The 57671-nt window shown below is 39.6% G+C and carries 60 protein-coding genes, 1 tRNA gene, 1 other RNA gene and 2 pseudogenes (2 of these 64 only partly in view); 52 read left to right on the forward strand and 12 right to left on the reverse strand.

Going from position 1 to position 57671, the window contains the following annotated elements:
* The 3 genes in view from thiE to CVT08_RS02790 are tightly spaced (each overlapping or abutting the next) and all read right to left on the reverse strand, a layout consistent with a single transcriptional unit that may run on beyond the window.
* Positions 1–544: the 5' portion of a thiamine phosphate synthase gene (gene thiE, locus CVT08_RS02780; RefSeq protein WP_107856954.1), read on the reverse strand. Its footprint begins 71 nt before the window's first position; 544 of the gene's 615 nt are visible here — the first part of the coding sequence; its start codon is at positions 542–544; the stop codon falls past the left edge of the window.
* Positions 537–1295 carry a bifunctional hydroxymethylpyrimidine kinase/phosphomethylpyrimidine kinase gene (gene thiD / locus CVT08_RS02785; protein ID WP_107856959.1) on the reverse strand — a complete coding sequence of 253 codons (759 nt, stop codon included), beginning with the start codon at positions 1293–1295 and terminating at the stop codon, positions 537–539. The genes thiE and thiD overlap by 8 nt, the downstream gene beginning before the upstream one ends.
* Positions 1282–2610 (reverse strand): aminotransferase class V-fold PLP-dependent enzyme, encoded by a 1329-nt coding sequence (locus CVT08_RS02790; protein WP_107856960.1) that lies wholly within the window; start codon positions 2608–2610, stop codon positions 1282–1284. Before CVT08_RS02790 ends, thiD begins: the two co-directional genes overlap by 14 nt.
* 110 nt (positions 2611–2720) lie before the next feature.
* Here CVT08_RS02790 and CVT08_RS02795 point away from each other — a divergent pair, with 110 nt between their 5' ends.
* The 15 genes from CVT08_RS02795 (at position 2721) to CVT08_RS02865 (ending at position 18571) form a co-directional block, all read left to right on the forward strand.
* Positions 2721–3554 carry a DUF234 domain-containing protein gene (locus tag CVT08_RS02795; protein WP_012140141.1) on the forward strand — a complete coding sequence of 278 codons (834 nt, stop codon included), beginning with the start codon at positions 2721–2723 and terminating at the stop codon, positions 3552–3554.
* Positions 3551–4537: a sensor histidine kinase gene (locus CVT08_RS02800; RefSeq protein WP_107856955.1), complete on the forward strand. Its 987-nt coding sequence runs from the start codon at positions 3551–3553 to the stop codon at positions 4535–4537. Before CVT08_RS02795 ends, CVT08_RS02800 begins: the two co-directional genes overlap by 4 nt.
* Positions 4537–5193: a cysteine hydrolase family protein gene (locus CVT08_RS02805; protein ID WP_107856956.1), complete on the forward strand. Its 657-nt coding sequence runs from the start codon at positions 4537–4539 to the stop codon at positions 5191–5193. Before CVT08_RS02800 ends, CVT08_RS02805 begins: the two co-directional genes overlap by 1 nt.
* A 219-nt stretch (positions 5194–5412) precedes the next feature.
* A complete protein-coding gene (exbB, locus tag CVT08_RS02810; protein ID WP_107856957.1) occupies positions 5413–5841 on the forward strand; it encodes a TonB-system energizer ExbB in 429 nt (142 codons plus the stop codon).
* Positions 5828–6211: a TonB system transport protein ExbD gene (gene exbD / locus CVT08_RS02815; RefSeq protein WP_012140137.1), complete on the forward strand. Its 384-nt coding sequence runs from the start codon at positions 5828–5830 to the stop codon at positions 6209–6211. The genes exbB and exbD overlap by 14 nt, the downstream gene beginning before the upstream one ends.
* Before the next feature lie 37 nt (positions 6212–6248).
* A complete protein-coding gene (locus CVT08_RS02820; RefSeq protein WP_107856958.1) occupies positions 6249–7037 on the forward strand; it encodes an energy transducer TonB in 789 nt (262 codons plus the stop codon).
* A gap of 602 nt (positions 7038–7639) precedes the next feature.
* Positions 7640–9040 (forward strand): aspartate ammonia-lyase, encoded by a 1401-nt coding sequence (locus CVT08_RS02825; RefSeq protein WP_021090103.1) that lies wholly within the window; start codon positions 7640–7642, stop codon positions 9038–9040.
* A gap of 91 nt (positions 9041–9131) precedes the next feature.
* A complete protein-coding gene (locus tag CVT08_RS02830; protein ID WP_004317491.1) occupies positions 9132–10475 on the forward strand; it encodes an anaerobic C4-dicarboxylate transporter in 1344 nt (447 codons plus the stop codon).
* Between the two features lie 346 nt (positions 10476–10821).
* A complete protein-coding gene (gene phsA / locus CVT08_RS02835; RefSeq protein ID WP_107860964.1) occupies positions 10822–13059 on the forward strand; it encodes a thiosulfate reductase PhsA in 2238 nt (745 codons plus the stop codon).
* 9 nt (positions 13060–13068) lie between these two features.
* Positions 13069–13632: a 4Fe-4S dicluster domain-containing protein gene (locus CVT08_RS02840; RefSeq protein ID WP_107856791.1), complete on the forward strand. Its 564-nt coding sequence runs from the start codon at positions 13069–13071 to the stop codon at positions 13630–13632.
* The gene (gene nrfD / locus CVT08_RS02845; protein WP_107856790.1) at positions 13625–14560 is read left to right on the forward strand and encodes an NrfD/PsrC family molybdoenzyme membrane anchor subunit; all 936 of its coding nucleotides are present in this window, start codon (positions 13625–13627) and stop codon (positions 14558–14560) included. Before CVT08_RS02840 ends, nrfD begins: the two co-directional genes overlap by 8 nt.
* Positions 14561–14649: 89 nt before the next feature.
* A complete protein-coding gene (locus CVT08_RS02850) occupies positions 14650–15318 on the forward strand; it encodes a response regulator transcription factor (RefSeq protein WP_107856789.1) in 669 nt (222 codons plus the stop codon).
* A complete protein-coding gene (locus tag CVT08_RS02855; RefSeq protein WP_107856788.1) occupies positions 15302–16408 on the forward strand; it encodes a sensor histidine kinase in 1107 nt (368 codons plus the stop codon). Before CVT08_RS02850 ends, CVT08_RS02855 begins: the two co-directional genes overlap by 17 nt.
* A 49-nt stretch (positions 16409–16457) precedes the next feature.
* Complete coding sequence (gene ruvB / locus CVT08_RS02860; protein WP_103621175.1) at positions 16458–17468, forward strand: Holliday junction branch migration DNA helicase RuvB; 1011 nt, start codon at positions 16458–16460, stop codon at positions 17466–17468.
* Positions 17469–17491: 23 nt separating this feature from the next.
* A complete protein-coding gene (locus tag CVT08_RS02865) occupies positions 17492–18571 on the forward strand; it encodes a cytochrome C (protein ID WP_107856787.1) in 1080 nt (359 codons plus the stop codon).
* Positions 18572–18614: 43 nt separating this feature from the next.
* On the opposite strand, the gene CVT08_RS02870 is transcribed toward CVT08_RS02865, so the two are convergent.
* Genes CVT08_RS02870 through CVT08_RS02880 form a run of 3 tightly spaced genes read right to left on the reverse strand, consistent with a single transcriptional unit; the run spans position 18615 to position 19914 of the window.
* Positions 18615–19193, reverse strand: coding sequence for a hypothetical protein (locus tag CVT08_RS02870; RefSeq protein WP_107856786.1), 579 nt, complete (start codon positions 19191–19193; stop codon positions 18615–18617).
* A gap of 11 nt (positions 19194–19204) precedes the next feature.
* Entirely contained in the window at positions 19205–19621 is a 417-nt protein-coding gene (locus CVT08_RS02875) for a hypothetical protein (protein ID WP_107856785.1), read from the reverse strand.
* A complete protein-coding gene (locus CVT08_RS02880) occupies positions 19618–19914 on the reverse strand; it encodes a hypothetical protein (protein ID WP_107856784.1) in 297 nt (98 codons plus the stop codon). Before CVT08_RS02880 ends, CVT08_RS02875 begins: the two co-directional genes overlap by 4 nt.
* 206 nt (positions 19915–20120) lie before the next feature.
* Here CVT08_RS02880 and CVT08_RS02885 point away from each other — a divergent pair, with 206 nt between their 5' ends.
* From CVT08_RS02885 to CVT08_RS02895, 3 genes are read left to right on the forward strand one after another with little or no spacing between them, the layout of a single operon-like run.
* Entirely contained in the window at positions 20121–21161 is a 1041-nt protein-coding gene (locus CVT08_RS02885) for an AI-2E family transporter (protein WP_107856783.1), read from the forward strand.
* Positions 21162–21175: 14 nt separating this feature from the next.
* Positions 21176–21547 carry an HIT family protein gene (locus tag CVT08_RS02890; protein WP_107856782.1) on the forward strand — a complete coding sequence of 124 codons (372 nt, stop codon included), beginning with the start codon at positions 21176–21178 and terminating at the stop codon, positions 21545–21547.
* Positions 21540–22427, forward strand: a complete 888-nt coding sequence (locus tag CVT08_RS02895) for a cache domain-containing protein (protein WP_103647129.1) — start codon at positions 21540–21542, stop codon at positions 22425–22427. Before CVT08_RS02890 ends, CVT08_RS02895 begins: the two co-directional genes overlap by 8 nt.
* Before the next feature lie 88 nt (positions 22428–22515).
* Here CVT08_RS02895 and panB read toward each other — a convergent pair whose 3' ends face one another.
* Positions 22516–23331, reverse strand: a complete 816-nt coding sequence (panB, locus tag CVT08_RS02900; RefSeq protein ID WP_107856781.1) for a 3-methyl-2-oxobutanoate hydroxymethyltransferase — start codon at positions 23329–23331, stop codon at positions 22516–22518.
* An 85-nt stretch (positions 23332–23416) separates the two neighbouring features.
* Between panB and CVT08_RS02905 the strand changes: the two genes are divergently transcribed.
* From CVT08_RS02905 to CVT08_RS02920, 4 genes are all read left to right on the forward strand, one after another.
* Positions 23417–23821, forward strand: a complete 405-nt coding sequence (locus tag CVT08_RS02905; protein ID WP_004317574.1) for a hypothetical protein — start codon at positions 23417–23419, stop codon at positions 23819–23821.
* Between the two features lie 30 nt (positions 23822–23851).
* Positions 23852–24210: a transfer-messenger RNA gene (gene ssrA, locus CVT08_RS02910) on the forward strand.
* Between the two features lie 88 nt (positions 24211–24298).
* Complete coding sequence (locus tag CVT08_RS02915) at positions 24299–24832, forward strand: WG repeat-containing protein (protein WP_048809852.1); 534 nt, start codon at positions 24299–24301, stop codon at positions 24830–24832.
* Positions 24813–25040 carry a ribonuclease gene (locus tag CVT08_RS02920; protein WP_107856780.1) on the forward strand — a complete coding sequence of 76 codons (228 nt, stop codon included), beginning with the start codon at positions 24813–24815 and terminating at the stop codon, positions 25038–25040. The genes CVT08_RS02915 and CVT08_RS02920 overlap by 20 nt, the downstream gene beginning before the upstream one ends.
* 63 nt (positions 25041–25103) lie before the next feature.
* Here CVT08_RS02920 and sppA read toward each other — a convergent pair whose 3' ends face one another.
* Positions 25104–25967, reverse strand: a complete 864-nt coding sequence (gene sppA / locus CVT08_RS02925; RefSeq protein ID WP_107856779.1) for a signal peptide peptidase SppA — start codon at positions 25965–25967, stop codon at positions 25104–25106.
* On the reverse strand, positions 25955–27172 hold the full coding sequence (gene mqnF, locus CVT08_RS02930) for an aminofutalosine deaminase family hydrolase (protein ID WP_107856778.1): 1218 nt from the start codon (positions 27170–27172) through the stop codon (positions 25955–25957). Before mqnF ends, sppA begins: the two co-directional genes overlap by 13 nt.
* Positions 27173–27256: 84 nt before the next feature.
* Here mqnF and aroQ point away from each other — a divergent pair, with 84 nt between their 5' ends.
* The 11 genes from aroQ to mnmA are packed head-to-tail and all read left to right on the forward strand — an operon-like array spanning position 27257 to position 36098.
* Positions 27257–27736, forward strand: coding sequence for a type II 3-dehydroquinate dehydratase (gene aroQ, locus CVT08_RS02935; protein WP_107856777.1), 480 nt, complete (start codon positions 27257–27259; stop codon positions 27734–27736).
* Positions 27733–28758: an aminopeptidase P family protein gene (locus tag CVT08_RS02940; RefSeq protein ID WP_107856776.1), complete on the forward strand. Its 1026-nt coding sequence runs from the start codon at positions 27733–27735 to the stop codon at positions 28756–28758. The genes aroQ and CVT08_RS02940 overlap by 4 nt, the downstream gene beginning before the upstream one ends.
* The gene (folK, locus tag CVT08_RS02945) at positions 28755–29231 is read left to right on the forward strand and encodes a 2-amino-4-hydroxy-6-hydroxymethyldihydropteridine diphosphokinase (protein WP_107856775.1); all 477 of its coding nucleotides are present in this window, start codon (positions 28755–28757) and stop codon (positions 29229–29231) included. Before CVT08_RS02940 ends, folK begins: the two co-directional genes overlap by 4 nt.
* A gap of 9 nt (positions 29232–29240) precedes the next feature.
* Positions 29241–30599, forward strand: coding sequence for a flagellar biosynthesis protein FlhF (flhF, locus tag CVT08_RS02950; RefSeq protein ID WP_107856774.1), 1359 nt, complete (start codon positions 29241–29243; stop codon positions 30597–30599).
* Complete coding sequence (locus tag CVT08_RS02955) at positions 30592–31458, forward strand: P-loop NTPase (protein WP_107856773.1); 867 nt, start codon at positions 30592–30594, stop codon at positions 31456–31458. Before flhF ends, CVT08_RS02955 begins: the two co-directional genes overlap by 8 nt.
* Positions 31459–31471: 13 nt before the next feature.
* Entirely contained in the window at positions 31472–31816 is a 345-nt protein-coding gene (locus CVT08_RS02960) for a hypothetical protein (RefSeq protein ID WP_012140116.1), read from the forward strand.
* On the forward strand, positions 31788–32492 hold the full coding sequence (locus CVT08_RS02965; protein ID WP_107856772.1) for an RNA polymerase sigma factor FliA: 705 nt from the start codon (positions 31788–31790) through the stop codon (positions 32490–32492). Before CVT08_RS02960 ends, CVT08_RS02965 begins: the two co-directional genes overlap by 29 nt.
* A complete protein-coding gene (gene fliM, locus CVT08_RS02970; protein WP_012140115.1) occupies positions 32492–33595 on the forward strand; it encodes a flagellar motor switch protein FliM in 1104 nt (367 codons plus the stop codon). Before CVT08_RS02965 ends, fliM begins: the two co-directional genes overlap by 1 nt.
* The gene (gene fliY / locus CVT08_RS02975) at positions 33585–34439 is read left to right on the forward strand and encodes a flagellar motor switch protein FliY (RefSeq protein WP_103566319.1); all 855 of its coding nucleotides are present in this window, start codon (positions 33585–33587) and stop codon (positions 34437–34439) included. Before fliM ends, fliY begins: the two co-directional genes overlap by 11 nt.
* Complete coding sequence (locus CVT08_RS02980) at positions 34439–35029, forward strand: TIGR00730 family Rossman fold protein (RefSeq protein ID WP_087583760.1); 591 nt, start codon at positions 34439–34441, stop codon at positions 35027–35029. Before fliY ends, CVT08_RS02980 begins: the two co-directional genes overlap by 1 nt.
* A gap of 16 nt (positions 35030–35045) precedes the next feature.
* Positions 35046–36098 carry a tRNA 2-thiouridine(34) synthase MnmA gene (gene mnmA, locus CVT08_RS02985; RefSeq protein ID WP_265094286.1) on the forward strand — a complete coding sequence of 351 codons (1053 nt, stop codon included), beginning with the start codon at positions 35046–35048 and terminating at the stop codon, positions 36096–36098.
* Here the strand turns inward: mnmA and CVT08_RS02990 are convergent.
* Positions 36085–36447, reverse strand: a complete 363-nt coding sequence (locus CVT08_RS02990) for a DUF488 domain-containing protein (protein ID WP_107856770.1) — start codon at positions 36445–36447, stop codon at positions 36085–36087. The two genes, mnmA and CVT08_RS02990, sit on opposite strands and share 14 nt — an antisense overlap.
* A 173-nt stretch (positions 36448–36620) precedes the next feature.
* On the opposite strand from CVT08_RS02990, the gene CVT08_RS02995 reads away from it, so the two are divergent.
* The 8 genes and pseudogenes from CVT08_RS02995 to CVT08_RS10400 all read left to right on the forward strand — a co-directional run bounded on the left by CVT08_RS02995 (position 36621) and on the right by CVT08_RS10400 (position 43394).
* Positions 36621–37550, forward strand: a complete 930-nt coding sequence (locus CVT08_RS02995) for a ribose-phosphate pyrophosphokinase (protein WP_021084389.1) — start codon at positions 36621–36623, stop codon at positions 37548–37550.
* A gap of 210 nt (positions 37551–37760) precedes the next feature.
* Positions 37761–37841: pseudogene (locus CVT08_RS10125) on the forward strand (hypothetical protein); the annotation flags it as partial.
* Positions 37842–37933: 92 nt separating this feature from the next.
* On the forward strand, positions 37934–38440 hold the full coding sequence (locus CVT08_RS03000; RefSeq protein WP_012140110.1) for a YqhA family protein: 507 nt from the start codon (positions 37934–37936) through the stop codon (positions 38438–38440).
* A 92-nt stretch (positions 38441–38532) separates the two neighbouring features.
* The gene (gene hemE, locus CVT08_RS03005; protein ID WP_107856769.1) at positions 38533–39555 is read left to right on the forward strand and encodes a uroporphyrinogen decarboxylase; all 1023 of its coding nucleotides are present in this window, start codon (positions 38533–38535) and stop codon (positions 39553–39555) included.
* Positions 39545–40459, forward strand: a complete 915-nt coding sequence (locus tag CVT08_RS03010; RefSeq protein ID WP_107856768.1) for a radical SAM protein — start codon at positions 39545–39547, stop codon at positions 40457–40459. The genes hemE and CVT08_RS03010 overlap by 11 nt, the downstream gene beginning before the upstream one ends.
* 3 nt (positions 40460–40462) lie before the next feature.
* Complete coding sequence (locus CVT08_RS03015) at positions 40463–41281, forward strand: pyridoxamine kinase (protein WP_107856767.1); 819 nt, start codon at positions 40463–40465, stop codon at positions 41279–41281.
* A gap of 148 nt (positions 41282–41429) precedes the next feature.
* A pseudogene (locus tag CVT08_RS10395) lies at positions 41430–42224 on the forward strand (cache domain-containing protein); the annotation flags it as partial.
* Positions 42225–42803: 579 nt separating this feature from the next.
* Positions 42804–43394 (forward strand): methyl-accepting chemotaxis protein, encoded by a 591-nt coding sequence (locus CVT08_RS10400; protein WP_223228654.1) that lies wholly within the window; start codon positions 42804–42806, stop codon positions 43392–43394.
* Between the two features lie 380 nt (positions 43395–43774).
* Here the strand turns inward: CVT08_RS10400 and lon are convergent, their stop codons facing one another.
* Together lon and CVT08_RS03030 are read right to left on the reverse strand one after the other, a co-directional pair.
* The gene (gene lon, locus CVT08_RS03025) at positions 43775–46192 is read right to left on the reverse strand and encodes an endopeptidase La (protein ID WP_107856420.1); all 2418 of its coding nucleotides are present in this window, start codon (positions 46190–46192) and stop codon (positions 43775–43777) included.
* Positions 46193–46200: 8 nt separating this feature from the next.
* Positions 46201–46848, reverse strand: a complete 648-nt coding sequence (locus tag CVT08_RS03030) for an outer membrane protein assembly factor BamD (protein WP_107856421.1) — start codon at positions 46846–46848, stop codon at positions 46201–46203.
* A 112-nt stretch (positions 46849–46960) separates the two neighbouring features.
* Here CVT08_RS03030 and fliW point away from each other — a divergent pair, with 112 nt between their 5' ends.
* From fliW to CVT08_RS03085, 11 genes are all read left to right on the forward strand, one after another.
* Entirely contained in the window at positions 46961–47344 is a 384-nt protein-coding gene (gene fliW / locus CVT08_RS03035; protein WP_012140104.1) for a flagellar assembly protein FliW, read from the forward strand.
* Positions 47345–47397: 53 nt separating this feature from the next.
* Positions 47398–51609 (forward strand): hypothetical protein, encoded by a 4212-nt coding sequence (locus tag CVT08_RS03040; protein ID WP_107860959.1) that lies wholly within the window; start codon positions 47398–47400, stop codon positions 51607–51609.
* Positions 51603–52256 carry a type II secretion system protein gene (locus CVT08_RS03045; protein ID WP_107856422.1) on the forward strand — a complete coding sequence of 218 codons (654 nt, stop codon included), beginning with the start codon at positions 51603–51605 and terminating at the stop codon, positions 52254–52256. Before CVT08_RS03040 ends, CVT08_RS03045 begins: the two co-directional genes overlap by 7 nt.
* Positions 52253–53233, forward strand: coding sequence for a prepilin-type N-terminal cleavage/methylation domain-containing protein (locus CVT08_RS03050; RefSeq protein WP_107856423.1), 981 nt, complete (start codon positions 52253–52255; stop codon positions 53231–53233). The genes CVT08_RS03045 and CVT08_RS03050 overlap by 4 nt, the downstream gene beginning before the upstream one ends.
* Positions 53233–53676: a hypothetical protein gene (locus CVT08_RS03055; RefSeq protein WP_107856460.1), complete on the forward strand. Its 444-nt coding sequence runs from the start codon at positions 53233–53235 to the stop codon at positions 53674–53676. Before CVT08_RS03050 ends, CVT08_RS03055 begins: the two co-directional genes overlap by 1 nt.
* Before the next feature lie 80 nt (positions 53677–53756).
* Positions 53757–54284 carry a ribosome hibernation-promoting factor, HPF/YfiA family gene (gene hpf / locus CVT08_RS03060; RefSeq protein ID WP_004317788.1) on the forward strand — a complete coding sequence of 176 codons (528 nt, stop codon included), beginning with the start codon at positions 53757–53759 and terminating at the stop codon, positions 54282–54284.
* Between the two features lie 110 nt (positions 54285–54394).
* Positions 54395–54469, forward strand: a tRNA-Asn gene (locus CVT08_RS03065).
* 271 nt (positions 54470–54740) lie between these two features.
* The gene (locus CVT08_RS03070) at positions 54741–55226 is read left to right on the forward strand and encodes a PepSY domain-containing protein (RefSeq protein ID WP_107856424.1); all 486 of its coding nucleotides are present in this window, start codon (positions 54741–54743) and stop codon (positions 55224–55226) included.
* 45 nt (positions 55227–55271) lie between these two features.
* A complete protein-coding gene (locus CVT08_RS03075) occupies positions 55272–55919 on the forward strand; it encodes a hypothetical protein (protein WP_107856425.1) in 648 nt (215 codons plus the stop codon).
* A gap of 38 nt (positions 55920–55957) precedes the next feature.
* Entirely contained in the window at positions 55958–56617 is a 660-nt protein-coding gene (locus tag CVT08_RS03080) for a response regulator transcription factor (protein WP_107856426.1), read from the forward strand.
* A protein-coding gene (locus tag CVT08_RS03085) for a sensor histidine kinase (protein ID WP_107856427.1) crosses the window boundary here: on the forward strand, positions 56601–57671 show its 5' portion. 279 nt of this gene lie beyond the right edge of the window; the window shows 1071 of its 1350 coding nt (coding positions 1–1071); the start codon lies at positions 56601–56603; the stop codon falls past the right edge of the window. The genes CVT08_RS03080 and CVT08_RS03085 overlap by 17 nt, the downstream gene beginning before the upstream one ends.

Raw genomic sequence — 57671 nt, forward strand, 5'->3', positions numbered from 1 at the left:
CTGAGATGATAGCGATGAGATCAGGTTTGACGTGTGAGAGCGAGCCGATATTTCTCTCATTTATACCGCCTATGACGCAAACTGGTAGGTTTAAAATTTGCTTTGCCTCTTTAACCACTTCGAGATCACATTTTGTAGCATTTGGCTTTGTGGGACTTACAAAAACAGAGCCAAAAGCAACGTAGCTAGCCCCGTTTTTAGCGGCATTTATGGCTAAGCTTATATCGTTATAGCAGCTAACGCCCACATATGCGTCCTTACCTAAAATCTCAAACGCCTCTTTTATGCCCTCGTCCTCTTTACCTAGATGAACGGCCTTAGCGCCTATCTTTTTAGCAAATTTGACATCGTCATTTACGATAAATTTCGTGCCAAATTTCTCACATAAATTTAAAATTTCACTTGCAAGTCTTTCGTTTTTGACCGCTTTTTTTGACCTAAACTGAAAAAATTTAACCCCACACTCTAAAATTTCTCTAGTGTACTCCAAAGCCAAATTTTCAGGCATTAGCAAGTCATCACTTATAGCGTAAATTTCAGCCATTAAACCCTGCTTTATGGTCTATAAGCCGTGCGCCAAATTTACTTTTATGAGCATTTTTTATCCCATTTGCCACAAATTTTTTAGCCATTTTTATGGCGCTTACTAGATCGTTTTGTTGCGCTAAAATGGCCGCTAGCGAGCTTGAGAAGCTACAACCAGCGCCGTGCATCACTCTAGGCTCAAAAAGCTCCTCGCTAAATTTCACCACTTCGCCGCCTTTTAGATAGAGCGTATCCTCGCAAATTTCATCGACTTTTGTTCGCTTTAGCACCATATCGCAAGGCAAATTTGCAAAGTCAATACTCAAAATCCTAGCCTCATCCACATTTGGCGTGGCGACACTTGCGAGCTTTAGTAGCTCTTTTAGCGCTTCGATCGCTGCGTCTTCAAGCAGTTTTGCCCCTGATTTTGCCACGCAAACTGGGTCTATGACAACTGGCACATTTTTAGCTCTTAACTCCTTTAAAAACGCGCTTACAACGGCTATTATCTCCTCGTTAAAGAGCATACCAACCTTCACAGCGTCTATGTCAAGCTCAGCTAGCACCATCTCAAACTGAGCTTTTACCATCTTTGCTGGCATCGCAAGCACGCTGCTAACGCCATTTGTATTTTGCGCGGTCACGGCTGTGATGACGCTTGCACTAAAGCAACCAAACGCCTCGCAGCTTTTTATATCCGCCTGCACTCCTGCACCGCCGACGCTGTCGCTTCCAGCAACTATCAAAACATTTTTCTTACTCACCGACACACCCACTTATCTCTTTTACGTCAAAAGGGTCTTTGACCTGCCACGAAAGTGCGTATTTCTCGATACTTTTCTTGATCGCACTCACCAAATAATCAATATCCTCAAAGGTATGCGTATAGTGCAGGCTGACCCTCACCCAGCCTGGCTTGTGGGTGAAGCTTGGATCCTCTTTTAGCCCCAAAAGATCATGCCCGTATGAGCCTGCGCACGAACAGCCAGCACGTGTTTGTATGCCATACTCTTTGCTTAAAATTTTTGAAAGCTCGTATGGGGCTACGTTTTTTACATTAAATGAAAAAATGGCAAGGCGCTTTAAATTTGGCGGGCAGTAGCTTATAAGCTCTGGGATTTCTCTTAGCCTTTGGCAAAGATAGTCGCTAAGCTCGCTCTCGTTTTCATAAATGGTAGCAAGCCCTATCTCTTCTCTTAGTCTGTAGGCTAAATTTGCACGTATAAGCCCCAAAATAGGCGGTGTGCCAGCCTCCTCAAGTGCCTCTTGATCCTTTAAAAATATATGGTAGTTTTTGCTCACATAGCTTACCGTGCCACCGCCTGCAAAGCTTGGCACATCGTCATTTGCTAGCACTTTTTTGATGGCCAGTAGCCCACAACTGCCAACTCCGCCAAGAAGCTTATGCGGCGAGATAAAAAGAGCGTCAAAGTAGTCGCAGTCTAAATTTGCATATGCACTAAGGCTCGCCACATCAAATGCCACGATACCGCCAAATTTCTTCACCATCGTATAAATTTGCTTGTAGTCGCTTATGACGCCTGTAACGTTTGAGGCTGCGCTAAAGCTAGCGATGATCTCACGTCCTTGGTTTATCTTTAAAATTTGCTCCAAATGCCCGAAATTTATACCGCCATCTTTTGCGAGCCTTATGCGCTCGACCTCGCAAAGCGCCTCTTTAAAGCTAATCTCATTTGAGTGGTGCTCATAAGGGCCAAGTATGACTAACGGCGAGTCGTTGTTTGGCTTTAGATCAAACCTTCTTTTAGCAGCTGGAGGCACGTAAAGCCCCAAAAGCTCCTGAAATTTCTTGATCGCACCAGTGGCACCGTATCCAGTGGCTATGAGATAAAACCTATCATCAAGCCCAAGCGCGCGCTTTAGCTCGCTTCTAGCGTTATCATATAAAAGCTGCGTTTTATAGGCGTTTGAGGATGTTAGCGAGTGGGTGTTGGCGTAGGTTTTTAAGATATCAGCGACCTCGTCTTCGATAGGCTTATACGCAAGTCCTGAGGCGGTGTAGTCGAAATAATGTATCCCTTTTTTTAAAATAATATCTCTTCTAATGTGCTCTAAATTTACCAACTTTAGCCTTTTAGTTTTTGCGTGATTATAATTAAAATTTTCTAAAAATATGCTACAATCCGCCACACAAAGGATACGAAATTTTAGCCATAAAATCGACATTTGAGCGGATGAAACACCTTGGTATTGCTGAAGTTATAAAATTTCATCTGGTTTTTGATGACTTTTTATTAAAGGGCTCATACTACGATGTTTTTGAGGCGATTAGGGCTGAAATTTTAGATGATTATAAAAATTTGATGGCTAGGTTTTACTTTGACGAGGACAGCGACGAGGCCATCAAAATGGCTCTTATTAAGCTTGCTAGAAGCGACAGGAAGAAATTTAGCGTAAATAAAATTTTGCCCCAAAGCATGACAAATAGGGTCTATGCAAAGCTTTTTAGCAAGGATTTTTTAGTGCTTGAAAAGAGCCAAGAAAAGCCACGAGTAAAAAACAAACGCCAAATTTTAAAAAAGAGCGAGCGAGCTTATAAGATAGAGGATAAAATTCATTTTAATAGCCATTTTTCAAGGTTTTGGTTTAGATTTATCGAGCCAAATTTAAGCCTTTTAAAAGAGGGTAGGAGTGAAGAAATTTTAGAGCTTATAAGAAGAGAATTTGACGAGTACGCAAGCCTTGGATTTGAGCTTTTAAGCGGCGAGCTAATGGCTAAAAAGCTTGGATTTAACGGCATTTTGCTAAGCTCATTTTGGAGCAAAAACATTGAGCTTGACATGCTTTTTAGCATAAATGGCAAGATAATAGTCGGCGAAGCAAAGTACAAAGAGCGAAAAATTTGCAAAAATGTCTTAAATTTAGTCCTTCACAAGTGCGAAAGGCTAGGCATAAAGCCTGATATCGTGGCGCTTTTTTCAAAAAGTGGCTTTAGCAACGAGCTTTTGGGCTTAAAAGATGAGCGGCTTAGGCTTTATGAGATAAAAGATTATGAGGAGTTGCTGTGAGTGATATCGATATACAAAATGGCCTAAAAAGCCTGATAGAGCAGACCTATCTGATAGAGCGTGAGTATAAAAATTTGACCGCTTCTTATATGAGCTTGCAAGGTTTTATAAAAGATATCGTGGAAATTTTGCCAAATGCCATTTGGGTGCTTGATGAAAGTGATGAAATTTTCTTGCAAAACTCAGAGGCGCAAAAGCTTGGCAAAGCGTTAAATTTCATCCCAAAAGATGAGGGCGAGCTAAATTTTGGCTCACAAATTTATCTTGTAAAAAAGGTGGTCAAAGATGATAAAAAGATCATCTCGGCTACCGACATAACGCAGGAAAAACGCACCGAGCGCTTAGCCTCGATGGGTCAAGTAGCAGCGCACCTAGCTCACGAGATAAGAAACCCCATAGGCTCTATCTCGCTTCTAAATTCCACCCTTTTAAAAAGGGCTGAGCCAAAAATTTTACCTATCGTCGAGCAGATACAAAAGGGAATTTGGCGGGTTGAGCGCATCATCAAAGCCACACTTCTTTTTACAAAAGGGCTTAGCATCACGCCAAAGGAATTTAACTTTTTAGATATCAAAAGCGAGTGCGAGGAGGCGCTTAAATTTTATGAGTATTCAAAAGATATAACTTTTGAGCTAAATTTCCCTGACGCCCTTTATAGTGGCGACTTTGACCTCATCGCGATGGTCTTTCAAAACATTTTATTTAACGCCATAGACGCCATCGAAGAGGACGAAAACGACGAAGGTGTGGTGAGACTAAGCTACGAAAAGACACCAAATGAACATAAATTTATAGTCTATGACAGTGGTGTCTCTATAAAAAATGAAAACATAGTCTTTGAGCCATTTAAGACGAGCAAACTAAAGGGCAATGGCCTGGGGCTGCATCTTTGCCTGCAGATAATAGAAGCGCACAAGGGCAGCATAGAGATAACCCTTGAGCCAAAGACATTTTGTATAAATTTACCTATAAAGGAGAAGTGATGAGTGAAATTTTAGATGAGCTAAATGCGTGGCAAAATGGCCTAGAGGCGCTTAAATTTAGTGAAATTTTTAAAAATGGCAGCGAAAAAGTGGCATTTATAAGCGTTGATATGATAAATGGCTTTTGTTGTGAAGGCGCACTAGCTAGCAAGCGTGTGGGTGAGCTCTCAAAGGGCATAGCAGATACTTTTAAACTAGCAAGGGATAAATTTGACCTTAAAAATTTCATCCTCATCCAGGATGCTCATGAGCCAAATTCAGCTGAGTTTGCGAGCTTTCCAGCTCATGCTTTAAAAGGGCAAAATGAAGCACAGGCAGTTGATGAGCTACGAAATTTAGACTTTTTTAGTGAGATGAAGACTTTTTATAAAAACTCACTTAGCATAGCTTATTCGCAGGAGTTTAATAAATTTATAAGTAAATTTGATAGCTTTGTCATTATGGGCGACTGCACCGATATGTGCGTCTATCAGCTTGTCTCTCACCTAAGGCTTAGCGCAAATGAGCACAATTTAAAAAGAGAGATCATAGTGCCAGCAAATTTGGTGCAAACCTACGACGCACCAGGGCATAGTGGCGACTTTTATCAAAATGTATTTTTACACCACATGCAAATGGCACTAAACGCACGTGTAGTAAAAGAGCTAGAAATTTAGCCATATATTTATATTAAAAACAATTATCAAGTTATAAAATTTAGCGCTTATCTATCGTATTTATATAATTAATAACGCAGATTTGCGCTAATTTTCAGATCTATTCTCTTTAAATTTCTCTTATTATAAAATATTTTTAGATTACATTTTTACAATATATTTGACATTAACTATCAATATAGTTATAATCACGCTCAAATTTTAAAAATAAGAGGTATTATGGAACTTTTAAAACACAACATTGACTATATAATCATCGGTATTTTGGGCGTTATGAGCTTTTTTGTGCTTTGGTATACGATAGAGCGTATCATTTTTTACTCACGCGTTAATATAAATGGTTACGCAAACATAGAAACTCTTGAAGAGGCGCTGACAAAAAATTTAACCACACTTTACATCATCTACTCAAATGCCCCATATATCGGACTTCTTGGCACGGTTGCTGGCATAATGATCACATTTTACGACATGGGTATGGCTGGCGGCATCGATACAAAAAGTATCATGATAGGTCTATCTTTGGCACTAAAAGCGACCGCATTTGGCCTACTTGTGGCGATCCCGACGCTTATGATCTACAACGGCTTTGTTAGAAAAGTCGATGTCATGATAAACAGATACAAGGCCAAAAATGCGTCTAAATAAAAAAGATGGGTTAAATATCGTCCCATTTATCGATATCATGCTCGTTTTGCTAGCCATCGTGCTAAGCATCTCGACCTTCATTGCTCAGGGTAAGATAGCAGTTGATCTACCAAGTGCAAACAGCACCGAGCAGATAAAAGAGGACGAGAAAAAAGTGAGTGTCGTTATCGATAAAGATAATAAATTTTTTATAGATGACGCGGAAATTTCGGAAGATGAGCTGAAAGATAAGCTAAATGCCATTGATACTAAGACTTTAGTGCAGCTAAAAAGCGACAAAAACGCTAAATTTGAGAGCTTTGTGAAGGTCATAGATATATTAAAAGAAAAGGGACACGAAAACTTTGCAATCCAAACAGTCTCTGAGTAAAATTTCAAACTATAGTGGCTTAGCAGTATCGGCGATAGTGCATGTAGCGGCGGCTTATTTTTTGCTTTCACATAACTTTAGCGAGGTAAAGATAGGCGAGCAAAAACCTATAAAAATAGCTCTAAATTCATTCACTCCAGTACCGCAAACTTCAGCTCCGCAGATAAGCGAACAAGTGATGATACCAGAGCCAACACCTCCAGCTCCACCAAAACCAGAACCTAAGCCTGAACCAAAGGTCGAGCCAAAGCCACTACCAAAACCAGAGCCAAAAAAGATAGAAAAGCCAAAGCCTGAGCCAAAAAAAGTGGAAAAAAAGCCGCTGCCAAAGCCTGAGCCAAAAAAAGTAGAGCCTAAAGAGCTTAAAGAGGTCACTAAACTGCAAAAAGAGCTACTAAACAACAAAAGCGTCGCGGATCTAGAAGCGACCGCTAGTGGTAGTACCGCCACTCCAGCACCTGCTGTAAATTCAAATTTACCAGCAAATAACAAGTCTATCGCCTCAGCTCCAGCTCAAAAAGTAGCGCAAGAGTTAAATTTATCAAATGCACAAAGTGATGAGGACTTTAGCAAGGTTATAGCAGCTGTGAAAAAGCATAAAAACTACCCAAATAACGCTAGAAGGATGAAGCATCAAGGCGTTGTTGAAGTTAGATTTTTGCTTAAAACAGACGGCAGCATAGATGAGCTAAAGGTTACTAAAAGTTCAGGCTTTGAGTCGCTTGACAATGGTGCTTTAGAAAATGTCAAAAAAGCAAGCTCTGAGTTTCCAAAGCCAAAAGAAGCTCGATATCTTCGCTTTCCTATAGCATTTACATTAAGATAGTTTTGGTTTTTTGACTTATTTTTTGCAAAATGTATTAATGTATAAGATAAGGATTTTGCGCTTAATAAAAACTTAGCTTAAGTTATATTTAAAACAAACAAGTATAAGAGATAAAATTTAATCAATTGTTATTCTTATAGTTGCCTTTTTAGGAGCTGTTTTTTTTAAAAAAAGATAATAGTAAATTTAATAAAATTTAATTTTCAACCTTGCTTGTACAAAAATAAAAATATTATTATAAAAATTTTTAACTATGAAATTTTTAGTTTGGCTGTTATAAATTTTTGTAAATTTATATTTATTTTATATTAAATTTTTTTCTCAAAAAAATGGCTTTTTAAACTTAAAGTGTAGGATAAATCTGAGCTGATTTGACCCTTTTTTTATAATAAAAAAAGTGATATTATTAGTAATATAACAATTTAGACAAGTAAATTCCTAAAAAAATTAGCTTAAATATGAAATATAATTTTCTTTCAAAGAGCGTCATATCAAGTCAAAAAGCTTAAAACTTAAAAAAATAAGTAGTCATTAATATTTAAAAATCTCAAATACCTATATAATTTCACTCGGTAACAAATTTTTACTAAGGAGAAGCTGTTATGGCAACCAGAAAAGAACATGATTTTATTGGCGAGTTGGAAATTTCTGACGAATTTTACTATGGTATCCAAACATTTAGGGCTACTGAGAATTTTCACATGAGTGGTAGAACACTAAAAGAGTATCCATACTTCGTAAAGGCATTTGCACAGATTAAAAAAGCTGCTGCGCTTGCAAATAAAGAGGTTGGCGTTTTAGATCCAAAGATAGCTGATGCTTTGGCAAAAGCTGCTGATAGAGTAATAGCTGGCGAGTTTTTAGATCAATTTGTCGTTGATATGGTTCAAGGTGGTGCAGGAACAAGTACAAATATGAACTCAAACGAGGTCATCACAAACATCGCACTTGAGAGCCTTGGTCACAAAAAAGGCGAGTATCAATATATCCATCCAAATGATCACACAAACCTTGGACAAAGTACAAATGATACTTATCCAAGCTCTATTAAAGTAGCAACTTATGCAAAACTTACTGACTTGCTTGCTGCTATGAATTTACTAAAAGATGAGCTTGAGAAAAAAGCAAAAGAATTTAAAGATATCATTAAAATGGGTAGAACAGAGCTTGAAGATGCTGTCCCTACAACACTTGGCAACACTTTTAACGCATTTGCAAGCTATATCAAAAGTGACATTGAAAAGATCACAGCTGCTCGTGAGTCAATGACGCATCTAAACATGGGCGCAACTGCGATAGGTACAGGCATCAACTGCCACCCAGAGTATAAAAATGTAGTTGTTAAAAAACTAAAAGAGATTACTGGGGTTGATTTTAAAAAGGCTGATGACTTCATCGCTGCTACACAAGACACTGCAGACTTCGTTCACGTAAGTGGTGCGCTTAAAACCGCCGCTGTTAGACTTTCTAAAATTGCAAACGACTTAAGACTAATGAACTCAGGTCCAAGATGCGGTCTTGGCGAGATAAATTTACCTCAAATGCAACCAGGCAGCTCAATCATGCCAGGTAAGGTAAATCCAGTTATCGCTGAGGTTGTAGGTGAAGCGTGCTATGAAGTAATCGGCAACGACGTAACTATCATGCTTTGCTCTGAAAGAGGCGAATTTGAGCTAAATGCGTTTGAGCCAGGCATCGCTTATGCACTATTTAACTCTATATTTATCCTTGAAAATGCTATGAAAACACTAGCCCAAAAAGCTATCAAAAAACTTACAGCAAACCCTGAGGCTTGCCTAAAATCAGTTCTTGGCTCAGTTGGTATCGTAACAGCATTTAACCCATATATCGGTTACGAAAAATCAGCAAGTATCGCTAAAGAAGCGCTTCAAACAGGCAAAGCAGTTGGCGATATCTGCCTAGAGAGAGGCTATCTAAGCAAAGAAGAGATCGATAAGATTTTAGAGCCTAAAAATATGCTAAATCCGAGCATGGTTAAGTAAAATTTTAAGCAAAGTATTATTAAAAGCGTGCCAAAATTCTGACACGCTTAAGTGGTGATTTTAGTAATAAAATTTAATAAAGGAGTTTTCGATGGATATAATGCTGATCTTACAGATTATAGTCCTATTTGGCGGCATCTATCTTGGTGTCAAACTAGGTGGTATGGGCGTTGGCTACGCAGGTGGTCTGGGCGTTGTGATACTTGCTTTACTTGGTATGAAAGTCGATATGAAAGACATCCCTATGGATGTTATCTTGATCATCGCTTCAGTTATCTCAGCGATCACAGCTTTGCAAGTTGCTGGCGGACTTGACTATTTAGTTCAAGTAGCAACAAAAATTTTACGCAAGAATCCAAAACAAATCAACTTTCTTGCTCCGATAGTTACTTACTTTTTAACTATCCTTGCAGGAACTGGACACACTGCGTTTTCTATGATCCCTGTTATCGTTGAGGTTGCAAAAACACAAAACATCAAACCTTCAGCTCCACTTGCGCTTTCAGTTGTCTCTTCTCAAGTAGCGATCACTGCAAGCCCTATCTCAGCTGCTTTTGTTGCTATGAGTGGTCTATGTGAGAAGCTAGGTGTTAGCTATCCAGTGTTGCTATTTATTTGTATATCAACTACATTTGTGGCTATGATTATCACTGCGTTTATTATCAATAAATTTTACGATCTTGACCTTTCAAAAGATCCTATCTATCAAGATAGACTTGCAAAAGGTTTGGTTGCAGAGGTTAAGGATGTCGAGTATCACGAGCCAAAACCATACGCAAAAAGATCAGTTGCTATCTTTGCAGTTGGTGTTTTGATCGTTGTTTGCTATGCGCTATATATCTCAAAGAGCTTAGGTCTTGTAGAAAAACCTATCCTTTCAAGAGATGCAGCTATCATTAGCTTCATGCTAACTATCGGCTTTACGATAGCAGTAGCATGCAAAGTTGAGACAGGCAAACTTCTATCAACTAGCACTTTTCAAAGTGGTATGAATGCGTGCATCTGCGTTGTTGGTATCGCATGGCTTGGTACTACATTTGTTAATGGACACCTTGACGCTATCAAAGAGGCTGCAAAAGACTTCGTTACTCAGTATCCATTTATCCTAGCTGTTGCGCTTTATTTCTTAAGCTGCTTGCTATATTCACAAGCTGCTACAACAAAGGTTATGATGCCTGCTGTTGCTGCTGCTCTTGGTATGACTAGCCCTGAAAATTCAGGTCAAATTTGGATCCTTGTAGCTTCATTTGCTGCAGTTTCTGGTCTATTTGTATTGCCAACATATCCTACAACACTAGGTGCGATAGCGATGGACGATACAGGAACTACAAGAGTTGGTAAATTTGTATTTAACCACTCATTCTTCATCCCAGGAACTATAATGGTTGCATTATCAGTTATCCTTGGATTTATAGTAGCTCCAGTTCTTATATAAAACTTAGGCCGAGAGAGATCTCGGCCTTTTTAACACACTTTAAATTTTTCAATTTTTTTATATCAAATCTTAAATAATATCTCTTTTTAAATTTCTAAATTTTTTTATTTTTTTATAAATCACGCAAAAAAATCGCACTAAAATTTTAATCCTTCTTAATTTATCATTTTTTTAAAAATTTGCTCTATTTTGATATTTTATCTCACATACCATAAAAAAATAGAAATTAAAAAATTATTAAATAAAAATCCGGTTACTTCCTTGTTCTCTCCCCTGCCTATCTACTGCTGCTTCCACTTTGTATAATAGACAGGATTACTTTCTTTTTTTTTTTAATACTGAGAATGTGTATAAGAGACAGGCTGCATCATCTCTATCAGGTGGTGCTTTGCAAGGTGCTGCAAATGGAGGCGAAAAACACGTTCATAGCTTTTGTGAGATGTGCTCTTCAAGGTGTCCTATCGAAGCAAAAGTCATTGATGGCAAAGTTCGCTTTTTAAGTGGCAATCCAAAAGCTGGTGGCACGGCAACCTCTCTTTGTGCAAGAGGTGGCTCAGGCTTAAGTCAGCTCTATGATGAAAATAGGATCAAAAAGCCATTAATCAGAGCTGGTGAGAGAGGCGAAAATAAATGGCGTGAGGTTAGCTGGGACGAGGCGCTTGACTATGTCGCCTCAAAGATGCTTGAGATCAAGCAAAAGTATGGCCCTGAAAGCTTTGTCTTTACCTGTAAAAGCTCGCAAACGCACAAGCTAATGGTAAATTTTGCCTCAGCTTATGGCTCGCCAAACTGCTTTTCACACTTTTCATGCTGTCCGATCACCTATCAAATGGTCTGCGAGCAGATGTATGGCATAGCTAAGCTAAAAAGAGACTTTGCAAATGCAAAATACGTTGTAAATTTTGGCCACAACCTCTTTGAGGGTATCGTCATAGCTGATGCTAAAAAGCTTGCTAAATTTGCAGCTAGCAAGGATACAAAGCTACTTGTGCTTGAGCCAAGATTTAGCGTTGTGGCTTCAAAGGCCGATGAGTGGTTACCAGTTAAACCTGGCACCGACCTTGCCTTTGTGCTAGCGCTTATCAACACTTGGATACAAAATGGTACTTACGATAAAGAATTTATAGAAAAATTTACAACTGGCTTTGATGAGATTGTTAAAAGCGTAGAGGGCAAAACGCCTGAATGGCAAGAGACAATCACTGGCATAAAAGCAAGTGATGTTAGACGCATCGCTGATGAAATTTATAAAGCTGCTCCAAGAGTTATTTTTGATTTTGGGCATAAGACAACTACCACAAGAGCTGAATACATGAGGACAAAAGCCATCATGGTGGCAAATGCGATGATGGGCAACTGGGAGGTTAAAGGTGGTCTTTTTGGTGGCAAAAATGCAAAGACCTTTAACAAACTAGTTGGCGAGGATAAATTCCCAGTTCTTAAAAACCCAGATGAGAAATTTAAAGTGCCAAAAGTTACCAGACTAGACTTCGCTGGCGAGGCTGGAGTGCATAAATTTGTAAACAGAAAACATGGCGTTTTGATGGATATAGATAACGCTATCTTAAACGAGAAGCCTTACGCCATAAAAGGTTGGTTTAACATCCGCTTTAACCACCTCATAAACGTGGCTGAGACGATGAAGAGCATAGAGGCGATGAAGAAGCTTGAGCTCATCGTAGTGAGCGATGTTTATCTAAACGATATGGCGACCTTTGCTGATGTCATATTGCCTGAGAGCAGCTACCTAGAACGCGACGAGGGCATAGAGGACAAGTCAGGTCTAAAACCAGCTTATATGATAAGAAATAAAGTCGTCGATCCAGTTAGCGATACGAAAGATGGGGCGTTTATCTTTAGAGAGCTAGCACGCCGCATGAAGATAGATGAGCTTTACACTTGGAACGATATACGTGAGTTTAGGATGCAACAAGCCGGCGGAGATGTAAATTTACTTGCCGCACTAGAAAAAGATGGCTTTATCACGTGGGACGAGCCGGGAATTTTGTTTAGAGAAAAAGGTATGATCGATAAATTTGTCGCTAAATATCCAGTAGCTGCTAAATTTGTAGGAGAAAATGGCCTAATGGACGATATGGCCAAACTTAAAACAAAAAGCGGCAAGATAGAGCTATTTTTACCTGACGTTGAGGCGCAGTTTGCAGGATATGGCGCGCTAAATGACAAAGATATGGATACATTTGACGGACACGAGCTTTGCTTAACTTGTGGCAAAACACCTGTCCATACCAACGGCCACACTCAGGCAGTGCCATTTTTAAATGACCTTATGAGTGATAGCCCTATCTGGATCAATCCAAACACCGCTAAAAAGCAAAATTTACGTGACGGCGACACGGTCTTAGTCAAAAATAAATTTGGCGAGCAAAAGGGCAAGCTTATGGTGACTGATGGCATTAGAGAAGATACGCTCTTTATCTATCACGGTTTTGGACACATCACACCAGGCCTAAAAACTATCAACCACGTTGGCTTAAATACAAGCGTGCTTCTTGACCCAGCAGAGGGCCCAGTAGCTGCAACTATGGTTACAAATGTTGGCGTTAGCATAAGTAAAGCGTAAGGATAGAAAATGAAAAAATATATGATGATACATGATGAAAATTTATGCATCGGCTGTCAAGGCTGCTCGGTAGCTTGCAGAAGTGCAAATAACGTGCCAAGGGGACTTTACCGCTTGCAAGTGCATGCAAAGATGAGTGGGACATTTCCAAATTTAAAGACCGACTTTTTACGTCAAAGCTGCGTTATGTGCGAAGATGCACCTTGTGTTGAGGTTTGCCCAACTGGAGCTAGCTTTAAGACAAAAGACGGCGTGACTTTAGTTGATCACAAGATTTGCGTTAGCTGCAAATACTGCATCCTAGCCTGTCCATACGATGCACGTTTTGTGTTGCCTGATGGTGAGATAGGTAAATGTACATTCTGCTATGAGAGCAGGCTAGAAGAGGGCAAAGACCCAGCTTGTGTTAGCGTCTGCCCTACAAATGCCCTAACTTTTGGCGATATCAATGATGAGAATTCTAAAGTATCAAAACTACTAAAAGAGTCAAAATACTACTTGCCAAAAGAGGAGTTAAAGACAAAACCTCTACTTGCAATGATCGCAAACACAAAAGGAGCACACAATGAATAGCATGTCAGGAAGTCTAGCTCAATATACAGAAATTTACTGGGGCTGGCCAATAGCATTTTATCTATTTTTAGCAGGACTTAGTGCAGGTGCTAGCATCGTTGCTGTGCTTATCTCAAATAAATTTGGCAAGGATAACTGCTACTTTAAAGCAGCCGCTCTTATCGCTCCAGTGGCGATCATCTTTGGTCTTGCGCTTTTGGTAGTTGACCTTGGTAAGCCGCTAAGCTTTTACTGGATCTTGTTGCTTTACAACTTTGACTCAGTTATGTCAATAGGTGTTGCGCTACTTCTAGTTTATACGCCTCTTAGCGTTATCTACGCAGTTGGCGCGTTTAAAAATGAGATCGCGTCGCTTAAAATTTCTATCTGCGACGTGGTTGCAAATATAGCTGAAAAACTTTCAGGTTTAATAGGAATTTTACTTTTCATCCTTGGCATTGGCGTTGGCGCATATACGGGCTTTTTGCTAAGTGCAGCTCACAAGGTCGCACTTTGGAACACACCAGTTCTACCAGTATTATTCTTAGTCTCTGGTTTAAGCTGTGCTGGTGCATTTACGCTACTAATCGGCGTGCTAAAAGACAAAGAGAAAAAGCACAACGATGCTGCACACTATTTATTAAAATTTGACTTTTTTGCGATAATAGTTGAGTTTTTACTTATAGTTGCTCTTTTTGTGCTTGTTTCAAATGCAAGTGCAAGCGGCGCAAACACAGTTGCAAACGCATTGAGCGCAAATTCTCTTGGCTTGATGTTTTATGTAGGTGTTATTGGTTTTGGTATGGCGTTGCCTATCATTTTAGACTTAAGCGTTTTAAAAGCGCATGATTTCAAACGTGAGATCGCAGTTCTAAACGCTATTTTTGTTATCTGCGGCGTCTTTTTATTAAGATGTTACATAGTTTACGCAGGTAAAATTTTTATTTAATACTTAAAAAAGAATTTTAATTTGGAATTTACCTATTAAGTATTACAATAGATAAAAATCTTATTAAAGTTTGTTTTTAGGAGAGCATTTTGAAGATTTTGCTTTTAGAAGATGATTTGGGGTTTCAAGAGAGCGTCTGTGAGTTTTTGCAGACGCTTGGTTATGAAGTTACAGCGGTGAGCGACGGTCAAGAGGCTTGTGATCTGATAGAGAAAAATTTCTATCACCTTTTTATACTTGACATAAAAGTGCCTGGAGTAAATGGTCACGAAGTTATCAAGTATATAAGAAGTCTAAATCCAAACGCTCCTATCATGATAACGACATCTTTAGTTGATATTGATGATATGGCGATTGGCTACGAACTTGGCTGTAATGAGTATCTAAAAAAGCCATTTGAGCTAGCTGAGCTTAAATTTAGAGTTGCTGAGCTTATGCGAAAGTACTATGGCACCGATGATAAGAACATAGTTAAGATAAACAAAGAGTTTAGCTTTAACCTAAACAAGCGTGTGTTACTTAAAAACGGCAAGATGGTTGATCTTAGCGCAAAAGAGGTCGCTTTGGTCGAGTGTTTGGTCTCACATCTAAATTCTTACGTCAGCATGGAGGAGCTTAGAGATCTTGTCTGGAACGACAAAGAGATCGAGGGCGCTGATATAAGGATGCACGTTTTAAAGATAAGAAACAAGACAAACAATAACTTTATCATCTCAAAGAGGCGCATAGGCTACAAGATAGATGCACAAGAGCTTTAAGATCCAGATCATAGCGACATTTGTCATAATGTCGCTTTTTTGCTTTCAAAGCTTTGTGATCTTAAATTTAAGCCAAAAAGACAGCAGCTCAAAAGCCCTTTTTGGTGCTATGAAGCATGAAACTATCATCAAAAATTCATTTCTCAAAAACGAAAACATAGCTAGCTCATTAAAATATAAATTTGCTATCTACGATGTAAATTTTAAACCCATCATCTCAACCCTCGTAAAAGAACCAAGTAACTTTAAATTTGTAACTCTTGAAGAGAACGGCTGTCTCTTTTACAAGAGCTTTTTTATAAAAGATAAGACCCCTTATTACATAGTCGTTGAAAAGGAGCTTGATAATAAAAAGAGCCTCTTTTTAACAGCTATCATGCTGCTTGTCATCCTTGTGGCAGTGCTTTTTATCGTCTATTTTTTATATCTAAGCAGCGTTAAGCCTTACAAAGAGTTTCAAAAGTATATGAACAACTTTTTTAACGACGCCATGCACGAGCTAAAGACGCCCCTTGGCGTAGCTGGCATGAACCTTGAGATGCTTGGACTTGAAAACAAGTATATAACCCGCATCAAAAACGCCCTAAAACAGATGCAAATAACCTATGAAGATGTCGAGTACTTCATAAAACGAGGCTACATCAAATTTCCAAATGAACGGCTAAATTTAGGCGAATACGTTAAAGAGCGAGTGAAATTTCTCTCAAGCGTGGCTGATGTCAAGCACATCGTGGTAAAGACAAATTTAGCAAGCGAGGCATTTACTATGCTAAGCAAGGTCGAGGCTCAGCGCATCATCGATAACACTATCACAAACGCCATAAAATACAGCCCAAAAGAGAGCGAGATAATAGTAAATTTAGAGCTTGAAGATGAGCGCATAAATCTTAGCGTGCAGGACTTTGGCAAGGGGATAAAGGACGTCAAAAGGGTCTGGAAGCGCTACGTCAGAGAGGATGAAATTCAAGGCGGTTTTGGTCTTGGGCTAAATATCGTCAGCGAAATTTGCCAAAAACATGACATCATATACGGCGTCGATAGCGTTTATAATGAAGGCAGCACCTTTTACTATAAATTTAAACGAGCTTAGATTAAGCATAAAAGCGTAAAATGAAGCCTTAAATTTAGAAGGAAAAACTTTGGATAGAATCGTTGAAATCGAAAAAGTAAGCTTTGAAAATGACTTTGAAGTCTCGCTAAGACCTAGCAAATTTGAAGACTACATCGGACAAGAAAAGATAAAACAAAATTTAGACGTCTTTATAAAAGCAGCCAAAAAGCGAAATGAGTGCCTAGATCACGTGCTATTTTACGGCCCTCCAGGACTTGGTAAAACCACCCTTGCTCACATCATCGCAAACGAAATGGGCGTAAGTATCAAAATGACCGCAGCGCCGATGATAGAAAAGAGTGGCGATCTCGCGGCGATCCTTACAAATTTACAAGAGGGCGACGTGCTTTTTATCGACGAGATCCACCGCCTAAGCCCAGCTATCGAAGAGGTGCTTTATCCTGCGATGGAGGACTTTAGGCTAGACATCATCATAGGCTCAGGGCCTGCAGCTCAGACTATCAAGATAGACTTGCCAAAATTTACGCTTATCGGCGCGACTACTCGTGCTGGTATGATCTCAGCGCCTCTTAGAGACCGCTTTGGGATGGACTTTAGGCTGCAGTTTTACACAAGCAGCGAGCTAAGCCGTATCGTGCAGATCGCCTCTGCTAAGCTTGGCAAAGAGTGCGACAAAAACGCCTCTTTGGAGATCGCCAAACGCTCACGTGCCACGCCTAGGATCGCCCTTAGACTGCTAAAGCGTATCCGCGACTTTGCCGAGGTAAATGACGAGCTAGTCATCAGCCACGAGCGCGCAAAAGAGGGACTTAATGCGCTTGGTGTAAATTCGCTTGGATTTGATGAGATGGATATTAGGTATTTAGAAATTTTAATGCAAGCAAGGCGCCGTCCTATGGGGCTTAGCACGATCGCTGCGGCACTTAGCGAGGACGAAGGCACGGTTGAGGACGTGATCGAGCCATATCTGCTTGCAAATGGCTTTATCGAGCGCACCGCAAAGGGCAGGATCGCTAGTGCGAAGTGTTTTGAGACCTTTAACGTCAAGATCGACATCGAAAAAGGGCTTTTTGAGTAGCGAAATTTAAATTTGGAGCAAAAATGAGCGAGCCACATCTTTGTCCTAAGTGCAAGCAAAGGACGATTTACTTTGACGGGATTTGTTATGAGTGCAGGCAAAAAGAGAAGCTGGAGTTTTACGAGGGCTTAAGCGAAGATGAGATCAAAAAGAGGCAGAAAGATATCCTCGCTCGCATTGACGAGCTATATAAATATGATGAAATTTACAGCGACCTCACATATATTTTTTATCTGCATGGCATTTGCGACGAGCAGATCATCGAAGAAGTGACAAAAAACAGCGGGTACTACCCACCTGAAATTTACAAAAAGGCTTCAATAAAGATCAGAGATGAGCTTATAAAGAGGCTTTCAAGCGAAGAAAATATAGTCAAGCTAAATCACATCCTATCAGCACTTGCATGGCAGGGCGATGAGGTAGTAAGGGAGCTATTTTTTAAGCTCTATAATGCGCCAAAGCCTTGGAAGGCAAAGCTTCACGTTGATATGGATGGATACGCGCAGGTTGCTGGCTGGAGCTTTGATAGCAGTGGTAAGAGAAGAAGCCTAGTTTTTGATAAGTGCTTTACCTGCCAGCCAAGCCAAAGCGCAGAAGCAAGCATTAAATTTAAAGCTGCAAATGATGAAAAATGTAAATTTTGTAACGGCGAGATGCTAGAACTCACTATCAAAAAAGAGAGCCTAAAGCGACTTGGGCTAGAGCTTAAAAATGACGCTGTGCTTAAATTTTGCCCGACATGCGTGGGCTTGGTGCAGTACTTTTGCCAAAATGACGGCAAAAGCGTTCAAACAGAAGTGGTAGGCGAGGGCGAGAGCGAAGACTATGTAAGAGAGGCTGTGGCGGTGCTTGATGGGCAAAAATTTGAGCTAGCCAGTGAGGTTTGCGCTCACTACTCATATATGATAGATAGTGAAATTTTGCTTGGCGGATATCCGCAGTGGCAGCAAGATAGCGAGTATCTAGCCTGCCCAAAATGTGGTAAAACGATGAGATATCTAGCGCAAATTCCTTTTGGTGCTTTGATAGACGGTGAGGGCACTATTTATATGCAAATTTGTGATGAATGCGAGGTTGTCGGAGCAAATTTTCAGTGCACGTAAAAGGCTAAATTGGGTAGCCAAATTTTGGCTACCCAAAAATGGCTTAGTCTTCATCTTTAGGCACAATATCTATCGCCCAAGGAGCATCAAAAGGTAGATTATCTACGTCTATGTCAAAGTCTCCATAGTTTGTTGAGATCGTTGTTTTTACAGCACCATTGCTAGGAAAATCGTAAGAATGTATTTTAAATATCTTTTCTTCTCCTTTTGATAGTTTTACGCTAACAGCATCTTTGCCATATTTTTTGGCAAATGACTTTAAATCTTTGTATTTTTCTAAATTAAATTCTCCTTTATTTTTAGAAAGTTCTTCATGTATAAAGTATTCTCCATAGTAAGCCCCTCCTTCAAGTGTTACATTAAAGGCACGATTATCTACAATAACTTGCCATATGGCTTGTAGTCTTGGCCGGTATCCTTCATTTTTAAACAACTCTTTTGGCGAAAATTTATTGATTACAAGATCGTCCACCTTGGATATTATCTTTACATATGCATCATCTAAATTTATAGGATAACTAATATTTTTTATTTCTAATAGTAGTTTTGCTTCAAAAGGTGCATTTTCAGATGCACTTATGGATGATAAAAATATACAAATAAACAAAATAATTTTTTTCATACTACATCCTTTTATTCTATATTATATGTAAAGTTGCCAAAATTTGTCACTACTACTATCTCTATAGCATTGCAATCAGCAGAAAATCTATGGGTTTCTCCAAAGCCAAGAATTACACTTGCTGTAAAATGGCCAAATATATCAAATGTAAATTTGTTTAATCTATCGGATTTTTTATTGATTATTAATCCATTATTGTTACTATATACATAAAATTCTACAGGTTTTTCGCCTATATAGTTTGTTGCAAACCAAGTGGTTTCGCATCTTCCTCTATTTACTATAAAGTTATCTATTCTTAAAAAATCTACTTTGGAGGTAATAGTAAAAGAAGATTTGCTTCCATTTAGCCTTAGTATAAATGCATCTTCTCCAAAAGCTGATATGCAAAAACCAAAAAGGATACAAAGAGTGATAAAAAATTTCATTTTTTCTCTCCTTGTATAATAAGAGTTTTTATGGCTTTAACTATTTTTTTGTCATTTTCTTTTCCGCCGCCCAAAAGAGTAGCTAAAAAAGTTATATCAAGGTCTTGTGAGAGTATAAAGTACCTAGGCTCTCCATTTTTACCTATTGGATAGCCACTTTCACTTGATGCAGTAGCAGTCCATCTCATACCAATGCGCATGTCACCACAATCCTCACTTAGTCCAAAGACAATCTCAAATCCACCGTTGTTGTAAAGCATCTCATAGCCACTTTTAAACGGATAAATACTCATTTTTTCTCCTTAAAAAAATATAAGTGTTATTCTGCCCCCCCCCCAGCTTAGAGATTACTTAAAATTTTATAAAAGATATACAAAAATTAAATGAATGTTTATAAAATATTTAAAACTAAAATGTAACTCATGCTCTATATAGACAATAACTTATCTAAGCATGTAAAATAAAATCTGCTATAATTACCCCATTTTAAGGGAGCGAGATGAATAATAGGCTGTTTTTTGGAATTTTTGCGTTTTGTGCTTTGGCTTTGGTGGTCTATCTTTTTAAACCATTTTTACTTGACATTTTTATCGCAGCACTGCTCGCGGTGGCTGTTGCAAACGTGCAGATCGCATTTTTAACGCTTACTAAAAACCGCAAAACGCTCTCGTCAGGTCTTACGACATTTGCGCTTCTTTGTTTATTTATCGCGCCGCTACTTTATGCCGTCGTAGAGATCGCGAAATACGCAGCTGGCTTTGACATAAACAACGTCACAAAGACCATTGAATTTATCAAAAACTACGACTTTAGCCTGCCAGAGTCGATAAATTTCTTAGAGCCGAGGATAAAGGAATTTATAAGTGGCCTTGATCTTAAGCTGCTCTTTTCGCAAGTAGCGGCAAATCTCGCGAGCCTTGGCAAGCTAAGCCTTAAATTTGGCGTCGATATGATCATCATCCTGGTCTTTTTCTTCTTTTGCAACCTTTATGGCAACGAGCTTATCAACTATTTAAAAGAGTCTTTGCCGCTTAAAAAAGACGACACTGAGTTTTTGCTAAGCGAGGTTGGCAACGTGATGAGCGTCGTTTTTTACTCAACCATTGCAAATATGATCATTCAGGGCTTTTTGTTTGCCATTATCACCAGTTTTTACGGCTACGACGGTGTGCTAACTGGCATCTTTTTTAGCTTCGCCTCACTCATCCCAGTCGTTGGCGGTCTGCTAGCTTGGGCGCCTATTAGTATTTATGAGTTTGCAAATGGTAATACAGCAGCCGCTATCACGATCGCGCTTTATACCATTATCGTGATCTCGTTTGCCGCAGATACCTTGCTAAAGCCGCTTGTCATTAAATTTATAAACTCAAAACTAGTCAAGATACCAACAAAGATAAACGAGTTACTCATCTTTTTTGCGATGATCGCTGGTATCACGACGTTTGGCTTCTGGGGCGTGATCCTCGGACCTGCGATCGTGACATTTTTTATCTCAACGATCAAGCTTTACACGCTTTTGCGAGAGAGAAATTTCGTATAAAATAGGGGCAAAATATGATATATGAAGACAAATTTATAAGAGTTGAGCGCGAAGAGAACGAGCTTCCGTGGGTGAAAATTTTTACAGCTAAGCCCTACCGCGAGCTAAGTGACTGCGACGAGGCTAGTAGAGCTAGGCTTTTTGAAGCGATGCTAGTGGCTGAAAAGGCTATGCTTGAGTTTTATAAACCAACTAAGATAAACATCGCAAGCTTTGGAAACTACGTACCACACGTGCATATTCACGTTATTGCGAGATTTGAAAAGGATGCATTTTTCCCAGATAGCGTTTGGGCTAGCCCCAAAAGAAAAAGCGAGCTTGAGCTGCCTAAATTTGATGAATTTGCTAAATTTTTAGAAAAAAAACTAAGGCTTAGTTTTGAGTAAATACAAAAAATATTTTAATATCTATATCGTTTTAGTCGTTTTTGCGGTGCTTGGTAGCCTTTTTTACTTTCTTTATAGCTCATACATGGCTGAAAAAAAGCAAAACAATATGCGTGTCTTTTTTGACTACCATGTAAAGCAGCTAAACAAAAGCATCGATGATGAGAAATTTTCATCAATGGCGATCTCGATCCTGCTTGCTCAAAATGAGTCTATACAGATGTGCTTGCTAGGTCAAAACCGCGACGAATGCGTAAAAAATATTGAAAATTTGACCAAAACCCTTGGCGCAGCGTCCATGTATAACAACATCAAGCTTCATCTTTACGACAAGGATCTAAAAAGCTACGTAAGAAGCTGGGATCTAAACAGATATGGCGATATGATCGCTAGCGGTAGGTTTTTAGTCCAAGAGTCAAGGCGTCAAGATAGGCCTATGGTTGGCATCGAGGCGTGGTATGCTGGAGTGCATATAAGGGCTGTTTCAAATGTGATGCATGAGGGTAAAAACATCGGTAGCATCGAGGTTTTACTAAACTACGACTCACTTGGAAATTTCTATAAAACGCAAGGCATAGACCTCTTTGTGCTCCTATCAAAAGATAAGATGCCAGCACATAAAAGCGCGCCAAGTGATCAAATTTTAAGTGATTATTACATCGAAAATTTAAGCAGTGCAAATTTAAATATAGTTGGAATTTTGCGTGATATCGACCTTAAAAAGTATGAATTTTACGTATATAAGACGCACTATTTTTGCGTTGTGCCACTACTTGATGCTAGCAACACGCAGATAGGCTACTACGTTCTTCACGTAAATACCGACGAAAAAGAGCGAAACATCTCGCAAAATTATCTTGAATCAGAAGAGCTTTTTTAAAATAAAAAAGTATGCTCTAGCGCTTTAGTGTTGCTAGAGCTTTTTACAGAGTTTTTATGTGGCTACTTTATAAGCTTGGACTATAAATTTAGCCCTTATACGAAAACTCTTCGCTTGGGAAAATTTTGCTTTTTACTTCGTTAGTGTAGCTTTGCACGCCTTTTCGCACAAGGGTGGCTCCGTCAAGATAGCGCTTAACAAATTTAGGCTTAAAGTCCTCGAAAAATCCCAGCATATCAGACCAGACAAGCACCTGACCATCGACATCTGCTCCAGAGCCTATACCGATAACTGGCACACGAACCTGTCTTGTTATCTCGCTTGCTACGTTGCTAAGCGTGCCCTCAAGAAGTATGCTAAACGCGCCAGCTTGTTCAAACGCCAAAGCCTCCTCAACCAGCCTTTTTGCCTCAAGCTCGCTTCTACCTTTTATCTTGTATCCGCCTTCAAATTTAAAAAACTGCGGCTTTAGTCCGATGTGGGCCGTCACGTTTATGCCCTCTTCACAGAGGCGTTTTACTAAATTTACCTGATGCATGCCAACTTCAAGCTTCACCGCATCGGCATTTGTCTGCTTAAAAAATTTCATCGCATTTTTGATCGCTTGTTTTTCGTTTGTGTAGCTGCCAAATGGCATATCGGCTAGGATAAAACTCTTTTTAGCCCCGGCACAAACGGCCTTTGTGTGATAAAGCATGGTGCTCATATCAGCACTTAGCGTGCTCTCTTGCATGTTAAAGCTCATGTTTAAGCTATCGCCAACAAGGATAACATCAGCATAATCATCAAAAATCTTCGCAAATAGCGCATCATAGGCGGTTATCATCACGATAGGCTCGATGCCTTTTTTATTTTTTATATCATTTATAGTTAGTTTTTTCTTTGCGATTGTTTCATCTTTCATGGCTAAGTCCGGTAAAATTTGTGATAATGCTAACAATTTTATCAAATTTTTGCTACAATTACGCCAATTTCTTAAGGACATGAAAATGGGTATATTAAAAAGGCTTGAAGTCGATTATTCTTACGATATAGTTGAGGAGTTTCTCTCCCACTACACTTTGATGTGCGATTTACTAGAGCCTTTGATAATAAATTTAGGAAGAGCTGATAAGTATAAGGAGAGCATTTTAGAGCTTTCTAGGATCTTTCACAATATCAAATCAGCAGCAGGTTTTATGCATCTTGACCCGATCTTGAAACTAACGACTTTGGCTGAAGAGGTCACTCAAGAGGCTAGAAGCTTAAAAGGTCCAGCAAATGATAAATTTATAGATTGGTTGCTGCTTATCAGCGATCAGTTTCATAAATACAAAGGCGACGTCGAGAAAGACCTAGAGTATTTTAGCGTCCTTGAGCCTAAGATCATTGACGTACCTGCAAAGCTTGACTAAACAATCCAACTAAACCATTTCATTTTTTATGGGAGCGACTTGGCTTCGACAGGAGCAGAGTGTGTACGGTGGCACGTCGCTTTGAGCAAAGCGTAAAAAGCTCAAATTAAATTTAAACGCAAACAACGTTAATTTCGCTCCTGCTTACGCTAAAGCTGCGTAAGTTCAGTTGAGCCTCGCTTTGTCTCATTCTAGCTAGGATGTAAGCGAGTAATTTAGCTAGAGTAGGCCAGCAAAGTGACTGCTTGCTAGCTGAAATTTTAGTCTTAGTCTAAATTTTGGTTTTGGAAAGTGAGCCTTTTTAGATGAAATTTTCACTTTTGCTAAGCGTGTAGAGGCTGTACGGATTTTGCTTTTGGACAGGGGTTCGATCCCCCTCGCTTCCACCACCTTACTTTAAAATTCTCTTAATTTTTACTCACTTTTAAAATAATATAAACTAAAATAACACAACTCATATAAACAAAGGAGAGGGATATGTTTTGGGAATTTGATTGTGTTTGTGAATTTAACGAAGGCTTTGCTGCTGTTCAAAAAGATGGCAAATGGGGATATATAAACACCAAAGGTGAGCAGATCGTAGAGTGTAAATTTGATGACGCTTATTATTTTAACGAAGGTTTTGCTAGAGTTAAAAAAGACGGCAAATGGGGATATATAAACACCAAAGGCGAACAGATCATAGAGTGTAAATTTGATGATGCTTATTGTTTTAGTGAAGGTTTTGCTTGGGTTGAAAAAGATGGCAAATGGGGTTATATAAACACCAAAGGCGAACAGATCATAGAGTGTAAATTTGATTTTGCTTGGAGTTTTAACGAAGGTCTTGCTGCTGTTCAAAAAGATGGCAAGTGCGGATATATAAATACCAAAGGTGAGCAGATCGTAGAGTGTAAATTTGATGACGCTTATGATTTTAACGAAGGTTTTGCTAGAGTTAAAAAAGATGGTAAATGGGGTTATATAAACACCAAAGGATGTTCTGTTATTTTTGACGAAAGCAAAAAATGAGATAGATGTGCCTGATAAGGCTATAGACAGGTCAAATAACACTTTCTACTTATCACGACTAGGTGATAAATTTGGACTTTTGGATGAAAACTTTAATGTCGTTATCAAAAATAGCATTTATGATAAATTTGAGGTGCTTCAAAGGATAAATGAAACTACTTTTTTGATAAAAATAGCAGAGCGAGATATCTTAGTGGGTAGCGAGTGAATTTTAAAATAAGCTAGCTATAAAAAGCTTTGCCAGCCAGTTAAATTTAACTTGGCTGGTTTTTTATCTAAGTTTTGTCTCGAAAAATGCGTTAAAAAGCGAGTTTATGCCTTGCTTTGTAAATTTCTCCATTATCTTTTCGATCTGCGGTTTTTCTTGCCAAACTGGCTCATCTACGAGGCTCATTTTAGCTAGCTCATTTTGAGCGTCTATGTAGCTACCAAGGCTATCAATTAGCCCCATTTTTAGGGCATTGTGCGCCAAAAAGACCCTTGCGTTTGCCCACTCGTCTTTTTTATTGATATCTAAATTTCTAGCCTCTGCCACGTCGCTTACAAAGAGCATATAAGCGTCATTTACGAGCCCTTGCAAGCTCTCACGCTCCTGCTTGCTCCAGCTCCTCATAAAGGTGCCAGCTTCTTTAAACTCGCCAGCCTTCACCACCTGCTCGCTCACGCCTAGATTTTTGGCTAAATTTTCGATGTTTGCCCCTTGCATGATGACGCCGATCGAGCCGATGAAAGCACCAGGGTTTGCGATGATGGCGTCGGCATTTACGCCAGCGTAGTAGCTACCACTTGCCATGTTGCCAGCTGCGTATGCGAGCACTTTTTTGCTCTCCTTTAGTCGCTTGACCGCCATGGCTAGCTCCACGCTCGGGCTTAGCGCGCCGCCTGGGCTGTCGATGTAGAGCAGCACGCCTTTGATGCTGCTATCAGCTCTTGCTTTTTCGAGCGCATCTAAAATTTCACTAGTATCTACTATCGTGCCGGTGATGTCTATGCGAGCTAAATTTGGCTCTTGTATCTTGCCATCTGGCGCGAAAATAAAAAATAATATGAGTAAAAATATGAGCGCTTTAAAGTAGTTGTTGATAAATTTAAAAATTCCCAAAATTCCTCTAAAAATAAGCCTTAAAATTTGCAAATTTTGCCTCCGATATATAGTTTTTTAGCCTCGTTTGTATGAAGTATGAGCTGAAGTATTAGCTCGCTATCATCGCACTCTAGGTCGTTATAGACGGCAAGATCAGCCGCGCGTCCTGCTTTTATCTCGCCGTTATTTGTCCTAAGTGCCTTTGCGCCTCCATGTGTTGCAGCGACAAAAAGCCTAGTGGCAAGCTCGTTTAGATCAAGGCTGGCGTGGGTAAATAGAGCAGCTCTTAGTTCATGCCAAAAATTTAGGCTGATATTTGAGCTAAGGCCGTCTGTGCCGATGTTTAGACTGATATTATTTTTGAAAATTTCTTTTAAATTTAGCGCCTTTTTGCCAAGCAGTCTGTTTGAAACGGCGCAGTGTGTCACGCTGTGGTGAGGCTTAAATTTAGCAAAATCGCTCACATAAACGCAGTGCGTAAAGAGTGTATTTATCTCATGAAACATCGCAAAGTAGCCCTGCGCGTCATACATCGGCTTTGGATCTGGGCTAAATCTTAAAAGGTGTTTTTTAAAGCCACCGCTGCCACGTTCTAGCCACTGCTTTTCAGCCTTGCTCTCTAAAAAATGCGTGCTTACAAGCAGGTCCTCTTTTTTAGCGATCTCAAGGGCGACTTTGGCGAGCTTTGGGTGCACAGAGTAGGGCGAGTGCAGCGAGATAGCTGGGGTGAAATTTTGGCTTTTATAGCCCTTTGTCTTTTCAAATTTAGCTAAAAAATTTTGCAAATTTTGTTCGCACATTTGCTCGCTTGAGCCTAAAATTTCACTAAAAAGCACGACTTTTAGCGGACTAGCGGCTAAAATTTCAAGATCACTACCAAAGCTAGATATCTCGCCAACGGCACAAACTCCGCTTTTTAGCAGCGAATTTATAGCTTCACTCATCGCCTTTTTAGCGTCCATCTTGGCTAGCTCGACACCTTTATCGACGATAGAGCCAAGCCACTTTATAAAATCACCATATTTTAGTGTGCTAACGTTTGAGCTAAATTCCAAATGAACGTGCGTATTTACGAAGGCTGGGGCGATCACACTCTCACCAAAGTCGCAAATTTTTGCATCTTTAAATTTCTTTTGCGCCTCTTTTTCGTTTGTAATTTCTAAAATTTTACCCTCATCAATGACAACACAAGAATTTCTTAAAATTTTTGGATTTTCTCCGCCAGTGATGATCTTTTTTGCTTTTAAAATTTCCATTTCTAGCCTTAAATTTTTGTTATTGTAGCGAAAATTTAGGAACGAAAATGTATAATTTGGGCTATTTAATCAAAAAGGAGTGACATGGATAAGAAGCTAAAAATAATGGTTATCCAAGGCCCAAATATCAACATGCTTGGCGCTAGAGAGCCAGGAATTTACGGCATTATGAAGATGGAGGATATCCACTCTCAAATGAAGATCGTTGCCGATCAAAATGACGTAGAGATCGAGTTTTTTCAAAGCAACCTTGAGGGCGAGCTAGTTGATAAGATTCAAGAGTGCTTGGGCGATGCTGACGGCATCATCATAAATCCAGCCGCTTACACTCACACCTCTATCGCTATCCGTGACGCGCTAAGTGCGGTTGCGCTGCCAGTTATCGAGGTGCATATCAGCAACGTTTATAGAAGAGAAGAATTCCGTCACAAAAGCCTTATCGCACCAGTTGCTGCAGGCCAGATCGTGGGCTTTGGACCAGTTGGCTATCATTTGGCGATGATTGGCATGCTTCAAATTTTTGAGCAGATAAAAGCAGTAAGAGCAAATCAAAAAGCACAATGAATTTCATCTTAAAGGACGAAAACGCCGTATTTTACGAGTGTGGCTACAGCTGCGACAATGAGTTTTTGCTATGTCTTGACGGCGTGAAATACTTTTTCACGGACGCGAGGTATTATTTCGAGGCAAAAAGTTGCGTAAATGCTGGCGTGGTCGTTCTTTTAGCGCAGAGAAATTTAATAAGCGAGGTGCGGGCTTTTTTAAGAAAGATGAAGCCAAAAAGCCTTGTTTTTAACCCTGATGAGCTAAGTATCAGCGAGTTTAACGCGCTTAGCAAGGGTTTTAATATAAATTTCAAGCCAAAGGCAAATTTCTCTAGACTAAAGAGAATTTGCAAAAGCGAAGATGAGGTAAAAATTTTAAAAAGAGCTAGCGAATTTGGAGCAAAATGCTTTGATGAATTTGCTAAATTTGTGCGTGAAAATGGCGAAGGGATGAGCGAAAAGGAACTTCATTTTAACGCCTCGCTCATCTTTAGGCAAAAAAATGAGCTAGGTCTTAGCTTTGATCCGATCGTGGCGATAAATGAAAATGCCGCAAAGGCGCACGCGCTGCCTGGGGATAAAATTTTAAAAAGGGGCGATTTGCTGCTACTTGACGCTGGGGTTAAATTTAATCGCTACTGCTCTGATCGCACCAGAACTGCTTGCTTTGATGAAAATTTTAACTTTTCAAAGGAGCAAAAATTTAAAAACGCCAAGATGCAAGAAATTTACGAGATCGTAAAAGAGGCTCAGGCTGCTGCGATAAAGGTCACAAGAGCTGGCATTAGGGCATGCGAGATAGACCTTGCGGCAAGAAGCGTCATAGCAAAGGCTGGATATGAAAAGGCCTTTTTTCACTCGACAGGACATGGCGTGGGCGTCGATATACACGAGCTTCCAGTCATCTCAGCAAGAAGTGAAACGCTCATAAAAGAGGGCATGGTTTTTAGTATAGAGCCTGGAATTTATCTAGAAAATGAATTTGGCGTGCGCATCGAGGACGTAGTGGTCGCAAGAGAAGGTGGGTGCGAAATTTTATGAGGCTAGCTGGAGCAAGAAAGATCGTAAAAAGCCGTTTTTGCCCTAGTTTTTTTGAAAAAAGAGATGAGTTTAAGTATGAGGCGCTAGTTGGCATGGGTGGCAACATCGGCGATAGCGCAAAGAGGTTTGATAAATTTATAAGAGCGATTACAAGTGATAGTAGGTTTCATGTAGTTGAAGTCTCGCCGATCCTGATAAATGCGGCGTTTGGCTACGAAGAGCAGGCTGATTTTAGTAACGCTGTTATAAATTTACAAACATCTATGAGCCCTAGAAATTTGCTAAAAATTTTGGGGCATTATGAGAGTAAATTTAAGCGCGTGAGGACGTTTAAAAATGCGCCACGCACGCTTGATCTGGATATTTTGTATTTTAGTAAAAAAGTCTATAAGACGCCGCGCCTTATTGTCCCGCACCCAGGGGCTAGCAAGAGGCTTAGCGTGATCGTGCCACTAGGGCTTATGAGAGGTTAAAGGATATAAATGGCTACAAAATTTCATACTTTTACAGGTGAGAGCACCATCGAGGCTTTGAAAAAGGCGCAAGAAGCGTGCGGCGAGAAGGCCATACTCGTTACCACAAAGCAAATTCAAGCCAAAACGATAAACAAAAAGCCGCTTTATGAAATTTTAGTAAGCGTCGAAGAGGACGAGGTAAAACAGCCACCAAAGCCAAATGTAAAAGCTATAAATTATGAAAATGCCTACTCTAAATTTAGCAAAAACTACGAGCCGCCAAAGCCAAAATTTGAGATAAAAGAGGAGCCTGCTAAATTTGAGGCAAAGACGACGTCGCCTGAGCCTTACGATCCAAATGAGAGCGTGCTTTTAAATATCTCAGACGTCGCAAAAGAGATAAGTGCGATCGCAAATGTCGATATGAACGAGATAAAAGAGCCAAATACAAATGGCATGAATAAAAAAATAGATGACATGGCAAAGCAAGTAAGCGTGCTAAGCGAGAAAATAGGGCTGATAACTGACATGATCTGGGACGAAAAAGCCCCAAATCGCAACAATCTCTCGATCCCGCCAGAGTTTGCCACTATTTACAAGCTCGCAAAACAAAGCGGCATGAAAGAGGAGCATCTAGAGGCGATCATGCAAACGACGCTTGAAAATTTGCCTGTTTCTATGAAAAGCAACCCAACTGCGGTAAAAAGGTACTTCTACTCACTTTTGAGAAATATGCTACCTTGTAGAAAAGAGCTAAATGATAAAAAACAGCGCATAATGATGCTAGTTGGTCCAACCGGAGTTGGCAAGACGACGACTCTTGCAAAGCTCGCGGCTCGTTTTGCATACGGCAACGAAAAGCGCTATAAAACGGGCATTATCACGCTTGATACATATCGTATCGGAGCGGTCGAGCAGCTATTTCAGTACGCTAAGATGATGAAGCTACCGATCCTTGACGTCATAGAGGTCGAGGACTTTCAAAACGCCATAAAGCAGCTTAGCTACTGCGACGTGATCCTAATCGACACCACCGGAAATTCGCAGTATGACAAAGAAAAGCTTGAAAGACTTGATAAATTTTTAAAGCATAGCGGCGCAAAGATCGATGTAAATTTAGTCCTCTCAGCTGGCTCAAAGGTTGAAGACCTAATAGAAATTTATAATGGATTTTCATTTTTAGAGATCGACACTTTAATAATCACAAAATTTGACGAGACCAAAATTTTTGGCAACGTCTTTTCGCTGATATATGAGACAAATACGCCAGTTAGCTACTTTAGCGTGGGTCAAGAGGTGCCTGATGACCTTGTGGAGGCAAGGAGCGAATTTTTAGTAGAGTGCGTGTTTGACGGCTTTACAAAGCAAAAGGCTAGCGATGAATAATCAAGCACAAAAGCTACAAAATTTAGTCCAGTCTCAAAATAAGGCTAAAAATACGCATTTTATAGCGATTACAAGCGGCAAAGGCGGCGTTGGTAAGAGCACGATAAGTGCAAATTTGGCAAATGTCTTGTCGCAAAATGGCTATAAAGTGGGGCTTTTTGACGCTGATATAGGCCTTGCAAACCTTGATGTTATTTTAAACGTTAAAATGGGCAAAAACCTGCTTCACGTGCTAAAGGGCGAGTGCAGCTTAAAAGACATCTTGATACCTATAAATAAAAATCTCATCCTCATCCCTGGCGAGAGCGGCGATGAAATTTTGAAATTTAACAATCAATTTTTATTTGAGAGATTTTTAGATGAGGCGAGCGAACTTGATCAGCTTGACTTTTTGATCATTGACACCGGTGCTGGCATAGGCGGCAGTACGCAGCTCTTTTTAGAGGCGGCTGACGAGGTTGTCGTGGTGACTGTGCCTGACCCTGCGGCGATAACCGATGCATACGCGGTCATAAAGATCGTCTCAAGGTTTAAAAATAACGAGCTTTTGCTTTTAAATATGGTAAAAAACGAGGCTGAGGCCACTAGAATTTATGAAAATGTAAAGCGAGTGGCAAATGCAAATATTGGGCCAAGCTTAAATTTAGAGCTAATTGGTTACGTCGCTTCTGATAAGAGTGTGGCAAGGAGCATAAAACAAAGGACGCTCTTTACAGATGACGAAGCTTACGGCTCTGCTAGCGTGCAGATCAAGAATATTGCTTCGAATTTGCTTTATAGGTTGGAACGAAAAGTGCTTAAAGATGAGCAAAGCAGGAGCTTTGGGGGCTTCTTTAAGCGTTTGATAGAACAATTTTAATGGAGATTGAGCTTTGCGTGCAGAAAATTTTATAGCATTTTTTACGGTTTGTGGATTTTTCATAGGCATAGTTTTTACCTTGCTAAAGGTGAGCGAGCCTATCGAAATGCTCGTTTATACGCTAGTTATTACTTTATTTTTTTACCTTATAATTCACATCGTGATAATGAACTACGTCGATGTAAAAAGGACTTTGAAGAAATTTTTTGACAAGCAAAGACATGAGGAGATTGCTGATTATCTCATCTCTGAGCTAAACGTTAGGGAAAAACGGATGGAAAATATCATGCTAAAAGTAACCACCGAAAATTTAGACTCTGGTAAGCAAAATGTACGAACTAAAGCAAAAGCAGCTTAACGCTTATAAAAGCACCATTAAAAAAGAGCAAGACGAGATCGTCTTAAAATACATGCCAGCTCTGCGTGCAATGGCCTTTAGACTAAAGGAGCGCTTGCCTTCAAGTATCGACGTAAATGACCTTATAAGCGTTGGCGTTGAGGAGATGATAAAGCTTAGCAGGAAGTATGACAAAGAGCAAAACGACTCATTTTGGGGATATGGCAAAAAGAGAATTTATGGCTCGATGCTTGACTACCTTAGAGCGCTTGATGTTGTTAGTAGAAGCGACAGAAAGCTAGTAAAGAGCATAAATACCGAGATAGATAGCTACTTTAACACACACGAAGAAGAGCCAAGCGACGAGTATCTGGCTGAAAAGCTAAATGAAGATATCGAAAAGATAAGAGAGGCAAGGGGCGTTAGTGGCATCATCACCATTTTGCCAATAGACGAGCAAATGGAGCTAATCGGTCAAAGCGATGTTGAAAAAAGCGTAGAAAAAGAGGATCTTATCTTAAAGATCGAAAGTGCACTAAAAGACTTTGATGAGCGTGATCAGATGATCGTTCAGCTTTACTACTACGAAGAGCTAAATTTAAAAGAGATCAGCGAGATAATGAACATCAGCGAGAGTAGAATTTCACAAATTCATAAACGTTTGCTTGATCGCATCAGACGCAGCTTGGGGGTTTAATGGCTGATATTTTAAGTCAAGAAGAGATAGATGCACTACTTGAAGTCGTTGATGAAGACGGCGATACGAGCAATATCGAGATAGAAGAGAGCCCACAAGGCGAGCAAAAGCAGATCATTATCTATGACTTCAAGCGCCCAAACCGTGTCAGTAAAGAGCAGCTTCGTGCGATAAAAGGCATCCACGACAAGCTTGCTAGAAATTTAGCTAGTCAAATTTCAAGTGTCATGAGAAGTATCGTCGAACTTAGGCTTCACAGCGTCGATCAGATGACATATGGCGAGTTTTTGATGAGCTTGCCAAGTCCAACTAGCTTTAATGTCTTTTCGATAAAGCCACTTGATGGAAACTGCATCTTAGAGATAAATCCAAGCATAGCATTTCCTATGATAGACCGCTTGCTTGGCGGAACTGGTGAAAATTTCGAGGCAAACAGAGAGCTAACTGACATCGAGGTAAATTTACTTGATGCGGTGCTTAGGATGATCATGCAGCGTCTAAAAGAGAGCTGGTCGATGATAACTGATATGTATCCAAACGTCGAGGCCAAAGAGAGCAGTCCAAACGTCGTGCAGATCGTATCTCAAAACGAGATCGTCATCATGGTCGTCATGGAGATCATCGTTGGCGGCTCAAGCGGCATGATAAATTTATGCTATCCAGTCATCTACCTAGAGCCGATCCTATCGCGCCTTGCAAACAGGGACATCATGCTTGGCGAAACTAGCGCTAAAAAGAGTAGAAACAAAGAGCTAAAAACGCTAATAGGCCGTGCCGAGGTGCTTTATGAGGCGATACTAGGTAAATCAATCGTTAGCGTAAATGAGTTTTTAAATTTAAAAGAGGGCGATATCTTAAGGCTTGATAGAGGCGCTGATGATAAGGCGATCGTTTGCATCGATAAAAAAGAGGTATTTTTAGCTGAAGTTGGACTTCATAGATTTAGAAAGTCTATCAAGATCGAGCAGCTAATCCGCTCTGATAAAGACGAGATCAAACACATCCTAGAAAAATATGAAGAAGAGCGAAAAGCAAAACTAATGGCATACGACGAGGCCAACGAACACAACAACGAAGAAGAGAGCGAAGATAATGACGAATGAATTTTTTAACATCTTTTCAAATGAACTAAAAGCGACCATCGAAGGGCTGACGGGCAGAGCGCCAGAGATCGGCGAGAGAAACGAATTTGACGCACCAGCGCAAAATGGCATAAAGCCGCCAGTTGTCATGGCTAGTGTGACATTAAGTGGTGACATCAATGCAAAAGCAGAGATCGCCTGCACGCCGGTGCTTATAAGTGCGGTTAGCGAGTGGATGATGGGCGAGGAGGAAATCTCACGTAATGAAAATCTCGGTAGCGACGAGCTTGATGCTGCAAAAGAGATATTTTCAAACCTCTTTAGCGCCTTTAGCACCTCTCTTGGAGCGCAAAAGGGCATGCCAAAGATCAGCTTTGAGGTGATAAATGTAAATTTCTTAGATGAAAACTCATCGCTTGATTTTAGCGTTTTTGAAAAGCTTTTTTTGTTTAACATAAAGATCGAGGATCTAAATGAGCACGTGGCTTTTGTCTGCGATCACACGCTTATGAGATTTTTTGAGCCTGCTAAAAGCGAGCCAGCAGATGGCGCAAAGGCTCAAGCTGCTCCTCATGCACTAAAGGGCGAATTTAGCGCAGAAGAGATGAGAAATATCGGCCTTATCATGGACGTAAGGCTACCAATGCGCGTTCGTATCGGCTCAAAAAGGATGCTCTTAAAAGATGTGCTCACTATGGATATAGGCTCAGTCATCGAGCTAAATCAGCTAGCAAACGACCCGCTTGAAATTTTGATAGGAGATAAGGTGATAGCCCTTGGCGAAGTAGTCATAATAGACGGCAACTTCGGCATACAGATCACGCAGATAGGCTCAAAACGCGAGAGGCTTCAGCAGTTAAAATAATGAATGAATTAGTAAATGATCTCTTAAAATTTCCAAGCGTTTTAAAGTATAAAAATAAAAATGTAACCTTCTTTGGCTCGGCTAGGTTTGATGAAGAAAATTTCTACTGTAAAAAGGCATACGAGCTAGCTTATAAGCTAAATGAGCTAGGTTTTGCCATCTTAACTGGTGGCGGAGATGGCATAATGAGGGCGGCAAACAAGGGTGCGTTTGACAGCGCAAAATCACCTAGTGTCGCACTAAACGTGAGGCTACCGTTTGAACAACAAACAAATCCATACGTCACCGCAAAATACCTCTTTTCAAATTTAAGTCCAAGAAAATTTGCCCTAACTGATAGCTCTATCGCATTTGTCGTCTTTCCTGGTGGATTTGGCACGCTTGATGAGCTATTTGAAATTTTAGTGCTAGCTCATGTTGGCAGCAAAAAAGTGAAAATTTTTCTTTATGGATGCGAGTTTTGGCAAGGGCTTGATGAGTTTATACGAAAGACGCTGATCCCTCAAAAAACGATAAACGAAGAAGATTTAAATTTATATAAAATCACCGATGATATAGAGCTTATCGTAAGCGAAATTTTGGCTATTTAAAAATAAGATATAAAATATCGCCTTTAAATTTAAAAAAGGTAAAAATATGAAAATAATGGTTGCAATGAGCGGCGGCGTAGATAGCACGATGACGGCTAAATTTCTGCAAGAGGCTGGGCATGAGGTGCAAGGCTGCTACATGATGCTTCATCAAAAGCCAGGATATCACGAAGAAAACATCAGAAAAGTCAAAAAAGTGGGCGAATATCTTGGTATCAAAGTGCATATCCTCGATCTGCAGGATAAATTTAACGAATATGTCTATGATCCATTTGTCAGGCTCTATAAAGAGGGCAAAACGCCCAATCCTTGCGCCTTGTGTAATAAATTTATAAAGCTTGGTGCGCTACTTGACTTTGCAAAGGCAAATGGCTGCGAGAAGCTTGCTACTGGGCATTACGTGCAGGTGGTTGATGGTTTTATAACCTGCGCCAAAGATCCTAGCAAGGATCAAAGCTACTTTTTAGCTCAGGTGCCAAAAGAGGTGCTAAAAGATGTCATTTTCCCGCTCGGGGATAAATTTAAAAAAGATATAAAAGAGCTAGCAAGAGGCGTAAAAGTGCTTGAAGAGTTCGCTACTCAGGCAGAAAGCAGTGAAATTTGCTTTGTTGAAAATACCTACATCGAGGTTTTAAACAAGCACTACAATACAAATTTGCCAGGCAACGTGGTCGATAAAGACGGCAATGTGATCGGCCGCCATCAAGGCTACATGCACTACACTATCGGCAAACGCCGTGGCTTTGAGGTTTTTGGCGCTCATGAGCCACACTTTGTCATCAAGATAAACGCTGATAAAAACGAGATAGTTGTCGGCACGAAAGATGATCTTGCTCAAAAGGTGGTAGAGCTTGAAAACGTAAATTTATTTATAGATGAAGATAAATTTGAGTGCGAAACAAAGATAAGGTATAGAAGCCCTAAGCTTGAGGCTTTTGTAGAGGTTGATAAGGATAACAAAACCGCAAAACTAACGCTAAATCAAAACGCACTTGGCGTAGCGCAAGGTCAGCTTTGCGTGATGTATGATGGTGATCGCGTCATCGCAAGCGGCTTTATAAAGGACTAAGCGCCTCTTTTATCACCTTAACGTGGCTAAATTCTGGCTCCTTGACAGCAGTTAGAAGCGCCACGTTTTTATACTCTTTTTCTAGCTTCTTAAGCTCTTTTAGCCCCTCTTGCTCCTCTTTGCCATTTAGCTCTTGCCTAAATCTTTTGCAAAACTCATCAAACCTAGCCTCCTTATCCTCATGAAACCATGACCTTAGCTCGTTTGATGGAGTGACTGATTTTAGCCAAATGAAGCTAGAAAAGATCTCTTTTTTCACACCTCTAGGATATAGTCTATCGATAAAGACACCTTTAAAACTCTCGTCGTCGCTTTTAATAAAGTCGTAAATTCTACATATCTTAAACATGCTTGTTATCTTAGTCCTCATAAATTTATAAATATAAAATGGTTTAAAAATTTGGTGTAAATTTTGCCTTTTGGAGTATAAAATTTGGCTAAAATTAGTTGGTAAATAAATTTAAATTTAAAGCTCATTTTGATAAAATCCCAACATAAAAATCACTAAAAAAGGTTACTATTATGAGAGGCTATAAAATTTTCTCAGGCACCGCAAACATCGAGCTTTCGAAGAAAATTTCGCAATATTTGTCGCTTCCGCTCAGTGAAGCTAGCATAAAAAGATTTAGCGATGGTGAGATCAGCGTGCAAATCGGCGAAAGCGTGCGTGGAAAAGATGTTTTTGTCATCCAGCCAACATGCGCCCCAGCAAATATAAATTTAATGGAGCTTCTTATCTTAACTGACGCTTTAAAACGCAGCAGTGCAAGCTCTATAACAGCGATAGTGCCGTATTTTGGCTACGCTAGACAAGACAGAAAAGCAGCCCCAAGAGTGCCTATCACTGCAAAACTAGTGGCAAATATGATGCAAACAGCAGGCATCGACAGAGTCGTTACTATGGACCTTCACGCAGGGCAAATTCAAGGATTTTTTGACATCCCAGTAGATAACCTTTATGGTAGCATTGTCTTTAACGACTACGTAAAAGCTAAAAATTTACCAAATCCAGTCGTAGCAAGCCCAGATGTAGGCGGTGTGGCTCGTGCTAGAGCCTTGGCGAAAAATCTAAATTTGCTAGATATGGTCATCGTTGATAAACGCCGCGAGAAAGCAAACGAGAGCGAAGTGATGAACGTGATCGGCGATGTGAAAGGCAAAGACGTGATCTTGGTCGATGATATGATCGACACTGCTGGCACCATCGTAAAAGCAGCTGAAATTTTCAAAGAGCGTGGCGCAACTAGCGTAATGGCGTTTTGTACGCACCCAGTGCTTAGCGGACCAGCTTATGATAGGCTAAAACTTGGCTTTTTAGACGAGCTAGTGGTGACTGATACGATCCCGTTAAAAGAAGAACTCCCTTGTATAAAAGTGCTAAGCACGGCTTCACTATTTGGCGAAGTGATACGCCGTGTTTATCACAACGAAAGCGTAAATAGCTTATTTTAGTAACCATTGCAGGCTAAAGCGTTAGCCTGCTAAATTTATTCGTTTTGACTAATTAATGTTTATCTTTTGGGTTAAATTTCTAGCCCAAAAGACTTAAAACCCTGCTTGTGAAGAGCCTAAATTTGAAGTCAAATAAATACAAATCGCAATGAAACCTCACCACTAAATTTCTATACGCTAGTCACTAAAATTTAAGCTCTAATCAAAAGGTGCAGTGCCGATCAGATCCGCGTGGGAGCTGCGACAAATGCCGTTAGGATCGCACAAAAATGGATCGCAATGCAGGAGTAGTTTGCATTAAAATTAATTGCGATCTTGCACCTAAAATTTAAGGAAAAAACTATAAAATACCCCCTTTTTAAATTTCATAAAAAGGGTTTTTATTGCGTAAAATATTTGAGAGAATTTTGCTTGCAAGCAACAGTTTCACGCTTTTTCCAGTAGTCTTTGGACTTTTAGGTGCGATTGTGCTTTTCATCATCGCAAGTTATGATGTCGGCAAGGTGCTTTTAGAGGTTTATAAATATTTCTTTGTTGCAGATTTTCACGTTGAAAATTTCCACTCAGAGGTCGTTGGCGAGATCGTTGGAGCGATCGATCTATACTTGATGGCGCTTGTTCTTTATATATTTAGCTTCGGAATTTACGAGCTTTTCATCTCAGAGATCACACAGTTAAAGCAGTCAAAGCAGAGTAAGGTGCTTGAAGTGCATTCGCTTGATGAGCTAAAAGACAAGCTTGGCAAAGTGATCGTCATGGTTTTAATCGTAAATTTCTTCCAAAGAGTGCTTCATGCAAATTTCACAACTCCGCTTGAGATGGCCTATCTTGCGGCTTCTATCCTCGCACTTTGTCTTGGACTTTACTTCCTTCACAAGGGCGAACACTAAAATTTTAAGCGTTCTTACGCTTAAAATTTCTCCTACATCTTTTCTTTAGCTATTTTTGGATAATATCCATTTAAAAATTTAAAGGAAATTTGATGATTTTCATAGACGCTTGCCTTAAAAAACATACGCCATACACGCCTGTTTGGATGATGCGCCAAGCTGGCAGATATCTACCAGAATATATGGCTGTAAGAGCTAAAGCAGGGGACTTTTTATCACTTTGCAAAGACTATAAAAAGGCTAGCGAGGTCACGCTTCAGCCAGTTGAAATTCTTGGTGTTGATGCGGCTATTTTGTTTAGCGATATCCTTGTCGTGCCTCTTGAAATGGGCATGGATCTGCGCTTTGAAAAGGGCGAGGGACCAGTTTTTACAAAGCCTTTGCGTGATGAGGCCGCACTTGATGCACTTAGCGTCGAAAGATCGGCTAAAAGCTTAGCATACGTCTATGACACGATCAAACTTACAAGAGAAAATTTAGCCAAAGATAAGGCGCTCATTGGCTTTTGCGGAGCACCTTGGACGATAGCTACATATATGATAGAGGGTGGCGGCAGCAAAAACTATGCGGTCTGCAAAAAAATGCTCTATGAAAATCCAGAATTTTTGCATCAAATTTTAGAAAAAGTGACGCAAGTGCTTATCCTTTACGTCAAAGAGCAGATAAAAGCTGGCGTAAATGCCGTGCAAATTTTTGACAGCTGGGCGGCCGCACTTGAGGAGCAGGCTTATTTTGAGTTTGGATTTAGCTATATAAATAAGATAGTTGATAGCGTAAAGGCCGAATTTCCAGAGATCCCAGTCATAGTTTTCCCAAAAGGTATAAGCGGCTATTTAGATAAAATTTCAGGCAAATTTGATGTTTTTGGCGTTGATTGGAGTACGCCGATCGAGCTAGCAAAAGAAAAACTTAGTCCAAGATACGTCCTTCAGGGCAATATGGAGCCAACAAGGCTATATAGCAAAAAGGCGATCGATGAGGGCGTGGATAAAATTTTAAGCACGATGAAAGGCGCACCGCACATTTTCAACCTTGGTCACGGGATCTTGCCTGATGTGCCAGTTGAAAACGCAAAATATTTCATAAAAGAGGTTCAAAGAAAAAGTGCAAGATAGCACCATTGTCTTTGGGCCCATAAATTCTCGCCGTTTTGGCATGAGTCTTGGCATCGATCTAAGTCCAAAGCAAAAATCATGCAATTTTGACTGCGTTTATTGCGAGCTAAAGAGCGCAAAGCCAGTTGAAGAGATAGAAAATCCGCCAAGCATTGATGGGATCATAAGCGCTTTAAAAGAAGCTTTAAAAGTTCATCAAAACATCGATGTCATCACGCTTACAGCAAATGGCGAACCAACTCTTTATCCGCACTTAAAAGAGCTGATAGTAAAAGTAAATGAGATAAAGGGCAGGGCAAAAACTCTTATCCTAAGCAATGGCTCAGGTGTGAGAGATCAAAAAATTTGTGAAGCGCTATATGGGCTTGACATAGTGAAATTTAGCCTTGATAGTGCCGTGCAAAGCACATTTAAAAAGATAGACCGCAACAAAAGTGGCATAGAAATAAATGAACTTATAAAAGCAATGGCTAAATTTCGCAAGGAATTTAAGGGTGAGCTTGTGCTTGAAATTTTGGTCGTGGCTGGATTTAACGACAAAGAAGAGGAATTTATGGCGCTTAATGAGGCTATAAATGAGATAGCTCCGCACCGAGTGGATGTTGGCACGATAGATCGTCCGCCAGCTTACAACGTAAAAGGCGTTGATGCTAGCAGGCTTGAAGAGCTAGCAAGTAAGATAAACGGCGTGCCAGTCACCATAGCTAGGGCTCACAAGATAGAGCAAAAGTATGAATTTAGCAAGAGTGAAATTTTAGCCATGCTAGAGCGCCGTCCGCAAACTGCAGCAAATGTCGAAGAAAATTTCTCAGAGCGCTCAAAGCAAATTTTAAACAAGCTCTTGCAAGATGGCGCGGTTTATCAAACTGACGTTGCTGGTGTTAAATTTTATAAATTAAGATGATAGATGAAGCGAATTTTAACTATACAAGACATCTCGTGCGTGGGCAAATGCTCGCTCACTGTCGCACTTCCCATAATTAGTGCCCAAGGCATCGAGGCGTGCATCTTACCAACGGCACTGCTCTCAACTCACACCGGCTTTAAAAATTTCACTTTTCGTGATCTAACTGATGAATTTGACGCTATAACGCAGGTTTGGCACAAAGAGGGCATCAGCTTTGATGGAATTTACACTGGATTTTTAGGTAGTTTTAGGCAGCTTGAGCTTATAGAGAAGGTCTTTACTGAATTTGACAGCGGCTCTTTGCTAAGGCTTGTCGATCCTTGCATGGGCGATAATGGCAAGCTTTATCACGGCTTTGATGAGAAATTTGTGGCAAAGATGAGAGAGCTTTGCACAAAGGCACACGTCATCACGCCAAACATAACTGAGGCTAGTTTTATGTGTGCTAGGCCATTTTTAAGTGATGGATACGGCGAAGATTACATTTTAGAGTTACTTGAGGGTTTGGCTAGTTTTGGCGCACAAAAGATCGTTTTAAAGGGCATTAGATACAAGCAAAATGAGTGTGGTATCATAGCTTACGATGCAAAGACGAAAGAGAAAGTGGAGTATTTTCACGAGTATTTGCCATTTCATGCAAGTGGCACTGGAGATATCTTCGCTTCAGTGCTTTTTGGCTCGCTCATAAATGGCGAAAGCATGCAAAATGCTATCAAAAAGGCAGCAAATTTTGTGCTTGAGAGCATCAAGATCACGCTAAAAGATGATAATCGCACAAGATATGGTGTGCAGTTTGAAAAATTACTTAGAAATTTTTAGCACTTTATGACAAGGAGTGATTTAAATTTGTGTCATTATAACCCCACAAAGTGACATAGTTAAAACAAAATTTCAGATTTATTTAAATTAATTTTACTTTTATATAAAAAGTTGAATAATTACGCAAATATTGATCAAGGAGTGATTTATGAAGTCTTTAAGGATTAAAATTTCTGTTATTTTGACAGCTGTGATCGTGCTGCTACTAATCGGCGTTAGCCTCATTAGTTACAACATAGCTCGCAATCTATATACAGAAAAAGTTGTGAAAGATGAGCTACCACTAGCTGTCTCAAACGTTGCAGGTGAGATCGGCTATGCCATAGACAAGATCATCAACACCTCTTATCAGATGACCAAAAATGACTATCTTCTAAAGTGGATCGACGAGGGCGAGCCAAAGGACGGATTAGCAACGCTTTTTAACTACAACACCGACCTTATGAAGGCGTTTAATCTCTCAACGGCGATGTTTGTCTCTGATAGAACACTAAATTACTACACAAACGACAAAATTTTAAAGCAGCTTAGCAAGGATAATCCACGTGATAGTTGGTATTTTGACGTTAAAAACGGCAAAGAGGTAAATTCTCTAAACATCCAAGTCTCAGAAGCTACTGGCTCGCTAACGCTTTATGTAAATAGCAAAGTTGAAAAAGACGGCAAATTTTATGGCGTCAGCGCGATAGGCATGAACCTTGATGACATCGTAAATTTAGTCACTTCAAAAACCATGGGTGAGGGCAGTAAATTCCTAATGGTTGATTCAAGTGGCGTTGTAAAAATAGAAAAGAGCGACAGGGTTGGCAAAGTAAATGTAAAAGATGTCCTTGGCAAAGAAAAATTTGATGTCTTGATGAATAAAAATGGCGGCGTCATCCATCACTTTAACGGCACGAGAAATTTGATAATTGGCTCAAAATATATCCCTAGCCTTGATTGGTACCTCTTTGGCGAGATGGACGAGGATGTGCTTTTAAAAGATTTACATACACTATTTTACTCAGCTATCGGCGTTATCTTAGCAGCGATCATCATCTCTGTGATAGTGTCACTTCTAATGTCTTCTTACCTCCTAAAAATCATCCTCAAACTAAAAACAGGCCTGCTATCTTTCTTTGATCTACTAAACCACAAGACAAACAAAGCAGAGCCTATAGAGATAACATCTAAAGATGAATTTGGCCAAATGGCAGAGCTAATAAACAAAAACACAAAGGCCATTGAGGATGGTATGAAAGATCAAAGTATATTCATCCAAAAAGCCAACACCTTTGTAAATGAGATAAAAGATGGCAACTATGAAGCAAGCTTAGAAGCTGATACTAATAACCCAGCTCTAAATCAACTAAAAAGCACATTTAAAGATCTACAACTTGCTCTTAAAAATGCAATATCAAGTAATGGTAAAGATGTACTTGATCTACTAAACACTTATAAAAACCAAGACTTTACAAAAAGACTTGATGATGATGGTAAGATAGCAAGTGGTATAAACTCTCTTGGCATTGAGATATCTAAAATGCTAAATGACAATCTAAACCAAGCTCAAGTACTAGAAGAAAAAGCTAAACTTCTAGCTAGCTCAGTATCAAAAGTAGCAAGCTCAGCAAATACTCAAGCAAATAGCTTACAAGAAAGTGCTGCTGCAGTTGAGCAAATGAGTAGCTCAATGAATGCCATCTCTCAAAAGACAGCTGATGTTATAAGACAATCAGATGAAATTAAAAACATCATAACTATCATTAGAGATATAGCAGATCAAACAAACCTACTAGCTCTTAATGCTGCTATTGAAGCAGCTAGAGCTGGAGAGCATGGTAGAGGATTTGCAGTTGTTGCTGATGAAGTTAGAAAGCTAGCAGAAAGAACTCAAAAATCACTTGGTGAGATAGAAGCAAATACAAATGTCCTAGCTCAATCAATAAATGAGATGAGTGAATCTATAAAAGAGCAAAGTGAAGGTATAAATATGATAAATCAATCAGTTGCTCAAATAGATCACCTAACAAAAGAGAATGTTGTAATTGCCAACCAAGCAAACGAAGTAACATCAGAAGTAGATGAGATGGCTAAAGCCATAGTTGAAGAGGTTAGGAAGAAGAGGTTTTAACTTCTTAATAAACAAACTCAAATTTGTTTAAACAAGGCTACAAAACTTATTGTTAAGGGGGAAGAGGCTTGAATTACGCTCTGCTTGCAGTTGTGAGCTTGCGAAGCAAAGAAGCTCCCTTCCCCCTTAACAATCCCCTGTCTGCTTGCAGTTACGAGACGAAGTCGAAGTAAAGCCCGACGACGTTATAGGTAGCATGCCTCAGTGCTTCGCACTGCATGTGGTTTAAAATTTCATTAATTTTTTAGTGCATTGTATGCGTTGTTTTTTTAATTTTTAAATACTTTTAGTAGCGCTATATGGCTTTTTGCTTGGATTTTAGGATAGTCAAAATTTATAAATTTCTCTAGCCCTAAAGTGAGATTAGGGCTAGAGAAAGATTATTTTTTAGCTACAAGAGCGTTTTTTAGTACATCATCGATCGTATCTACTGCGATGATCTTCATGTCGCCTTTTACTTCAGCTGGGATATCGACAAGGTCGCGGTCATAGTTTTTTCGAGGTATCAGAGCTGTTTTGATGCCAGCTTTGTGAGCGGCGATAAGCTTCTCTTTTAGCCCTCCGATAGGTAGCACCCTGCCACTTAGCGTGATCTCGCCAGTCATCGCCACATCGTGTCTTACTTTTGTATCAGTAAGTATTGATGCGATCGCAGTTGTCATCGTGATACCAGCGCTTGGGCCGTCTTTTGGTACCGCACCCTCTGGCACGTGCAAGTGAAGGTCGTAGCGTCTATAAACGTCGCTGGCTTCGAGCTTGTGCTTGTCGTCATCTAGTTTTGGCACGATAGCCATTGGTACTTTTAGCTTTTTATTATCGATCAGCACTTTTACGACGCTAAATGCGATGTGAGCGCTCTCTTTCATCACGTCGCCTAGCTGGCCGGTGATCTGCATGCTGCCTTTGCCTTGGATCCTGATAGCCTCGATCCTTAGCACGTCGCCCCCGACACTCGTCCACGCGAGGCCATTTACTAAGCCGATCTGGTCTTTTTTGTCCGCTGGCTCAATCTCATAGACCTTTTTCTCTAAAAACTCTTTTAAATTTTTAGCCGTGACGCTGATCTTGCCTTCGTTCTTTTTGGTGAGGATATTTTTGGCGACTTTTCTTAGTATGTCAGCGATTCTGCGGCGTAAATTTCGCACGCCACTCTCTCTTGTGTAGTCACTAATTATTAGCTCAAGTGCCTCTTTGCTGATACTAACGTCGCTTGGTTTTAGGCCGTGCTTTTTAAGCTCTTGAGGCAAGAGATATTTTTTAGCGATCTCAAATTTCTCTTGTGGGGTGTATGAGCTAAGCTCGATAAACTCCATCCTGTCGCGAAGTGCAGCTGGTATCATGCTCACGTCATTTGCTGTGGCGATGAAGATGATCTTGCTAAGATCGATGTTGAAATTTAGGTAGTAGTCTCTAAATTTGTTGTTTTGCTCTGGGTCTAAAATTTCAAGTAAAACAGCGGTCGGATCGCCTCTGTAGCTTCTGCCAACCTTGTCGATCTCATCTAGTACAACCACTGGGTTCATCTGCTTGGCTTCTATGAGCCCTTGCACGATGCGGCCTGGCATAGCGCCTATGTAAGTGCGGCGGTGACCTCTTAGTTCGTTTACGTCCTCAAGTCCGCCAAGTGCGATCCTAACTAGCTCGCGCTTTAGCGCCTTTGCGATCGAGTTTGCAAGGCTGGTTTTACCCACACCTGGAGGGCCTGCAAAGCATAAAATGGCGCCATTATTTACCTTTTCGCCAACGCCCCTAAGCTCCAAAAGCTCACGCAATGCAAAATACTCCTCGATGCGCTCTTTTGGCTTTTCTAAGCTGTAGTGGTCAGCATTTAGGTACTTGCTCACTTCGGTGATAGATGACTTTTTCTTGGCTACATTTTCAAATGGGATCTCAAGTACCCAGTCAAGGTAGCTTTGCAAAGTGTTTGCATCGGCTGAGTCTGGGTGCATGCGAGAGAGCTTATCTATTTGTTTTTTGATCTCTTTGTAGGCATCCTCAGCCATAAATTTCTTCTTCGCATCAAGCTTTTTATTATACTCTTCAAGCTCTTCTTCACGGCTAGTGTCCGCTCCAAGCTCAGCTTGAATTTGCTTTAGCTGCTCTTTTAAAAAGTACTCTTTATTCGTCTTGTCGATCTTTGAGTGAACCTTGTTTTTGATCTCTTTTTGAAGCTTGTTTGCCTCGATCTCTTCGATGACGTAGTCAATGAGCTTTAGTAGGTGCTGCTCTAAATTTTCCTCGACAAAAAAGCTATAAGCGATCTGTTTTTTTAGACGAAGTGCGCTTGAGACTAGGTCGCAAACCCTGATCGCTTCGGCACTCTCTTCGATCGTTTTTAAAAGATCAGGTGGGAAAAAGTGACTAAACTGCGAAAGCTCTCTTACTTTTTCTCTTAAAACTACGATGAGAGCGTCAGTTTTGACCTGTGATGGGCGCTTGACGTGGAGCATATCGACGATACCACGGAGCGGATTTATGCCTGATTGTTTTAAAATTTTACCTTTGTCGATGCCCTGAAATAGCACTTTTACGCGTCCGTCAGGTAGAGGCACACGGCGCATTATCGTGCCGATAACGCCTGCGTCATAGATGCCGTCAAAGTCTCTAGCGCCGTCTTGCTGTGGCTTTGTAGGCACGACAAGGATCGGCGTTTCACCTTGTATGGCAAGTTCAAGGGCTTTTAAATTTTCTTCGTCGCTTAAAAAAAGCGGTGTTATCATAAATGGATATAAAAATAGCTCGTCCTCAACGATGATAGGGATCTCAGTTGGGAAGCTTTTGTTTTCGTTTATTTGCAAAATTTCTCCTATTCAAACAGTTTTCTATACCATGCCACGTCAGGTTTGATAAGGTCTGAGTTTTTAAACGGCGACTCTTCTAGCTTTTGCTCGTAAATTTTAGCCGAAACGTCACGGCCAGTTCTCTTGTAAAGATCTGCTATTTGCATATCTAGGAAGTAAAGCGCTAGTTTAAATTTGATAAGCATAGTCTCGATAAGCGGCTTATACTCGGTATTTGGATACATATAAAGAAATTTCTCGATCTCAGTTACGCTATCTTCCATGAGCTTTTGGTTGCGGTTTGGCTGGGTAAATGAGTCAAAATTTGCTTTTATCTTTAGATACTGGGCAAATTCTGTCCTTGGGCCGTTATCGCCGTATCTTTTGATGTACTCATCAAGATAGTGATTTGCCATGAGATACTCTTCGTCATTTGCATGAGCTTGTGCAAGGATGAGTAAAATTTGCTCTAAAAGCGGGCTTGCAACGTGCTCGCTCGCCATTGAAACGTAGTGTTTGTCAGCAGACTCCAAGTCGCCATCTTTGATGTCAGCGATGACCTGAGCGTACCACTCATCTGGAGTTAGATTGTAAAGTTCGGTGTATTTTTCAGCACAACCACTAAAAAGCCCTAAAAGAGCTACGACTGCTATAAATTTAGAAAATTTTTTCATGCTTTTCCTTAAAAATTTTAAATTCGCTTATTTTACATTTTTTGGCATTATTTTTGTATAAATTTTTTAAAACTATGCTAAAATAAGGCAATTTTACAAAACAGGAGTTAGTATGATTTTTAGTGTTAAAAGCCCTATTTTAGGCTTCGAGCATATCAAGACGATGGAACTTATTGAGCTCGATAAATTTTTTGTTAAGCTAGCGAGCAAAGATGACGAAACATCTTTTACAATGATAAATCCTTTCGCGTTAAGAAGTTATGAATTTGACATCCCAAGCTACTATGAAGAGCTTATGGACATTAAGGAGAGCTCACAACTTAGAATTTACAACATCATCGTAGTTGCTCTCCCTCTTGAGAAATCAACCGTGAATTTCGTAGCTCCTATCGTTTGCAATATGGACAATATGACTTTATCTCAAGTAGTGCTTGACGTTACAAAATATCCACAATACGGACAAGCTGAAATGATAGAAAATTTCATACAAAAATAACAAATAAGGACGTTTAGAGCTCTTAGCTCTAATTACATTAAGGAGATTGTAATTTGAAAATTCTTTTTTTTATTCTTTTATCTTTCATTTATATTTTTGGTGATACTGGTGAATTTAACATGCCAACTACTGTTAGGGCGTGTACTCATGCTGAAGAAGTTAGCTGTGCCGGAAATACTTGTAAAATTGATTATGATGGCATTAAGCACTGTGTTTCTAGTGGAAGTACTGATGTAATTTTTACTAATAATCCAACTGCATCTGAAAGCATACCAGCATATTTAGTTGGTAGCAGGGATGATAATAATGATAAGAATACTACGTTAAGAAAACATTTTAGAAGAGTTATTGGTGATGTTGATATTATTGGAGCAAGTGTCATCATACCAAAAGTTGATGGTTATGACTTTGTACCTCATAAAAATGTAGGCGGTTCAGATAAATTATCACAAACATCTCAAGTAATAGAAAAAAAATATGTTAATGAAGAACCTAGTATCGATAGAGATTTGTTTAAAAACTCATCTCGAGCCACCTTTACTTTTGATGGTAAAAGCAACTATGAAAAAAATAGCACAGTTGGTGAAAATATTAAGTATGCCAGACTCTACTGGGGTGGGGCAGTATATAACGAGTGGAATATTAACCATGGCATGCTAGATGTTATATATAAAAATATGTTTGGATACTCAAAGGTTAAATTTAAAACACCTGATGGAAATATAAACATTGTGACTGCAAAACCTGAAGATATAAAGTGGGAAGGCTCTTTTACTCCTTACTTTGAGACTACTGTGCCAAAAGATACTTTCTATTTGTATTGTTATGATCCAAATCATCCAGAAAATAGAGGTGGTTGCAGCACTCCAACTAACCCTAATCAATTTACTAAGCCGCTTTATACAGATCGTCTTGGTAATGCTAAGCACTCAACAGTTGGCTTTAGAAGCGGTGCCTCATACTTTATCTATCAAGCAAGTGCTGATGTGACTAACTTAGTAAAAGCTAGCTTTGGTAAGGATGATGCAAGTAGGACATTTGCTGTAGGTGGTATCGTTTCAACAGTTTTTAAAAACTATAAAAAAGAATATAGTATTAAAATAAGTAATGAAAAAAGAGATCTAAATACATCATATGGTTCAGTTTTGTATGCTGATGGTGAGTGGCAAAAATCTTACATACCTTCTCAGTTTGGCGGCTGGAGCTTAGCTATCGTCTATGACCTTGAAGAAGAAGGTGAAAGAAATGGTGTAGAGCCAAAAGCTGTAAATATCTATGATGGTATGGCAAATATCTATCCTGGCGGAGTTGGAGTTAGTACGGCAGAATTGAAATTTGATGGTTTTTATACACCACCGAGTGGAGATAAAAAATCTACTTTGGCTCTTTTTAGTTTTGGAGGTAGAAAAGAAGTAAGCGGTGATGATATAGCAGTAAAGCATGGTGGTGTTTTTGAAAGTGTCTGGTCACCGTTAAATTTACAAAATCCAAAAGGTAATCAGTTTAACTCTTCTATTGCTAGGTTTAATAAACCTGCGAATGATAGAAAAATTTATAATGGACAGATGGATCTTGATTTGTTTGATATTTCTGACAAAATGAAACCTAGGCAAACAGAAGTAGAAGTGCAGTTTCAAGTTACTGGCGAGCGTGATCAGGACAATAACTTTCATGGCGATAGACAAAACATAGGTATGGTTGCATTTTCTACCTTACTCTATAATCCTAAAGTGTGCTACACAGAAAAGCTTGAGGTCAGTAGAGATAAAGGCGCTAGCTGGATACTTGTAAAGTTAAAAGATAGTTCTGGCGAAGCAACTATCGTAAAAAAAGGCTCCTTGGTAAGGACTACTGTAACAGTTGAAAATGGAGGTAGTGAGGATGCTTATGGTTCTATCTTAAGAGTAAATTTAAAACCTGAATTTATGAGCTACAAGGACACTTCTACTAGTTTAAGAACTAGTAAGGTGATAATATCTGATACGAGCCAAAATTCAGAAAACTGGACTACGCTTACTAGTGATACTAATGAAAATCTAAACAGAGTTGATAGCCATACTTTAGAATATAAAATAGGAAAAAACGCAAGTCATGCAGTAGGTGGAGAGCTAACGCATGGTCGTCAAAACTATGCAAGAGTTCAGTTTATAGGCGTGATAGAAAAAGAGTATAAAAAGACAAGATATGAGGCTAAATTTCAAAATAGTGATGCAGGCTTGAAGTTTGATGATAGGATAAGCGAATGTACTCCAACATCGCCTAACCTAAAGATCGTAGAGGAAGAAGAAAATGACTTCTATCCACGAAGTAAAAAAGATGATAATTCAAATGGAGATTATAAAAACAGGCTTTTTACAAAGATAGCAAAAAAACCTTTTAGTATATACATCACAAACTATAGCGAGATAGATGGAAAGGCAAAAGCGCCTGATTCGCCTACTGATGTAGATCTTAAACTTGTAGAGAACTGTAGTAGTGAAAATTCTGTATTAGAGCATCCTGTAACACTTCATTTTGCAAGTAAAGACACTGAAGAAGTAAAAGTAACCGTGCCAAGACCTTATAGAAAACTTCATGTTAAGCTAAAGTATCATAGCAAGCCAAAAAATCAAGATGTGGTAAAGTGTGAAGTCTTTGACGCATTTGCTGTAAGACCAGCTATGTTTCAGCTCTATGATAAGTCAGGTAGTGGTGGTCTATATAATGGTAGTAGCGTACTTGTGGGAGGTAAAGACTATAAAGATATAACTCTAGCTGCTTATAATATGGACAAGACAACTCTTGCAAATGGATATACAAATACCTTAATCGCAGGTAGCTCTGCAACTGGAGTAAATCGTTATACAGAAAACAATGTATCAATCTTGCCTGTGGATAAGGCAGGATGCATAATTACCGAAGATACAAAAAAGAGACTAAGTGAAGATAATAAACTAAAGATAGCCTTTGATAATCCAGCAAAAGCAGTAGGTACTATAGCTAACCTAAAAACAAATAAAGAGGGATTTTCTTTCTCTGATATCGGAAATGCTAAATTTTATGTGGTAGATAAAAGCTATACAAGTATAGATAAAAAAACTCCACCACAAGATAGTGACTGCATACTTGATAAGAGTGACAATAATGAAAATACCGATGGCAAGGTCGGTTGCGATATAGAATTTGGTGAGAAAAAATTTGGTTTTGAGCCAAATGATCTTGAAGTAAGCGAATTTAAAATTTTGCCAAGAGGCATTAGTTACATCGCAAATGAAAGCAATGCTAGCTTTACTCCTATCTTGAGTTTTAAAGTAAAAGCTCGACTTTTTGATGATAATCCTGCACTTTTATATAAAGATGGTTGTTACTCAAACAATACACGCTTTAAGATAAAAGTAGGAGAAATGATAAATAGCTATACTGATAACAATGGCACTTTACTAAAAAACGACGCAGATGGGCTAGCTAAGCTAAATAGTGAAATTTTGTTTTTTGGCAATCTTGATGCTAGTAAAGTCGAAAAAGTAAATCCATCTTCTTTACACGAAGGGCTCTTTGAAGTTAAAAAAGAAGCGTTTAAAGGTGGCTACGCTGATGTAAATTTAAAATTTAATTTCAAACGCGAAAAAAATGTAGCAAAAAATCCTTTTGAGGTGACAAGCGATACTTTCACGTTTGAGAGTTTAGTAGATACTAATCAAACAAAAAATAATAGCGCCTACAAAAAACCAACCACAAAAACATCTGCAAAATTTTACTACGCTAGGACATACGCGCCTTACTATGAGGGACCAAATACCGGCTTTAAGGCAAAAATTTACTACGGAGTGTATTGCAATGGTTGCGACGAGAGTAAATTTATGTTGCAAAAACCAGGATCAAACGCTCGTTGGGATGAGTTTGCGGGTACGCACTCATGGTATGTAAATCCTCTTCACGATGCTAGTTATGGCAATGTCGATAGTTACGAATTTTCAAATCACACTACGCGAGATACAGCAAAAGAGACAGCACTTAGTGACGGTATCAGCTACATTTATGTGAAAAATGACCGAGCAGTTACAGATATAGCCAAGATGCATACAAAAAACTGGCTTATATATAATGAATTTGACAAAGATGCGGCGACAAATGATTTTACGCTGAAATTTCTCGTGCCAAATGGCGACTGGGCTGGCAAGACCCTAAAAAATGGCTCTAGTAAAGGTGACGTGGGAAATGTCATAGGCGGCGAAAATAACTTTAACGATCTAAGCGATAAGACAAATAGGAGAATTTCTTGGTAAAAAGAGGCTTTTCTCTTATAGAGCTTATCCTCTCGATAGTCGTTGTGGCGATCATCAGCACGTCGATACCGCTTGTACTAAAGACCACATCTGAGCTAAATCAAAAGGCGGTTACACAAGAGAGTTTGATGAATGCTAAGACGTATATGGGGCTTATCTTAAAAGCTCCTTTTAGCGACAAGGTCATAAAGGTCTCAACAAACATTGGCGGCAGTAGCGCTGAGACAGCCTACTTTTTTCCTATCATATTAAAGCCAGGCGATAAAAGAAACGAATTTTATAAGATAAATAAAATAACAGGCGATGGGCATAGAGTTTTTGCCTATGAAAATTCACCAGATCTAGCACCTGATGCGGCAGTGAGGTCTGTGGATTACTATGGCAGAATATTGGATAAAAATTTAAACACAACAAATCAAACCAGAGACTATATAGTTGGCTCAGACTATAATGTAATTGTGAATGAGGGCAATGGCTGGTTTAAGCCAAAATTACCATTAAAAATAAAAAGCAGCGACGTAAAAGAGATAGTAGTAACTGCTATTTCATATAAAAATGACACAAAACAAGAGACGACATCAGTGCTAAGAGCCTACGCTTTTAACCTAGGTGAGGGCGGCTCGCTAAATACGAAAGCGTGGAAATGAAAAGAGCCTTTACGCTTCTTGAACTTGTAGTCGTCATCGTCGTACTTGGTATCATCGCTATGATGAGCTTTAATGCGATAATGAACATCTATTCAAACTACTTTCAAACAAGGACAGTAAATGAGCTCGAGACTCAAACAGAGATCGCTTTGGAGCAAATTTCAAAAAGACTGGAGCACCGCATAAAGCCAAGCGTGATCGCTAGAAAAACTGATGGAGCTTTTTTGGCACTAAACGATAGCGGGGTAAATTTAAATGCCGAGTATGAAATTTTAGAATTTATCCCCTATGCGTATGAAATTTTTAATGACGTTATATCTCTTGATGCTAATGACAATGTCATAGAGCATGGCGGAAAAGCAGGCAGATATAGTGGCTATGCGGATCTTGCTAAGAGCTCACCAGCAACTGGTCTGATAAGTCCTGGAAGTAATTTCACTACTGGAGTGGTCGAGACCATAAAAGATCTAACATGTAGAGATGAGATAAGAAATGCCACTTGTGTGGATTTTGAAAATAAAGATGGTGGCGTTGTAGCGATATTTTCTGATGTTTATTACAATGTGCAAAGCTCTTTTGGCTATAGCAATGGAACTGTGCCTGTTGATCTAGATATAGCAAAAGTTGGGGTAAAGGATGGTCAAAGAGGCATAAACGGCAATACGCTAGAAATTTCAGGTTTTGGTGGCAAGCAAATTTCAGAGCAGTATCATCTAGCCTACACAGCAAACGCCATAGTGCCAGAGCAAAGCGCTGATCCAAAAGATACTGCAAATGGTGTCTTTGATCTAAATTTATACTACGACTATCGTCCATGGATGGGAGAAAAATATAAACTAAATGGCGAAAAGGCAACCCTTGCCAAAAACGTTACGAGGTTTGTCTTTACTGAAAAAAATGGCGTCATCGTGCTAAAACTTTGCATGAGGGCAAAAAACTCAGAGATAACCATCTGTAAGTCAAAGGCGGTTTATTGATGAGGCGAGGATTTACACTCATTGCGGCGATATTTTTTGTGGTTATCGCAAGCTCTATTTGTATGCTGGCTCTTTCGATCGCTAGCACTTCAGTTAAGCAAAATAGCGAAATTTATCTAAGAGAGCAAAGTGAGCTAGTAGCTCGCGCAGCAACTGAGTACGCCATGCTAGCTATCATAAGCAATAATGACTTTTATAAAACTGGAGCAGTTTGCATTGGCGACGAGCACAATCCGATAGCTGGCGAATTTGGTGATCTTTTTACCTTTAAAGTATTTGTAAAATACTTTGGCGATATGGGAGATGCTTGTAAAAACAAAGATGCTGTTATAGTAAAAGGAGCAAATCAAGGCACGATAATGCTCGATGTCTTTGTCAGCTCAAAACCAGGAAAAGCATCAAATCCTATAAATTTTCACAAACGAACTCTTCAGAAACTTTAAAATTTTATAAAGATTTTACTTTAATTTGCTTTTAGTTTCGTCGTGTTATAATCATCTTACTTTCTATAAAGGAGATTGCGATGAACATAAGCATTGTAGGAAAACAATTTGAGCTAACAGAGCCCATCAAAAACTATATCCAAGACGCTTTTGACACCCTTGGCAAGTACAACCTTGACATCATCTCAGCAAGATGCGTAGTAGGAGCAGATGAAAAGCAAGGCAAAAAGGGCTTTAATGCAGAATTTTCTCTAAATATGGCACATAAAGATACGATAGTCGTCCGCCAAAAAGATAAAGATCTCTATGCGGCGATAGATCTTGCTATCGAAAAGGCTTCAAAAGTTTTAAGAAGAGAGCACGATAAGAAATTTACCGTAAAAGGTAAGGCCGATGATAAAGAATTTCGCTCGAGAATAGGCGAAGAAAAGATCGAAGGTGTCGAGGAGATCGTGCCTATGGAGCTTGAAATTTACAAACCTCTTGAGGTAGAAGAAGCACTTGATAAACTAAAATCAAGCGATAAACAATTTTACGTATTTAACGATGTCGATGCCAAAATGCGCGTCATCTACAAAAGAACAGACGGAACTTTCGGTCTATACTAAAACTAGGGGCGCTTTGCCCCTAGCTGATTTTTAATATAAAATTTCTATTCTTTAGTTATTTAAGCTATTTTTAAATGATTGCTAACTATAATACGACTTCTTTTAAGTGTTCCGGATTAGCTCAGCGGTAGAGTAGGTGACTGTTAATCACTTGGTCGCTGGTTCGAACCCAGCATCCGGAGCCATTTATATTCGAAAATACTTTTAAAATCCCGATTTTAACGATATTTCAAGAACTTTAAGTTTTCTTTTTTTTGTATTTTTCCTCTTTGTTTCCGATCAGGTTTATTTGCTGTTTCAAAGTATATCGTTCTGATTTGTTGTCAAAATATGATTAGGTATTCATCTTTGGCGAAGTTAAAATAAATTTTCCTTCATTCATCCTAGCTTCATTTTAGGTTTTTATAATGCGCTCATCCAAACGAAAGTTGGAAATAAAAAATAAAAGGATCAAAAATGAAAAAGGCATTAGGCGCAGCAGTTTTAGCGGTAGTTTTAGGAGCGACAAGTTTGCAAGCAGCCATCACATCAAAAGATGCTTTAAATATAGCTGAGAAAAACTTTCCAGGCTCAAGTGTCAAAGACATCGAGATGAACGTCAAAAATGGCGTGACTTTTTACAAGATAGAGACATTTAAAGATGGTGTCAAACAAGAGATCAAGATCGATGCTAATAGCGGTCAGATCGTTAAAGTAGAGAATAAAAATAAAAAACATATCTTGCCGATCGAAGCAGTAGATTTTTCAAAATTTGCTCTTAGCATCGACGAAGCTGTAGCTAAAGCTCAAGCGCTCGAGGCTGGCTGGAGCCTTGATGAGGCAGAGCTTGATAATAAAAATGGTGCTTGGATATACAAAGTAGAGCTTAAGCGCGACAGGAGCGAGAAAAAAGTGATCATAAACGCTCAAACTAGCGAAATAATCGATAATTACACAAAGTGATCTAACGCCCTTTTTGGGCGTTAAATTTTTATAAAGGTGAAAAAGATGAGTGAAAATTTAGAGCAAAATTTAAACGATAACGTTGGTGAGCAGGGTTTAGAGAAAAATTTGAACGAAAATTTTAGCCAAAGCGCGAGAGAAAATTTAAGTAAAAATGCTGAGGCTGGTGCTAATAAAAATAGTTGCGAAAATTTAGGAGTGGGCGAGCAAAGCCATGAAAATTTAGATAAAAATTCAAGCGAGGCAAACAGTAGCGCAAAAATTTTAAGCCAAGCAGCTCCAAAATGCAAAGCTCAAAATTTCTTTAAAAAAACACTTGAGCTTTCGCTTCAAGGTGTAGCAGATGCGCTTATCTATACTGGCAAGGCTGGAGTGTGGCTATTAAACGCTTCAAACCGCCTAAAAGACGAGGCGCAAAGAGCGGAGCTATCAAAGATAAATGAAGAGCAGGCTAAATTTGAAAGAGTGGCTTGCATCTTGCCAGAAAAAGTCAAAGAGATCGTCATAGAGCGCCTAAAAACAAAGCCAGAAGAGGTGGAGTTTGCGCCGATCTATCTAGCGAAAAAACAAAGCTTTGGCACATTTTGCACGGAGTATTTTTATGACGCAAGGGCTAAATTTAATGGCTTTTTATATGATTTTAAGATAGGCGCTGCAAATGGCGAAATTTTAAATCTAAAAATAAAAAGCTAAATTTGATAAAATAACTGGCAAAACCAAGTGAGGCAGGGATGAAAATTTTAGTCGTCGAGGACGAAATAGACCTAAATAACGTCATAGTAAAGCACTTAAAGAAAAATGGATATAGCGTAGATAGCTCGTTTAACGGCGAGGAGGCGATGGACTTTACTACCGTCGCGCACTACGATCTTATCGTGCTTGATCTTATGATGCCAGTGATGGACGGACTTACATTTTTGCAAAGATCGCGCGCCGCAAAGCTAGCGACCCCTGTGCTGATACTAACGGCAAAAGACGATGTGGACGACGTTGTAAAGGGGCTTGACGCGGGCGCGGATGATTACTTGGTCAAGCCATTTGACTTTAAGGAGCTGCTAGCCAGAGTGCGCACGCTCATTCGCCGAAATAGCGGCAATGCGGCTAGTGAAATTTGCGCAGGCGAGCTAAAGATCGACCTTTCTAAAAAGTCCGTAGAATTTAACGGCGAACAGATCGAGCTAACTGGCAAAGAGTATGAAATTTTAGAGTTTTTGATGCTAAATAAGGGGAGAATTCTAACTCGCGAGCAGATCAAAGAGCACGTCTGGGACTTTGAATACACGGGCGGCTCAAACGTCATCGACGTGCTTATAAAAAATATAAGAAAAAAGCTTGGCGAGTGCGATGTGATCCAGACTAAAAGAGGGCTTGGCTATGTTGTTAAGGATTAAGCGTGCTTTTTCAAATATCCCCATCACGACGCGCGTGACGCTTTGGTACTCGTTTTTTATCATCGCTATCGTGGCGGCTCTAGTTGCCATATCGGTGGTCGTGGCGGATGAGGTTTTTGAGGACGTGAGTCAAAAAAAGCTAGCCAAATCAGTCACCAAAATAGCCAATGATATGGATGAGTTTGAGCCATATGATGATGGGATATTTTTTATAAAATATAACGCAAAAGGCGATGTAGTCGGAGGTCTAGCACCAAAACACTTTCAAATTTCACTTAAGATGAATAGCGGTGCAGTGCGGCTTTTTGAAAACGGCGAAAACCGCTTTTACTACTACGATATTGCAGCTAAAGGCAAAGAGGTCTGGGTCAGAGGCGTGATAAATGCGGAGAAATTTTTTAAAAAAGAGGGGCTATTTTTACTAGCGCTTGGCGTTCTTGTGCCGGTTTTATTTCTCTTTGTGCTTTATGGCGGCTATAAAACGATAAAAAACGCGATGAAGCCAGTTGCTACTATGTCTAAAACTGCCCTTGAGATAGGCAGTAGCAAAGACTTTTCAAAGCGCATAGACCTGCCTGCTGGCAAAGACGAGCTGCACGCACTTGCAAGCGTTTTTAACCAGATGCTTGACTCCCTTGAAAAGGTCTATCAAAGCGAAAAACAGCTCACCTCAGACGTCTCGCACGAGCTACGAACGCCACTATCTGTCATCATGGCTGAGAGCGACTACGCTAAAAACTACTCACAAAATTTGGGCGAGGCCAAGGAGTCGCTGGAGGTCATCTCTAGGCAGTCAAGGAAAATAACCTCGCTGATAGATCAAATTTTAGAGCTTTCAAGACTGGAAGCTGGCAGAAATTTGGAGCTAAAAGGTATAAATTTAAGTGCTATCTTGCAAAATTTAGCCAGTGACTATGAAAAGCTAGCAAGCGCGAATGGGCTGAAATTTAACTGCGTGGTAGCAACAGATGTTCAAATCCTTGGAGATGAGCTGATGATATCAAGGCTCGTGGATAACTTTTTAAGCAATGCACTAAAATTTGCCACAACCAAA

Source organism: Campylobacter concisus (genome assembly GCF_003048835.2).
Lineage (GTDB): Bacteria > Campylobacterota > Campylobacteria > Campylobacterales > Campylobacteraceae > Campylobacter_A > Campylobacter_A concisus_D.

Coding starts and splice junctions, on each gene's coding strand:
- CVT08_RS02795 (WP_012140141.1), top strand. CDS start 2,721: ATGAAACACCTTGGTATTGCTGAAGTTATAAAATTTCATCTGGTTTTT.
- CVT08_RS02805 (WP_107856956.1), top strand. CDS start 4,537: ATGAGTGAAATTTTAGATGAGCTAAATGCGTGGCAAAATGGCCTAGAG.
- exbB (WP_107856957.1), top strand. CDS start 5,413: ATGGAACTTTTAAAACACAACATTGACTATATAATCATCGGTATTTTG.
- exbD (WP_012140137.1), top strand. CDS start 5,828: ATGCGTCTAAATAAAAAAGATGGGTTAAATATCGTCCCATTTATCGAT.
- CVT08_RS02825 (WP_021090103.1), top strand. CDS start 7,640: ATGGCAACCAGAAAAGAACATGATTTTATTGGCGAGTTGGAAATTTCT.
- CVT08_RS02830 (WP_004317491.1), top strand. CDS start 9,132: ATGGATATAATGCTGATCTTACAGATTATAGTCCTATTTGGCGGCATC.
- CVT08_RS02840 (WP_107856791.1), top strand. CDS start 13,069: ATGAAAAAATATATGATGATACATGATGAAAATTTATGCATCGGCTGT.
- nrfD (WP_107856790.1), top strand. CDS start 13,625: ATGAATAGCATGTCAGGAAGTCTAGCTCAATATACAGAAATTTACTGG.
- CVT08_RS02855 (WP_107856788.1), top strand. CDS start 15,302: ATGCACAAGAGCTTTAAGATCCAGATCATAGCGACATTTGTCATAATG.
- CVT08_RS02865 (WP_107856787.1), top strand. CDS start 17,492: ATGAGCGAGCCACATCTTTGTCCTAAGTGCAAGCAAAGGACGATTTAC.
- CVT08_RS02870 (WP_107856786.1), bottom strand. CDS start 19,193: ATGAAAAAAATTATTTTGTTTATTTGTATATTTTTATCATCCATAAGT.
- CVT08_RS02875 (WP_107856785.1), bottom strand. CDS start 19,621: ATGAAATTTTTTATCACTCTTTGTATCCTTTTTGGTTTTTGCATATCA.
- CVT08_RS02880 (WP_107856784.1), bottom strand. CDS start 19,914: ATGAGTATTTATCCGTTTAAAAGTGGCTATGAGATGCTTTACAACAAC.
- CVT08_RS02885 (WP_107856783.1), top strand. CDS start 20,121: ATGAATAATAGGCTGTTTTTTGGAATTTTTGCGTTTTGTGCTTTGGCT.
- CVT08_RS02890 (WP_107856782.1), top strand. CDS start 21,176: ATGATATATGAAGACAAATTTATAAGAGTTGAGCGCGAAGAGAACGAG.
- panB (WP_107856781.1), bottom strand. CDS start 23,331: ATGAAAGATGAAACAATCGCAAAGAAAAAACTAACTATAAATGATATA.
- CVT08_RS02905 (WP_004317574.1), top strand. CDS start 23,417: ATGGGTATATTAAAAAGGCTTGAAGTCGATTATTCTTACGATATAGTT.
- CVT08_RS02915 (WP_048809852.1), top strand. CDS start 24,299: ATGTTTTGGGAATTTGATTGTGTTTGTGAATTTAACGAAGGCTTTGCT.
- mqnF (WP_107856778.1), bottom strand. CDS start 27,172: ATGGAAATTTTAAAAGCAAAAAAGATCATCACTGGCGGAGAAAATCCA.
- aroQ (WP_107856777.1), top strand. CDS start 27,257: ATGGATAAGAAGCTAAAAATAATGGTTATCCAAGGCCCAAATATCAAC.
- CVT08_RS02940 (WP_107856776.1), top strand. CDS start 27,733: ATGAATTTCATCTTAAAGGACGAAAACGCCGTATTTTACGAGTGTGGC.
- folK (WP_107856775.1), top strand. CDS start 28,755: ATGAGGCTAGCTGGAGCAAGAAAGATCGTAAAAAGCCGTTTTTGCCCT.
- flhF (WP_107856774.1), top strand. CDS start 29,241: ATGGCTACAAAATTTCATACTTTTACAGGTGAGAGCACCATCGAGGCT.
- CVT08_RS02955 (WP_107856773.1), top strand. CDS start 30,592: ATGAATAATCAAGCACAAAAGCTACAAAATTTAGTCCAGTCTCAAAAT.
- CVT08_RS02965 (WP_107856772.1), top strand. CDS start 31,788: ATGTACGAACTAAAGCAAAAGCAGCTTAACGCTTATAAAAGCACCATT.
- fliM (WP_012140115.1), top strand. CDS start 32,492: ATGGCTGATATTTTAAGTCAAGAAGAGATAGATGCACTACTTGAAGTC.
- fliY (WP_103566319.1), top strand. CDS start 33,585: ATGACGAATGAATTTTTTAACATCTTTTCAAATGAACTAAAAGCGACC.
- CVT08_RS02980 (WP_087583760.1), top strand. CDS start 34,439: ATGAATGAATTAGTAAATGATCTCTTAAAATTTCCAAGCGTTTTAAAG.
- CVT08_RS02990 (WP_107856770.1), bottom strand. CDS start 36,447: ATGTTTAAGATATGTAGAATTTACGACTTTATTAAAAGCGACGACGAG.
- CVT08_RS02995 (WP_021084389.1), top strand. CDS start 36,621: ATGAGAGGCTATAAAATTTTCTCAGGCACCGCAAACATCGAGCTTTCG.
- hemE (WP_107856769.1), top strand. CDS start 38,533: ATGATTTTCATAGACGCTTGCCTTAAAAAACATACGCCATACACGCCT.
- CVT08_RS03015 (WP_107856767.1), top strand. CDS start 40,463: ATGAAGCGAATTTTAACTATACAAGACATCTCGTGCGTGGGCAAATGC.
- CVT08_RS10400 (WP_223228654.1), top strand. CDS start 42,804: ATGCTAAATGACAATCTAAACCAAGCTCAAGTACTAGAAGAAAAAGCT.
- CVT08_RS03030 (WP_107856421.1), bottom strand. CDS start 46,848: ATGAAAAAATTTTCTAAATTTATAGCAGTCGTAGCTCTTTTAGGGCTT.
- fliW (WP_012140104.1), top strand. CDS start 46,961: ATGATTTTTAGTGTTAAAAGCCCTATTTTAGGCTTCGAGCATATCAAG.
- CVT08_RS03050 (WP_107856423.1), top strand. CDS start 52,253: ATGAAAAGAGCCTTTACGCTTCTTGAACTTGTAGTCGTCATCGTCGTA.
- CVT08_RS03055 (WP_107856460.1), top strand. CDS start 53,233: ATGAGGCGAGGATTTACACTCATTGCGGCGATATTTTTTGTGGTTATC.
- hpf (WP_004317788.1), top strand. CDS start 53,757: ATGAACATAAGCATTGTAGGAAAACAATTTGAGCTAACAGAGCCCATC.
- CVT08_RS03070 (WP_107856424.1), top strand. CDS start 54,741: ATGAAAAAGGCATTAGGCGCAGCAGTTTTAGCGGTAGTTTTAGGAGCG.
- CVT08_RS03075 (WP_107856425.1), top strand. CDS start 55,272: ATGAGTGAAAATTTAGAGCAAAATTTAAACGATAACGTTGGTGAGCAG.
- CVT08_RS03080 (WP_107856426.1), top strand. CDS start 55,958: ATGAAAATTTTAGTCGTCGAGGACGAAATAGACCTAAATAACGTCATA.